Genomic DNA, 55,853 nt, shown 5'->3' on the forward strand with positions numbered 1-55,853 from the left:
CAGTGGTGGCGGCTTCGGTCATTCTAAGGATTCCATGAGGTTGGAATGTGTATCCCAACCGTTCGTCCCGAGTAGCCGTCGAGCTTGTCGAGATGGCGTATCGAAGGACATGTACCTCGATACGGGCTCTCGGCTACGCTCGATCCCTACTCGGTACGAACGGCAAGGGGGGTCAGGCCTTCAACTTCGCGACCGCGTCGACCAGCTGGCCGACCGTCTCGATCTCGGCCTGCATGTTCATCGTGATGATGATGTCGAATTCGTCCTCGATCGCCGCGACGAAATCCATGACGGTCAGGCTGTCCCACTCCAGGTCGCCCTGGAACGTCGTCGCATCGGCGAGGGCAACGCCCTTTTTGTTGAACGGCTCGATCTGCGCGGTGACGGTGTCGTAGATCTGCTGGCGGTCGCTCATGATAATCCCTTCGGTGTCGCTACGATCCCTGACAGGGAATTGCGGCGGCTTTTCGGCGCTATAGCAGCCCGGCGGCGCGATACCACGCCGCGGTTTGCGCGAGCGCTTGGCGAGTCGGGACGGACGGCGTCCACAGCGCGGCCGGCGGCGGCTTGTGCGAGACCCAGTCGGGGTGGCAGAAATAGCTGACCCGGTCGCGCGTGAGCTTGGCCTTGCTGCGACGGACGAGGCGGTCCGCGGCGGACGCTAACTTCAGGAGTGCGCGGGGCGTCGAGAAGACCTTGACCGGCTTGCCCACGGCCACGCCGATCGCGCGCGCGAAATCGCGGTTGTCCCAGCCGTTAGGCACGCCGTCGTCGGGCTCCATGATCGACGGCGCATCGGCACTCTCGGCGAGCGCGAGCAACAGCGTGGTCAGGTCTTCGACGTACAGCAACGAAACGCGCGTGCCGGCCGGGGGCATCGGGATGTAGCCGGACCGTGCCGCCTTGAAGACGTCCAGCAGCTCGTGGTCGCGCGGGCCGAAGATCGCGGGCGGGCGGACAATCGTCCAGTCCAGCCCCGACGTCTGCACACGCGTCTCCGCCTCGGCCTTCGACCAGCCATAATTCGACAGCGTCGGCTCGCGAGCGGCAAGCGAGGAGACATGGACGAAACGGCGGATGCCGGCGGCGCGGGTCGCCTGGAGGATGCCTTCGGTGCCGGCGACGTTGCCCTTGCCGAAGCCCGCCCGGTCGGGGGCGTTGACGACACCGGCGACATGGATGACCACGTCCGCGCCTTCGACCAGAGTCGCAAGGCTCTTCGGGCGATCGAGCGCACCTTCGATCCAGGTCACGCCGATGCGCTTGGCCTGCGGCTTCCGCGCGAGCGCACGGACGGTGTGCCCGGTCTCCAGCGCGTGATCGATCAGGTGGCTGCCGACGAACCCGGTGCCGCCGGTGATGGCTAGGATCACGACGCCGCTCCAATCGAAGAAGATTGTTCACCCGCGAAGGCGGGTGCCCAGTCTGGGCACCCGCTTTCGCGGGTGAACAAGACCCGGCCGGTCATACGAGCGCCAGATGATTACGATGCACCAACGCCGACCGGGGCGCATAGCCAAGGATGGCCCCATGATCGTCGCTATGATGACCGAGCAGGCGCGCAGTATCCGCCGCATCATACTCCGCAAGCCCCCGCGCGACAGTCCCGCCCGGCCCCTCGATCGTCACCAGATCGCCCCGCGCGAAACCCCCGTCGATTCGCGTCGCGCCAGTCGCCAGCAAACTCCGCCCCTGACCAAGCGCAGCCGCAGCCCCCGCATCGACATGGATCGCCCCCTTCGCGGTCAGCCCACCAGCAAGCCAGGCCTTCCGCGCAGATGCGGTCCTTTCGGCGGTGAAGATCGTATGACGGGCAGGGGTGGACAGCGGATGCTCGATCCGCCCCGACGCGATCGCGAGCGGAATACCCGCACCCGTCGCGATCCGCGCCGCGGCGATCTTCGAGGCCATCCCACCCGAACCCATTCCCGAACCCGAGCCGTCATCCGCCATCCCCGCAACCGCATCGATCCGACCCACGCTGGCGATATGAGTGGCGGACGGATCGGTATGCGGATTGGCGGTGTAGAGCCCATCGACGTCGGACAGCAGGATCACGCCCTGCGCACCCGCGGCCTGCGCGACGCGGGCAGCAAGGCGATCATTGTCACCAAACCGAATTTCCTCGGTCGCGACGCTGTCGTTCTCGTTGATGACAGGCACGACCTTGAGGGACAGCAGCCGGCTGAGCGTCGCGGCGGCGTTGAGATAGCGGCGGCGGTCTTCGAGATCGTCTAGCGTGACAAGAATTTGCGCGGCGTTCAGCCCTTGGCCGGCGAGGAGTTCGGCCCAGACCTGGCTGAGCGCAATCTGGCCGGTGGCCGCGGCGGCCTGCGCGTCTTCGAGACTCGCCCGCCCGCCCTTAGCCAGACCAAGCCGGCGCGCACCCAAGGCAATCGCGCCGGACGACACGATCGCAACCTGCTGGCCTTCACCAGTCCGAGCGGCGATGTCGGCGACAAGCCCGGTCAGCCACTCCCGCCGAACACTCCCGTCAGGATCGACAAGCAACGCCGACCCGATCTTCACGATCAGCCGCGCGCAAGACGAAGGCGGAAACATCACTGCTCCCTCTCCCCTGCGGGGAGAGGGCCGGGGTGAGGGGCCGCCACAAACGGTACCGCCCGGAACAGCCCCTCACCCAACCCTCTCCCCGCAGGGGAGAGGGCTAAGACGGCGCCTACAGCGGCGACCATGCGACCGGCACTTCGCCTTCTTCCAGTTCCTTCGCCGCGCCCGGCGCCGGCCCGATCGCCTCGATCAGCTGGTCCAGCACCGCCTCGATACCAGCGCCGCTCGCCCCCGAAATCGCCATCACCTCGGCGCCACTCGCTTCCGCCAGCTCCGCCGACAGCGCCGCGATCAATTCGGGATCGAGCATGTCGATCTTGTTCAGCGCGACGATCACCTTCTTGTCGGTGAGCCCCTCGCCGTAATTCTCGAGCTCGTCGCGCACGATCCGGTACGATTCGGCCACGTCACGGTCGTTCGCATCGACCAGATGCAGCAGCACCCGGCACCGCTCGATATGCCCGAGGAATCGATCGCCGATCCCCGCGCCCTCGGCAGCACCCTGGATCAGCCCCGGAATATCCGCGACCACGAACTCGCGCTGCTTGTGGCGCACCACGCCCAGCTGCGGCCGCGTGGTCGTGAAGGCGTATTCGCCGACCTTGGCCTGCGCGTTCGTCACCTGGTTGATGAAGGTCGACTTGCCTGCATTCGGCAAGCCCACGAGCCCCGCGTCGGCGAGCAGCTTCAGCCGCAGCCACACCCACGCCTCGCCGAATGGCCAGCCGGTACCGTGCTGGCGCGGGGTGCGGTTGGTCGACGTCTTGTAGCTCGCGTTACCACGCCCACCATCGCCGCCGCGGAACAGCACTTCGCGCTGGCCGACCTCGGTGAAGTCGATCAGCACCTCCTCCTTGTCTTCCGACAGCACCTGCGTGCCGAGCGGAACGCGGATGACGAGGTCCTTGCCGCCCGCGCCGGTGCGGTTCGAACCCGACCCGCCCGAGCCGCGGGGCGCGCGGAAATGCTGCGTGTAGCGGAAGTCGATCAGCGTGTTCAGGCCGGCGATGCATTCGAATACGATGTCGCCGCCCTTGCCGCCATTGCCGCCGTCGGGGCCGCCATATTCGATATATTTCTCGCGGCGGAAGCTGACGGCACCGGGGCCGCCCTCACCCGAACGTACGTAGATCTTGGCTTGGTCTAGAAAATGCATCGCCGCCCCATAGCGAAATTGGCGAAAATCTCCACCCTCTGCGATTCGGCGACGTTAGCAGTTGGTTGGGGCGGCGGCGTCCTTGCTGGCGAGCAGCGCATCGAGCGCGAGTTCGCGTGCCTTGCCGACCGGCAGCCCCAGCGCGCGCGCCATCGGTGCCCCCATCAACGCGTCGCCAAGCGCCATCAGCACCAGCGTCAGCGTCTGCTCCTGGATCGGCTGATCGCCGGGCATGTCACCCTCCGCCAGCTCGTCGACGAGGTCGTGGATCGCGGTCAGGATCGGATCAAGCGCATTGGTATTGCCCGACAGGATCATCCAGCTCGCCAGCGCCCCCGCGCCCCCTTTGCCAAACGCATCGAAGGTCATCTCGACGACCTCGCGCGGATCAAGCTCGCCCGCCCGCACGCGCAGAACCGCTGCACCTATAGTGCCGACGATGTCCGCCGCCATCCGCGTGATCAGCGCGGTATGCAGCGCTTCCGCCGAGCCGAAGTGATGCAGCAGGTTGGCGTGCGTGCGCCCGACGCGGCCTGCCACGGCCTTTAGCGTGACGGCGCTGGGGCCGCTCTCGACGAGCAGCGCACGCGCGGCCTCGACGGCGGCTTCACGTGATTCGGTGGGGGAGAGGCGCTTGCGAGGTGTTGACGTCACGGACCGGGAAACCTATTTACATCAATGTAAGTAACGAGTGTTCATTCCTGTTTGGAGGTTTCCGTGGCGAAAGCAACCACGCCTGCCGATCTGACGATCACCCCGCGCGACCGCCGCTTCGGCCGCGGTGCCGCGATTCGCCGCTGGTGGCTGAACGATGATCCGATCGCAACGGCGTTCTACAATGCGTTGTCGGTGACGTTTCCGAAGGGCGAGGGCTATTTCGTCGACAGCGTCCGGAAGTTCCGCGAAGGCACGCCGCCGAAACTTCACGCCGAGATCAACGCCTTCATCAAGCAGGAGGTGATCCACACCCGCGAGCACGTCGCGTTCAACCGCCACGTCACGGACCAGGGGTACGACGTCGCGCCGCTCATCGTCGATGTCGACGCGGCACTGGCGCTGACCAAGGGCCGCCCGGAGATCGCGAGCCTCGCCGCCACCACCGCGCTCGAGCATTTCACCGCGATGCTGGCGCATGAACTGATCGCGAATCCGAAACACCTCGCGGGCGGCGACCAGCAGGCGGCAGCGCTGTGGCTGTGGCATGCCGCAGAGGAGATCGAGCACAAGGGTGTCGCCTACGACACGTGGCTGCATGCAACGCGGGGCTGGCCGCGCTTCACGCGCTGGCGGGTGAAGTCGCTGGTGATGCTGATCACGACGTGGCGCTTCTTCACCGGACGCGCACGGGGGATGGCGGAACTGTTGCGGCAGGACGGGCTTACCGGACCGAAGGTGTGGGCGCGGATGGCGTGGTACGCGTTCGGCAATCCGGGGATGGCGCGCAAGATCGCCGGCGTCTGGGCGGGGTATTTCCTGCCGGGGTTTCACCCGTGGAAGCATGACGATCGCGCTCTGATTGGGCTGGCGGAGAGCGAGTACGAGGCGGCGGTGCTGCCGGTTGCGAAGCGGGCGGTGGCCGTGGCGGTGGCCTAAACCTTCTCCCGTCATCCTGACGAAAGTCAGGATCCAGAGCCATCAACGACCGCACCCGTTACCCGACATCCTGACTTTCGTCAGGATGTCGCGGCATGAACAACATGATCGCAGACCGCCCTTTGACATCAATCCACCCCGGCGAAGGCCGGGGCCCAATTGGGGGACGCTGTGAACGGAGGTCATCGCTCCGTTACTGCGACCTTTCCAGTTGGGCCCCGGCCTTCGCCGGGGTGGTGTACCTTTAGAGGATGGCCAGTCTCGGACTTACGCCGCGAGCGGCATCGGCGCACATCGGTCGTCATCCAGATCCAGCTCGAACATCACCGCAGGAGCCTCACCCCCACGCCCGCGCGACGTCCGCGGCTCGATCCGCCCCGTCGGCCGAAACCCGAGCTTCGCCAGCACACGCCCCGACGCCGGGTTGTCGACGAAATGCGCCGCCGTGAGCCGGCGTATCCCGAGCGCATGGCGCGCCATCGACACCACGGACTGACCTGCCTCGGTAGCATAGCCGCGACCCCATGAGTCCGGGGTCAACCAATATCCGAGGTTCGCCGAACCTCGATCGACATCGCTGATCCCGATACCGCCGACGAGTCGTGGTTCACCCAACTCCATCGTCTCGATCAGGAAACGCGGCTCATGGGCTCCACGGGGGCAAGCGAGAAACGCCTCGGCATCCCCCAGCGCATACGGCCAGGGCACCCGGCCCAGCTTGGCGACCACGCTTTCATGGCCGATCGCCCGCGCCAATGCAGGCGCATCTTCAGGCCAACCCGGCCGCAATGTCAGTCTCTTGGTGCGCGCGAACACGGCTCTCTCCTATCGCGTCATTGGCTGCGCGCATGCCACGTCGGGATGACGGGACCGCGACAGCCGCGGGGAGGGAGCAATAAAAAAGGGAGCCGGGGTGACCCGTCTCCCTTGTTCAGGTTCGCTTTCGCGACCCGGGTCACCCTGGTGGGCAACCCGGATGGTTACCCGATGTTATTCGGCTGCTGCTGCCATGTCGCCAGCATCCTGGCCGACGTCGTTCGCTGCCAGCTCGACCGAGCAGAACTTGCGCCCGAGTTTGCCCTGGCTGAACACGACGCGGCCATCGACCAGCGCGAACAGCGTATGGTCGGTACCAATACCGACGTTCGTGCCCGGGTAGAACTTCGTCCCGCGCTGACGCACGAGAATGTTGCCGGCGACGCACGCCTGGCCACCGAACTTCTTGACGCCGAGGCGACGACCGGCCGAATCGCGACCGTTGCGCGAAGAGCCGCCTGCTTTCTTATGTGCCATCTGAAGCTACTCCTTATGCCTGAGCGGCCGGGGCATCAGCCTCGGTCTGCTTGGCGGTCTGGCCACCAACGCTGACGATCTTCAGGATCGTATGCTGCTGGCGATGGCCGTTCTTACGACGATAGTTGTGACGACGACGCTTCTTGAAGACGATGACCTTGTCCGCCTTCGCCTGCGCGATGATCTCTGCAGCGACGACGAAGCCCTCGACGGACCGCAGCTCCGAGCCTTCGCCCGCCAGCAGAACGTCACCCAGCGTCACCGACGCACCTGCATCGCCCTCGATCTTCTCGATGACGATCTTATCTCCGGCGGCGACGCGATACTGCTTGCCGCCCGTACGCACGACTGCGAACATGGCCCTTGTCACTTTCCAAATACGTGTACCCCACGAACGCAGGGTCCGCCGGGAGAAGCCGGGCAGCTAAGCGAGGGGGGGAGAGTTGTCAACCGCGAAGGGGCGGAAAGGGGTGGTTTACCGCGAGGTGCTGCCCACAGACGAGGCAGAGAATTGTTTCCCCGCGAAGGCGGGGACCCAGTCTGGGCTCCCGTCTTCGCGGGAGAACAAGCTTTTTACAAACTCAGCGATTCGCCTCTAGTGCCGATAAACCTGCCGCAGCGCATACCGGCCATCCGCATAATCACTGAACAGCCCATCGATAGCCGGATGGTCGACCGGCTCGTCGCTATCGTCCGGCACCAGGTTCTGCTGGCTCACATAGGCGACATAGCTCGACTCCATGTTCTCCGCGAGCAGGTGGTAGAACGGCTGGTCCTTGCGCGGACGAATGTCCTCGGGGATCGCGGCATACCATGCGTCGCTGTTCGCAAACACGGGGTCGACATCGAAGATCACCCCGCGAAAGTCGAACAGCCGGTGCCGCACGACGTCGCCGATCGAGAAATTCGCGTGCGAGATCGGCGGTGCGATCACCTCGGCCGGAATAAGCGGGCCGGTGATGTCGTGAGCGATACTGTCGTGTCGGGGCATATCCGCCAATTTAGGGTCTGTTTTGCGCCGCACAAGGAAAACGCGCCCGACGGTTCCCCGAACCTCGAAATCCGCTTGCGTCCCCAGGGGCACTTCATTAGAGGCCGCGCTTCGACCGATCGGAGGAACTGTTCGCAGCGCCTTGGATGACCTGCGGAGAGGTGGCAGAGTGGTCGAATGTACCGCACTCGAAATGCGGCGTACCCGCGAGGGTACCGTGGGTTCGAATCCCACCCTCTCCGCCATTTACCTATATCAACCGGTCTTATGCTGTCCCACACGGCACGGATTAGCTGTACTTTTTCTCGTGCGGTAGTCTCTTACCGTTCCATCGTGTCTCAGCCGAGCGCGGGCTGAGTGAGGGTATTCTGGGGTACGCCAAAGACGTCCTAGGGGTATCAACTGCGCTGCCATACGGCCAAGGCAGCGGAGAAGCGCTCGTGCAGCCCGGCAAGCTGTCCACTAGGGTCGCTTGCCGGGAGGGAGGTCCAGCGAGGACCAGGGAATGATGGCCCAATCCGGGCTGTCGCACGGCCGCTGCGCTCGTGCGAAATAGGCGCCGAGCCACAGTCCCTTGTCCGACAGCGCCCAGGCCGGGAATTGCCACACCTCCGGGTCCGCATAATTGCAGTCGTCATCGCTCGTGCCCGGCGGCGCCATCTCGTCGGGGTGATAGCGCTCGAGCAACGCGACCACGCCGTAAGCGAAGCTTTTGCCACGATATCTGTACCAGTCGTCGCTGTCTTCATGAGGAATGGGACGCGATCCGAAATGCAGCAATCCGTCCAGCGTCAGCGCGTGCCCGGTGCGCATGTCATAGTTGTAGCCCTGGGTTCCGAAATCCGGATGCGCGGCGCCGGCACAACTCCAGCTCGTGGTCCACACATAGCTCATGTGATTGACACCGAGCCAAGGCTTGCCGGCCTGCGTCACCTCGATGCCGGGCTTCCCGCCCATGTCGGTACAGGCGAACCACGCTGCCACATTCTGCCATTGGCTGCGGGCAAGCGCATGGTTGACCGCGGCCATTGCCGGCGCAGCATAGCCACGTTCGAGTCGGAACAGCCGGATGCCGGACAGCGGCTCGCGGTACCACCGGATGGTCCTGCCGCCGATCGTCTCGCTTTGCGCGGGCGTGAAGCGTAGCCCGGCGAAATGCCAGCGCTCATAGGCGGTCAAATTGGGCGGCAGGTCGTCGGGCAGCCCGACCGGAACGCCCGCGGGATGCAGACTCACCGGCAGGCGCCGCGCCTTCGACGTCGTCAGCGCCCCGGTAAGATTGGCCTCCTGCCGGTTCAGGACCAGTTGATCGCCCGTCGTCCGCGATTCCAGGCGCAGGGGGGTACCCGCCATCTTGCCGGAAAGATCGATGTCGAGCCGCGACGTCCGGTAGAAATACTGGCCGGACACCTCCCCCTTGTTTTGCTCGATCGACAGGACGACGCGGGCGGTGCCGACCATCCCTTCATACATCGTCTCGGGTGCGGCAGTCGCGCTCGTCGGCAGCGCTAGAAGGAAAAGCATCCCGGCAAGAAAGCGGAGGCCGTGCATGGGAAGCCTGTCGCGCAAGAGGAGTTGGGGGCCTTGGCTGTACGGCATCGCTACCGGGAGAGCGATGCGAATCGCAGCGACCGAAAACCCCGGCACGATCGCATCAAGGCCGGCCCACCGCCGCCTGAAGTCTGATACGAGCAGCCGGTATGATTTCTTCCCTTCTGGTCAACACTGCGACGTTGCTTCTCGCCGTCGTCATGGCACCTGCAAGCGGAGCCACCGTCGTCACGCCCGCGCCGGGCAGCCCCGAACGTACGGCCATCCTGAAGGTGCTGCACCACGGTGACGCGCGGCCGGAGGCGCGCTTCCGCATCCGCGACTTTCGCGTCGTTCGTAACGGGCCGCGAGCTATCGCGTATATTCAGGGCGAAAGCGAAGTCGGCGCATTTCGAACCATCCTTACCCAGGAAGCACGGATGCCGTGGCGCGCGGTGTGGGGCGAGAGCGACGGCGGCAGCAACAACTGCTACACAGGCGCGCGCCATTACGCGTGGGTGGTTCGCCTGATCCGTACCTACCAGATTGATCCCGACATGCTGTTCCCTGGGGTGACCGCGCAGGCGCGGGAAATCAAGCAGAAGGCGGTAGAGGATCCCGAGGCGCAATGCGTCGGCGATCTGGATGGCGGGCCGGGTGGCCCGACATCGACGTCGCGATCCGCAGATCGGCAAGCGCCTCGATCCAGTCTGTCCGCGCTACGATATGGCCGCAACGGACGGCCGCGGAGAGCGATTTGGAGAAGCTGCCGATCCGGACCACGCGGTCGAGGCCATCGAATGCCGCGAGCCTGGGTGCGACCGTGAGGTGCGTTCGCCCACACCCAGATATCCAAGCTGGCGATCCGGGCTCCCGATAACGGCCATTCGTTAAGTGCGATCTTTACCGTTTCTCCATCTCTGACAGCCTATTTTGGGAAAGAGCAATGAGGAACAGCTTCGGAAAAAAGGGGGGGGGCCGGACGGCTCGGTCGATCGCCTAGGCGACTGTCCCGCTAGGGTTCGTTTTTGAACAAGCGACGAAGAGGACGAACAGGTGTCTGCGTCATCTGAGCGGACGTGTCTTGTGTACTGCCGCCCCTATCAAGACAGCATACCCTTGCCGTAGTAGTCGCGCTGTAGCAGACCGTCGACATGCGGCTCCTGTCCAATCTCCTTTTTGCCTTGTCGGCCTTTGTCGGCGGCTGTGCGATCCTGTTCTACGTTTACCTGTCAAATCTGGCATGTGGATATTCGCCAGGTGCCTCAAGCTGTCATGCTTGGCCTTGGAATCTTGGCAGCGATGACAGGTTCTGGCTGGTACAGATGCCGGTAGGTATCGTGATTGTCCTTATAGTTGGTGGCTTGCTGCTCCGCCGTAAGGCGACACGGAGAGGAGCGTGCCAGTCCAGCTGAGGACGTATTCGTCGCGTCAGATTATCGCTGCGCCGGCGGTTTGAGGACGCGCCCGTGGGACTATTCTGTGCCCGTTACGTTTCCTGAAGCTTGATCCCTTTTGAGAAAGGCCGCAGCGTCACGCGACGTCCGCTAACGCCATCCGCCTTCCCAATCGCGGACAGGCCGTTTTCTTTCTTATTGAGACATCGCGAGCAGATAGCCGGGCGTCAAAATTGGTCGTATCGCGGTCGTGAGCGGAGCGACCGCGCGGCATCCCGAGCGCGATCACCACGAGGCCTGGCAGCACGTTGCCCCAAAAGCGGGCCCTAGGGTCGACGGTCGTCATCGGCGCGAAGCCCACCCCGGTAACGATTGGCCTGATCGTCGGCGGCCAGCGCGGGCCAATCCGCTCGCTCAGTCGTCCGGCAAAGCGGGACGCGGTGGCGATCATGATCGAGAAAGGGAGCAACGCGAAACCCGCCTAGTCAGTGTATATCCGCCGCCGACGAATAACCGATACGGCAGCAACACCAGCAATCCGCCCAGCGCGCCGTACAGCAGCAGCGTCACGAAGAAAGGGCGTGACGCGAACAGCGTCAGCGGCATTATCGCGCGGTCGCCTCAACGGTGTTCCTGGAAGCCGTCATCGTCGCGGCGATCGTCCAGCCGCGATAGCGCACAGCGATGGTCCGTACGGCCCCTGCACGAGAGTGGCGGCCAGATCCCGGCGGTGGCGCCTTCATGATCCGGCTCGACGGAAACAGCATGTCTCGTGGTCGTTCACGAGACCGCAGGCCTGCATCCAGGCGTAGACGATGACGGGGCCGACGAACTTGAACCCGCGCTGCTTGAGCGCCGCGGATAGGGCTTCGGAGGCAGGCGAGCGGGTCAGCGCCTTGGCACCGTCGCCGATCACCGGCGTACCGTCGACGAAACTCCAGACGAAGCCACCGAAATCCTCGCCGGCGTCGCGCATTGCGAGATAGGCGCGAGCATTGCCGATCGTCGCCGCGATCTTGGCGAGGGAGCGGACGATACCGGCGTTGCCAAGCATCGTCGCGATGTCCGGCTCGCCGAACCGCGCGACGATGTCCGGATCGAAGTCTGCGAAAGCAGCCTGGAATGCGTCGCGTTTGCGCAGGATCGTGATCCAGGCCAGCCCGGCCTGAAATCCGTCGAGCATCAGCTTTTCCCACAGCGCGCGCGGGTCGCGTTCGGGCACGCCCCATTCGGCGTCGTGATACGCCGCAAGCAACGGATCGCCCTGCGCCCATCGGCATCGGGATAGATCCGCGCGAGTCGTGGCGGGCGTTGCCCGGTCTTCACTGTCGATCTGCATGCTACCCGGGACGATGCTCGCTCGGTGCCGGCGTGTCGATGCCGTTCGCCATCGCTGGCGCGGATCACGTCTCGATGACATTCAGCAGTTCGGCGTTGATCCGGTCTAAGCGGGGCGATTGCTATCCTCGCCTTTCAGGCCGTCCAGGCAGCTGATCGGCCGCCGCGCGCTGCTGCCCAACCAGATGAACGAGTTGCCGAAGTCGGGATGCGGGGAAGGGCGGTCTGAGTGTCTGCGATTGGGTCTCGGTGCGCGGAAATAGTAGATCGGCCGGCGACGATGAGGGGCGCGCCGCCGTCAGAAGAGACATGGGCGAGACGTTGGTGTGCATCAGCGCTGCAAAGCTCACAGCCTATCTCAGACCAGCCATAGTACGCCTTTGCCTCACCGAACGGAGGGCAAGAGCTATACATGCTAAGGCTGAACGAACGTCCAGAGGTGGGAAGGGTGCTGCCGCCCCGAATGTCTGGAAGTCAGTCCGCATCGAGACTGCTGCCAGGCATCGAGCGCTAACACTATGATCGCGAGCAGGCGTGGGCACGAGGCAAAAGCCTTGCGTGCAAGAGTCGAAGGCATCGCCCCTGCGGTAATTCAGCGACCCGCAAAATACTGGGCAAGCGGATCAATCATATCCTCAGGGATGCGACGGGCGATCACCGGCATCGTCGACTGCGATTTGCGGGCGTCGACCACCGTCGCGTCACCGCGCCAATTCCGCAGGCGTTGCGCGATGTAGCTCGCGCGCTGGCCGGCAAGCACGGGGTAGGGCTTGCCGGGAGCGTGGCAGCTCGCGCAGGCAGGGAGTTGCACCTTCGGCAGGCCTTCGCGGTCGATCTTCGCGGCCTCGGTCGAGCCCGATGGCTTGACGCCGCCGATCCCCGGCATTGCCGCGAAGTGATCTGCGAGGCGCGTCATGTCCTCGGGCGTCAGCGTCGCGGCGGCGTTCGCCATCACTGCGCTCTGGCGCTTGCCGGTCGCATAGGCCTCCAGCGCAGCGCGAAGATACGCCGGACTCTGGCCGCCGAGCACGGGCATGTCGGGCTGGCCCCGGCCGCGTCCGTCGGCACCGTGACAGCCCGCGCAGGTGGCGATCTTCGCCTCGGTGACACCCGGGACTTCGGTCAGCGAGCGATAGGTTGCGGGCGTCATCTCCGGCAGCAGGCGGACGAAGGCGACCATGCGGCGGACTTCGTCGTCGCGGTCCTTGGCGGCCCAGCCGGGCATGCCGGTATATTTGACGCCGTGCTTGAGGATCCAGAAGATCTGCTTGTCGGTCCACTCCCGTGCGTTGATCGACAGGTTTGGGGCAGGGGGCGTCGCGGCCTGCATTACGGGCAGCGGGCGGACGCCGGGCGCGCCGTGGCACGAGGTGCAGCTTGCCTTGAACAGGCCGGCGGCGCTGACGAGACCCTCTTTAGCCTTGGGATCGTCGGGCGCTGTGAAGGCAGCGTGGGTGCGGACCGAGTTGCGCATCGTCCAGTGGAGGAACCAGTCGGTGATTTTCCAATGGCCCGACGATGCGGCGATGTTGAACACGCCCGACCAGGCGAACAACAGCCCGGCGAGCGCCAGCGCAAGAATCGCGGCGGCGGCGCGCGCCCAGGTAATCCGGATCGTCATGCGGTCGCGCTCCGTGTCTTCAACAGTCCGCCGAGCATCGCGAGCCCGCCGATGAAATAACTCGCCGCGCCGACCATCAGCATGACGACGCCGCCGAGTTGCTGGTCTTCGAGTGCATCGAGGCCGTGGATCGCCGGGTGCATCGCCATCATCGCGTAGAGGGGGCGCGGGGCGAGGCCGATCAATGCGCCGAGCAGGGTCATGTGCATTGAGGTCAGCAGCAAGGCTGCCACACCCGATGCGCGACGGTCGGTCGCACCGCCGATGCGTGTGCCGAGGACGGCGCTCCAGAGGAGGACGCCGGCGATGAGGAAGCTCGCTTGCTCGATGAGCAGCGCGAGGGGCTGCATGTCGACGCGGAGCCTCAGCGCCGGGAGGTGCCAAAGCCACACGACGACGAGTTCGACGAGCGACATTGCGAGCGGTGTCACGACCGCAGGCCAGCGCTCGGCCGGATCGAAGCTGCTACCGGCGATCCCGTACGCGAGGAACGGCGCGGCGACGGCGACGGCTATCATGTGACCCGCCATGTGCCCGACCATCCCGAGCGGCGCTGCGGCGAACGCCCAGCCGAACGGGACTAGCGCGACGCCCAGGATGAGGCTCGCGCGTCTCATCGGCAATCGCCGAACATGATGACTGGCAACGCCGTGAAGATCACCGCGACGAAGCTCAGTCCCGCCAGCAGCCGCGTCGACAGCGCGAGGAAGCGGAGGCGGTCGATCGCCGTGCCCTGTTCATGCGGGGCCGGATCGCCCGGCGTCTCAGACTGGACGCGGGCGATGTAACCCGCCGCGACGATCCCCAACAGCGCCACGATCGTCGCGATCAGCGTCGCCAGTGGGAAGCCGGTCAACGCCGTCCCCGGTCTCGACGATTTCGCACACGTCACCGCGACCCATAGGTAGCAGAACAGGAAGTGTACGGCCCAGATCGTCGGCGGGATGATCAACGTCCACAGCGTCACTTTCAGATCGCGCGCCCAGTGCTTCTTCTTCATGCGACACCTGGGAACAGGCCGATCGTGCAGAACGTCACGATGCCGGTCAGCGCGAGGAAATGGTGGTACACGGTGATGTTGCGGAGGTCCGCGTCATAGACCGGCGTCATCTTCCCCGCGAGGCTGCGGGCGAGCGTGTAGGCCTGCATGATGACCCCGATCGCGGCATGGACCGCGGTCCAGATCGCCAGCGTCCAGACGATCGCGGGATAGACGTGGAGTTCGGGGTCGAGCCCCGAATACCACGGGCCGGCGAGCCCGGCGAACAGGCTCGACAGCGTTGCTACGATCCCGACGATCAGCAGCGCGCGACCTGCACCAACGTTGCCGCGGCGATGGACTTCGCGTGCGCCGACGGTCGCGGCCCAGCCGGTGAGGGTCAGCGCCAACGCGACCATCGGCCAGAACACGCCCGGCCCGTTCAGCCCGACACCGCTCGGCGGGAAATCGTTGTGGATCGTCCAGAAGAAGAAATAGCCGAACACCAGCCCTGAGAACGCGGTCGCGTCGGCCATCATCGTGATGAACATCGCCCACCAGCCGGGCGCCGACGGCCCCGACGTGTAGAGCGGTACCTCGATGCCGTGGCCGATATGCTTGGTCGGCTTTTCGGGGATCTCGGCGGTCCCGGTCCACAGCCACCACAGCACGCAGGCGAGCGTCACGACGCCGCTTACCGCGGACCAGATGTAGAGATGGTACGTCGTCAGGATGAACACGCCGGCCAGCGCGACCGCAGTCATCATCGGCTTCACGCTCGGCGTACCGAGGCGGATCACCTGGAGGGGGCGCGCGTCGAGCACGGTGGTGATGATCGACTCGCGCCGCATCTCCTCCGCGTCGGGCAGGAAGAAGCGGCCCTCGTCGACCTTCTGGACGAAGTTCTTCTGGTCCCAGATCGGATAGCGGCTCTCGATCAGCGGCACCGAGCGGATGCCCCAATCCTCGTCATCGGGCAGCGCGAGCCATTCGAGCGTGCCGGCGTTCCACGGGTTGCGTGGCGCCTTCGGGCGACGCGGCGACAGCGCGAGGTCGATGCAGACGATCAGCACGCCGAGGGCAAACAGGTACGAGCCGGCGGTCGAGGCGAGGTTGAGCCCGCCGATGCCGAGTTCTTCCGGATAGGTGAACACGCGGCGCGGCATCCCGAGCAGGCCCGACAGGTGCATCGGGAAGAACGTCAGGTTCATGCCGACGAACATGATCCAGAACGCGATCCGCCCGAGCTTATCCGACAGCTTCTTCCCCGTCACCAACGGCCAGTAATAATAGAGCCCGGCGAACAGCGGCAGCAGCGTGCCGCCGATCAGCACGTAATGGAGATGCGCGACGATGAAATAGGTGTCGTGCGCCTGCCAGTCGAACGGCGCGACCGCAACCATCACGCCGGTCAGGCCGCCGATCACGAACACCGCCAGGCTCCCGCTCGCATAGAGCAGCGGCGTCGATTTCTTGACGTTGCCCGCCCAGAGCGTCGCGATGAACACGAAGATCTGGACGCCGGTCGGGATCGCCACCGCTTCCGACGCCGCCGCGAAGAAGGCGAGGCTGATCTTGGGCAGACCGGTCGTGAACATGTGGTGGACCCACAGCCCGAAGCTCAGGAACGCGGTACCGACCGCGGCGAGCACGATCCACGGATAGCCGAGCAGATGCCGCTGCGCGAAGGTCGGGATCAGCATCGCGAACAGCGCGATCGACGGCAGGAAGACGATGTAGACTTCCGGGTGCCCGAAGATCCAGAACAGGTGCTGCCACAGCAGCGGATCGCCGCCCTTCTCCGCGTTGAAGAACGGCCAGTTCAGCAGCCGCTCCATCTCGAACAGCACGTCGCCCGCGATCAACGGCGGGAATGCGAACAGGATCATCACCGCGACGACCAGGATGTACCACGCATAGAGCGGCATCAGGTTGAGCCGCATGCCTGGCGGACGGCATTTCAATACGCCGACGATCAGCTCGACCGCCGCCGCTACCGATGACACCTCGATGAAGCTCAGGCCGAGCATCCAGATGTCCGCGCCGAGCCCGCTGAGGTCGGTCCGCGTCGTCAGCGGCGGATACATGAACCAGCCGCCATCGGGCGCCGCGTCGAAGAAGATCGAGCCCGACACGAACACGCCGCCGATCAGGAAGCTCCAATATCCGAACCCGGATAGCCGCGGAAACGGCAGGTCGCGCGCGCCGAGCAGCTGCGGCAACAGGATGATCGACACCGCCTCGAACATCGGCACCGCGAACAGGAACATCATCATCGAGCCGTGCAGCGTGAACAGCTGGTTGAACGTGTTCGCCGTGACGAGGTCGTTGTTCGGCACCGCCAGCTGCGTGCGCATGATCAGCGCGAGCACGCCCGCGAACAGCATGAACCCGAACGCGGTCAGCGTGTACCACACGCCGATCCGGTTGTTGTTCACGTCGGTCCAGCGGAAGAACCAGCCGGTCGGCGGCTTCCACACTTCGCGCAGGCGATCCTCCTGGCCCTTGCGGACCGCGGGATCGCTCTGGTCGGGCGCGATATATTGGGTGCTCTCGGTGGTCATTTGAGCCCCTGAAGGTAGCTTGCGATCTGGTCGGCCTCGGCGGCGGACATCTGCGGGAAGGCGGGCATCCGCACGCCGGGCTTGGTCTTGCCCGGATCTCGGACGAACCCGGCGATGTTGGCGTGCGTCATCGGCAAGACACCGGCAGCGAGCGTCGGGCGCGACCCGAAGTGGGTGAGGTCGGGGCCGATCTTGGCGACCGGGCCGACGCCGCGGACGCTGTGGCAACCGCTACAGCCGTAACTCGCGAAGACGCGCGCGCCCGGCGACGCGGTAACTACGGCGGGCTTACGCTGCTCGGCGAGCCAGCGCTCGAATGCGGCGGGCTCCATCGCGATCACGTCGAACGCCATCAACGCATGGCCGAGCCCGCAGAATTCTGCACAGACGCCGCGGTAGGTGCCGACCTTGGTGGCGCGGACGACGAGCCGGTTGGTGCGCCCGGGGATCATGTCCATCTTGCCCGCCAAGCCCGGCACCCAGAAGCTGTGGATAACGTCGGGGCTGCGCAGCGACAGTTCGACCGTGCGACCGACGGGGAGGCGCAGTTCGTTCGCGGTCTCGACCACCGAACCGCCCGGCGGCGCATAGCGGACGCGCCACCAGAATTGCTCGCCTTCGACGCCGATCCGGAGGTCGCTGTTCGCCACCTCGCGCGGCCGCATCGCGGGGAGGGCGTATAGCAGCAGGCCCAGCAGCAGGATCGAAGGCCCGATCCCACCCAGCCAGAGCACCAGCTTCATCCCGCCCTTGTGCGTCAGCCGACCTTCGGGCGTGCGCATCGCGTGGCGCATCAGCAACGCGAGCCCGCCCGCGAGAATGATCGCGCCGATGACCAGAACGATGGTGATCGAGAGGACCTTGTCCGCCTCCTCGCCGAACGGCGCGAGCGTCGACTGGTGGCGGTTGCACGCCGCCAGCAGCGGCAGGCACGCGCCCACGGAAAGAAAAATAGCCTTCCGCATCATCACCTTGCCACCCTTTTCGAAGCGCGTCCCTAACCCGGCTGGCAAGGGCGCGTAAACCCAAAATGACAGAAATGTCATGTAGGCCTGTCAACCAGAGCAGGCGCGTAGGCAGGTCTAATCCCTACGTTCGGCTCGTGCCGCTGGAGGAACCGAGCTGGAGATCGATTGGGGATTGGCAGCATTCGGTGTGCTAGCGGATCGTGCATGAACTATCTCATGCTAGCAATCGCGATCGTCTCGGAGGTTTGTGCCACGACTGCAATGAAGCAGTCGAATGGTTTCACCCGCATGCCTTGGACGATTGTTACCGTCATCGGCTACGGTATTGCCTTCTACTTCCTGTCGCTGACCCTTCGAACGATACCGACAGGCATTGCATACGCTATCTGGTCAGGTGCCGGCATCGTCCTGATTTCGGCCGCTGCATGGGCATTCCAGGGTCAAAAGCTCGATGCTGCTGTATTTGGCATGGGCCTGATCATTGCCGGCGTCATTGTTATGAACGTGTTCTCTAACGCTTCGAGCCATTGAGCGGACGGCCGAAGCTGGGGAGCGGCAGAGTGCGCTCCAATGGCCGGGTATGGGGCGTCTGACGAGGGTAAGCGTACAGCCGCAAGGCATCAGCGGTGGGCTATGTTTGAATGCCCGATCCCATGACGCTGTCCCCGTCGTGTAAGAATACCGGGCTAGGCGGCGCAGCATGGCTTCTGGAGCATGTTTTGAGCTGGCTGCGTGACATCGATCGCTGGTTTCTCGCGGAGGTGCTGCCGCATGCGGCGGCCTATCGCGCGAAGGCGGCGTATCTTTGCGGCCGCGACAATGCCGAGGATCTGGTCCAGGACGCCTATGCGCGGGTCCTGAAGACGCCGGATTATCGCGCGATCGTCACGCCGCGCGGCTTCGTCCTGACGATCGTGCACAATCTGGCGCTCGAACGATTGCGACGGGCGAACGTGGTGCGGATCGACGCGTTCGCCTCGCTCGATCTGCTCGGTGTCGCGGACCCGGCGCCCGACGCCTTTGCAATCGCGTCGGGGCGATCCGAGTTGCAACGCCTGCTCGACCTGATCGACGCGCTGCCCGCGCAATGCTCGCGCGTCCTGCGCATGCGGAAGGTCGAGGGGATGCCACCGGGTGACATCGCCGAAGCGCTTTGCATATCGGTCTCGACCGTGGAAAAGCATATCGCTAAGGGGCTGGCGCTCATCACGAGAGCCCGGCGCGATAGCGAAGCGCAGGCGGAGGAAGCGTGCCAGGCCGTTCCGACATTCCGCAGCGTCATGCCGACCTGACCGACGAGGCTGCCGGCTGGCTGGCCGCGCTCGACGCGGGATCGGCGGATGTCGCGGCATTCGAGGCGTGGCGCGACGCCGATATTCGCCATGCCGTGGCTTTTGCCGAGGTGGCCGGGACGTGGCGCGATCTCGATGGCCTGCGTGGCTCACGGGGCGAGACGAGGGCTTCGTCTGAAGCGCAGCCTGCGTCGAAAATCGTCGCGCGGCCGAACCGGCGCCAGCTCCTGCGTGCTGCCGGCTCGATCGTCGGCGTTGCCGCGGTCGGCGGGGGCATCGCCTACCGCGCTGCGGCGCGCGATATGGCCGAGACGCGCGTCGGTCAGCGGATGGCGGTCGCGGTGACGCCCGGCATCTCGCTTGATCTGAATACCGATAGTCGAGTCTACTGGCGAACGGGTGCGCCTGCGCGGCTCTGGCTCGATCGCGGCGAGATCGCGCTGCGGCTGGCGGCCGACCACCGCCTGCAGTTGCTGACGCCGGGGGGGCAGTTCCAGCTCGATCCCGGTGCGTACAACGTCCGGCTGCGCGGCGCGGGGTGCGAACTGGCGGTGCTGGCGGGCGGTATCGCCGATGGATCGACGATGCGGATCGGTTCGGGCGAGGTCGCGCTCGTCACGGCGGGGCAGGTCAGCGTCCAGGCGCGCGACGATCTCGGCGGGGTCACCGCGTGGCAGCACGACACGCTGGTGCTCAACGGCGAAAGCCTCGACTATGCGGTCGCCGAAATGAACCGGTACCTGCCGAACAAGATCGTGATCGGCGATCCCGCGCTGTCGCGGCTCCGTGTGGGCGGCAGTTTCGCGACCACCAGGCCTGCGGAATTCCTGCGCGCGCTGCGCAGCTCGTTCGGAATCCGCGCGACCGCGGGCCCGTCCGGAGGAATAGTCCTGACTCGCGCGTAAAGTTTATTTTCGCGGTCGATGGCGGTTTGTCCGCGCTCATCCATCCCTGCTCCGACACACGGTGCGATGCGGGGATTACATGTTCAGGTTTTTGACGACGACGGCGATCGTGGCGGTGGTGGCGGTTCCAGTTGCCGCCAGTGCGCAGGCGCAGGCGGCAAGCGTCGCGTTCGACATCAAGGCCTCCGACACGGCGACCGCGCTCAACGCGTTCGCGCGGCAGGCGGGCGTGCATGTCAGCTTTCCCTACGATGCAGTCGCCAATCGTCGTTCGACTGCGTTGCGCGGTCGGTTTACGCGCGGCGAGGCGCTCCGCCGTCTGATCGCGGGGCAGGGGCTGATGATCGCCGAGGAAACCCCCTCGATGATATCGCTGAAGGTGACCCCGGTCGAAACGCCGCAGGACTCCACCGACGCTGCGACGACCAGTACGCCCGGACAGGATATCGTCGTGCTCGGCCAGGGCCAGTCCCGCCAGGTCCAGACGGTGTCCGCCAAGGCGATGGCGAAGCTGACCGGTGGCTCGTCGCCGCTGCGTTCGCTCGGCCGGTTGCCCGGCGTGAACTTCGACTCCTCCGACGCGCACGGCACGTACGAGGCGGCGACGCAGCTCTCGATCCGCGGCTTCCTCACCGACCAGATGGGCTTCAGGCGCACAGTCATGTCTGCGAGCGGATCGAACTCGACGGGATCTCGTTCATCACGACCGGCGCGGTTGCCGGTGCCGACTGGCACGGGTCGTTCCTCGGCACGCCGGAGGGCTATACCGACATCACGATCTCCGGTCGTAAGGTGGAAAGCCGGTACAGGACCTATGGCTTCACGAGTGTCGATCGACAGGATGTGCCGATCTGAGTCCGACGTGCGGAAGGCTCCGCGGAGTGGGGCCGGCCGGAAGCCGTAGGGCAGGGCGTCCGCCCAAAACCGGACGCTTGGGTTAGCAGTCCGGAGCCCCGACGACTGTCATGTGTTTAGCGCGATCATGCTCGTTTATCGCTCGCCGAGCGGCAATTTCGGGAAAGGCGTATTCAGTCGAGGCCGGCCTTGTCCGGCGTCCAGTAATTTCGCGCGACGATCCTGTTCGAAGGCACGCCCAGGGATGCGAGCCTGCACCGCAAGCGCTGCACGGTGCTGGCTTTGCCGGCCAGAACGACTGTGCATTCCGCTGCGAGCGCGGGCAGGCCTTGCTCGATACGGGCGATATGACCCTCATCGGCTTCGCGCGTGATCAGCTCGAAACCATGGAGCGCTAAATCGTCGAGAACTGTGCGGCAGGCATCGATATCATCGACCTCGAAGCCACCGACGAACCACGCCATGGGATCGCGTCGTACCAGCGTCGTCGATTAGTCGATGCTCAGGCTGCTGCCGACCTCTTGCGCTCTGAAATCATTTCCGCTGCAATCTGGGATGCTTCCTCGTGTGACGAGACCAGCTTCAAAGGATAGCCCCAGAACTTGGCGAAGGCCACGCTGAAGGGTTTGAAGGCCAAACGCTTGATGGCACTGGGCTCGATCACGATCATTGCCAGCACGAGCGAACGAAGTTCGGCCTTGTGCTTCTTCATCCACAGCGAGGTGCGTTTCTTCTCTTCCTGACTATGTTCATGCTCCTCGTTTGGAGCAGAGTCGGTCAGGATCACGAACGGTGTACCGCGCTTCAGATTCGCCTCGAATGCCTCGAAGTCCTGATCGTGGTCGTGATCGGGGCCTTCGTCGTAACTTATCCAGACGAGCGGAAATTTCGTGCTGTCGAAAGGCATGTTTCGTCTCCTTGCAATGTTTTCAATGCAGGCGGATGTGCCGCCACGACATGACCAGGGCGACTGCGGCGGGGAGCGTGACTGCGAGCAGTTCCAAGGCAACGAGATGGCCGCCGTCGCGCAGGCCATCCGATACGCCGCCAAGCGTACTCATGGCGGAAACACCACCACCGATGACGAGCATCGCCCAGTCGGTTCCGCGATTTCCGGCAAGCGCAAGCACTGGAGGGACGACCCAGGCACCGTAGAAAATGGATACTGCCCACAATGCGGTGGGGCCAAACGTGATCGCCTTCATCGTCCCGCCGCTGCCGACATAGCCGTTCAGGTAGGAGAAGCATTGGATCGTGACGAAGAGTGCGGCGCCGACCGCTGGGACGAGCCACGCGAGTGCGAGTTCGACTGGCTGCTTTCTGATCACGTCGACATTCCCATCCGGAGGCAATTGGTGGGCTGCTGAATGCTGCCCTTCTCGAAGAGGAGCGCGATTGTGATCGCCTCTTCTCCCGTCCGTTCGAACGGCATATGGCGATCAGCAGATGGCGTCATTGCGCAATCCGGCCATGATATGTTTCTATCCGGCCGAACCCTCAAATTGCCGAGTCTCTCGATGCATATCGATATCCGCAGTGACTGGCTTTCCTATGTCGATCATGTTCCCCGAGCCCTTGTCGCGGCCAACACCGTCACCAGTCTCGATGCCCTTGAGCAATCGTCGCGGCACCAGCATCAGAAAGCGCAGCTGCTCCTGACCGTCCGTGGCGTCATCAATTGTGAGGTGGAAGACGCCGTCTGGATTGTGCCACCACAATGCGCCGTGTGGATCCCCGGCGGGCTGCCCCACACTGCTTTCGGCTCGGGCGAAGTGGAGTGCATATCCCTTTTCATCGAGCCTCCCGCAGCTCTGGCCCTGCCGAGCAAATGCTGCACGATCACCGTATCGCCCTTGCTGCGTCATTTGCTGATGCGGGCGAACGAACTGGCCGAGCGCTATGATGTCGATGGTCCAGACGGCCGCATCGTGTCGGTTATTCTCGATGAGTTGGCTGCCGCCCCAGTCGAAGACCTCCGCCTCCCGATTCCCAGCGATCCGCGCTTGAGGAAACTCACCGATCTATTGATCGCGGCGCCGGCGGATCACGCCACCGTTGCACAATGGGCCTCGCGGATCGCGCTCAGCGAGCGCAGCCTGAGCCGTATGCTGGCGGAAGAGGTGGGCATGAGTTTCGGCCGCTGGCGGCGACAGTTGCATATCGTCCTTGCCTTGCGGCATCTGAGTGCCGGTCAGACGGTTCAGGCCGTCGCAATGGATCTAGGCTATGAAAGCGCCAGCAGCTTCGTGACCATGTTTCGAAAGATGGTCGGCAAGCCACCAAGCCGCTATCTCCTCGATCGACTTCGGCCTGCCCCCCTCGATCAGGGCCAACGATAGGCGCTGCTGGGGTTTATCGGCGATCGCGGTGCAGCCCATGCTCCAGCGGATCGCCGTCCGGTATACGCTGCGTACACGCTCAGAAGTTCTTGCTGATCACCGGCTCGGACGCTTGCCCGAGGGCGAAGTTCAACGCGTGGCGGCAATCTCCGCGCCGAAAAAGCGGGTTCGAGCGCACAATCGGAACACGAATGAACGGCTGGCTTCGGTGAGAGGCGGGGCCGGCCCGAATGTCGCTTTGTGGATCAGATTGCGGGAACCGGCCAGATCGACGCGAGACATTCATGATGTCCCGCTCTCGCGCCGGATCAGATTGGCGGCTTCGGCCTCTCCCGACTTCTGATCGGTTTCACGCGCCGCGATATCGTCGGCGAGCAACATCAACTGGTGGCCGGTGGTCGATCCATTCGACGCATCTTCCGCAACCCGCAGGCCTGAGCCTTTCGCGATCGCGCGGTCCCAGTCGGTGCGGACCGCGGCCCAATAATCCTTCGTCTTCGCCCAATACGCGTCGGCCGCCGCGACTGCGAAGTCGGTCGCGGGGGTGTAAGTGTTGATGACGTATTCGTGGACGTACGTGGCGGGCCTGCCGTCCTTGAGGCCGATCTTGGCGTTGTCCTGTTCGTGGACCCAGCCGGCGGGGGTCAGCACGTGGCGGTTACTGCCGACGTAATGGTCATAAGGCGGATTCCGGGTCGCATCGCGGCGCGCGAGCGGCCGGCGGGTCTCGTCGCTGGTCCACCGCGTCGCGCCGTCGTCGTAACGCCAGCGACCGATCCCGCCATAGCGTGGGGAATCGTCGGTCTGCCACACCGTCTGCGACCATGCGCCGCGCCGTTCGGTTTCGGACAGCGGCCTTAGCGTCCAGCGGCCTGCCGCGGTGTAGACGAGGACAGTCGCAGGCTGCCACGTCCAGTCCTGTCGCCAGTGCTTGATCACCATCGTCTTGGCGTTGCCGTCGGTGACCACGAGCAGATGCTGGAGCACGACGTGGTCGGGCGTATCGACGATCGCGCGGACGACCTCATGCCCGCCGCTGAGCTTGGCCGGATAGGGCGTGTACCCCGCGACCAGCGGCGTGGTCTCGCGCATGTCGAACGTCACCTTGAAGGTGCCGGCCATAGCCAGGATCGACGCGTGATCGCGGGCCTGGTCGCCGTAGACGGCGTGCGTCTGCGCCGACGCGATCGTCGGCGCGAAGGGGAGCGCGGCCAGCGTCAGCCCGGTCGCGAGGAGAAGGGAGCGGAACATCAGGCGCCTCACAGGTTGAGCGAGAAGGAGAGCCCGGCGTTGCGGCCGGGCTGCGAATAGGCGTCGCGGACGACCGAGGTCGAGGTCAGTCCGCGGACGTCGTTCCACCAGAAATACTTTTTGTCGGTGATGTTGAAGATTCCCGCGCGCAGCATCGCGTGATCCATCACGCGCAGCGACGCGGTGGCGTCGAGTATCCAGAACCCCGACGGCGTGAAGCAACTGGTGGCCGCGGTGTTGCAGGTGTTGTTGGTATCTCCGACCTTCTTGCCCGCCGAATGCGTCGCGACGACCTCGGCACGGAACGGTCCGGCGTCGGGCTGGTAGAAGATGCCGGCGATGACCTTGACCGGCTCGATGCTGTCGAACGGCTGCGTGCCGGCGACACCGGTCGTCCGCATCGTCCCCTTGGCATAGGAGGCGGCGGCGCGGACCCCGACACCGATCGGCAGGCGCGCCTCGCCGCGCGCTTCCAGTCCCTCGATCTTGACGCGGCCGCGGTTGATATACTGGTACACCGCCGGATCCGCCGCGGTGAAGGCGCCGCTGACCTGGACTTGGTCGATGAAGTTGCGGAAGCGGCTGCTAAACGCGGTTCCGCTCAGCGACCAGCCGGTGCCGGTCAGGCGGATGCCGCCTTCGACGCTGTTGCTCGTCTCGGGTTTGAGGTCGGGATTGGGGACCGAGCGGTAATTCTGCGTGATGTTGGCAAAGCCGTTGTTGATCTGGTTCGGCTCAGGCGGCTTGAAGCCTTGCGCATAGTTGGCGAACAGCCGGACGCCCTCGGTCAGCTTGGCGACCGCACCGATCCGCGGCGTCACTTTCGATCCACTCTGCTCGCGCGGTACGAAGGTCGTGAACAGTGGATCGTTCTGCGGGTTCAGCTTGTAGTGATCGTAGCGGATCGACGGGAACAGCGTCAGTAGCCCGTCGGTGATGGCAATCTCGTCCTGCGCGAACACGCCGACCAGCGTGTAGTCGGTCGTCGGGAACGCGCGGGTTGGATAAACCTCGCCCGCGGGCGCGACGGTGCCGTCTCGCACACCCGTCTGGCGGGTGTGCGAGTAGTCGGCGCCATAGGCGAACAGGTGCGTCAACGGCCCGGTCGCGGCGCGGCTCTCGAGTTGCAGCGTGCCGCCGTACACTTCGTTGTCGAAGCGGTTTATGCGCGTGCGATCGGCAGCGGTGTTGCGGTCCTCCGCAGCGGCCTGGAGCGTCAGGCTCTTCTGGTAATAGCCCGCCGCACGGATACCGCTGACGATGCCGTCGCCGATGTAGCGATAGTCGAGCGTACCGCGGTTGCGCTCGGTCGTGTCGTGCGCGGTGAGGCCTATCACCGACGTTGCTGCGAGTGGAGGCTTGGCGATCGCGCTGAGCACGTCGGTGTCGACCACGGACGAGAAATGCTCATAGGTCAGGCGCAATCGGCTGGCGTCGTTCGGCGCCCAGACGAGGCGGCCGAGCAGCGCGTTGGACTCGATGTCCTGCGGGTTTGCCGTCGTGCGATCGGTGGTTGCGGTGTCGTTGCTGCCCTTGGTCTCGGTCTCGTGACCGTCGCGGCGGGTAGCCGTCTCGTTACTTCAACTCGTCATCCGAGATGATCCGGCTGGTGGTGCTGAAATACGGTCGTTTCCCGCTGGGTCGATGGCACGCCCTCGCTGCTCTGGCTCGAGATATCCACCCGCTCTCGTGACCGCGCCCGTCATCCTGACGAAAGTCAGGATTCGGAGTAACGCGGGCAGTGCTGTTTATCGCTGGGTACCGACTTTCGTCAGGATGACAGCACCGCCGCGGCGTCAAGCGCTACTGCCGAAGATGTCTCGAAGTATAGACCGCGCGAAAAACTGCGCCGGACAAGCAAACGCCCGGACCGTTGCCGATCCGGGCGCCTGCGTGACGATCGCTCGTCAGCCCCCATTTTTTCGCTTCCGCTCTGCACCTTGCGGCGCGGCGTAAAAGCAGTCCCCGAACCACGGCCGTTGCCTGTGTCTCAGCGAGTTTGTTGCTAGTTATGTCGATGGATTTTGTCACGGTCTTTGCGCAAGCCGTTTCACGATTGGACCGTGGCTGTGGCGGTTTCGCAACAGACCAATCTAGACACTTCCGAACCGGGCCTAACGCGGGCCGCGCCGTATGGTCCGCCGTACGCTCCGCCGCACCGTCCCACACAGGCCTGACGGTTGCCTCGCAACGGGCTGCGTCCTAGAGCCGCTGCACTGTATCCCTAACGATCGAACCTGGCCGCCCATGATCCTGTCCCGCTATGAACGGATGATAGCCCGCCGCTATCTGCTGCCGGGCAAGGGCGAGGCGTTCATCTTCCTCGTCGCCTCGATCAGCCTGGTCGCGGTGATGCTCGGCGTCGCCGCGCTGGTGATCGTGATGAGCGTGATGAACGGCTTCCGCGCCGAGCTGTTCGACAAGATCGTCGGGCTCAACGGTCATGCGGTGGTGCAGGGCGTCGGCAACCGGCTCCCCGACTGGCGCGAGATCGTCGCACAGGCGCAGAAAACGCCGGGCGTCACCAGCGCGCTGCCGCTGATCGAACAGCCGCTCGCCGCCACCTATAACGGCCGCGCCGAGGCTGTGCTGGTACGCGGCATGCGCGTCGACGACATCCGTCGCAATTCGACGATCAGCAACAAGATCGTGATGGGCTCGCTATCGTCGATCACGCAAGGGTCCGGCCGCGTCGCGATCGGCTCGCGCCTCGCCGAGTCGCTCGGTGCGCAGGTCGGGTCGGAGATTTCGCTGTTCAGCCCGCAAGGCCAGACGACACCGTTCGGCACCGTCCCGCGGATCGTCAGCTACACGGTCGGCGCGATCTTCGAGATCGGCGTTTATGATTACGACAAGGCGTACATCATCATGCCGATCGAGGACGCGCAGACGCTCCTCCTGATGGGCGACGCCGCCGGCATGGTCGAGCTGAAGACGGTCGATGCGGACCGCGTCGGCGAGATTCTCAAGCCGCTCGCCGACAAGATTGGCGGGCAGGCGGTGATCCAGGACTGGCGGACGATGAACGCGCAATTGTTCGAGGCGCTGGCGGTCGAGCGCGTCGCGATGTTCACCGTGCTCTCGATCATCATCCTGGTCGCGGTGTTCAACATCCTGTCGTCGCTGATCATGCTGGTCCGCGCCAAGACGCGCGACATCGCGATCCTCCGCACGATGGGCGCCACGCGTGGTTCGATGATGCGGATCTTCATCGTCGTCGGCACCACCATCGGGGCGCTCGGCACGGTCGCCGGGCTCGTGCTCGGCTTCATCTTCCTGTTCTACCGACAGGGCGTGGTGAACTTCGTCCAGCTCGTCACCGGCCAGAACCTGTGGGATCCGTCGATCCGCTACCTGACCGAACTCCCGTCGAAGACCGACCCCGTCGAGATCGTCGTGATCGCGCTGATGGCGCTCGTCTTCAGCTTCCTCGCAACGCTCTATCCGGCCTGGAAAGCGGCGAGTACCGACCCCGTGCAGGTGCTGCGTTATGAATGAAGGCCTCAAAATCGATCGCCAGATCGAGAAGTTCGACGATTATGTCCTCCAGACCAGCGGACTGACCAAGAGCTTCACGCAGGGCGGCGCGACCATCGACGTGTTGCGCGGCGTCGACCTCGCGATCGCACCGGGCGAGATCGTCGCGCTGCTCGGGCCGTCGGGCTCGGGCAAGTCGACTCTGTTGCAGGCCGTGGGCCTGCTCGAAGGCGGTTTCCAGGGATCGATCAGGATCGCCGGCACCGAGGCGGCCAAGCTCAACGCGCACGAGCGGACCGTGGTGCGCCGTGACAGCCTCGGCTTCGTCTACCAGTTCCATCACCTCCTGCCGGACTTCAACGCGACCGAGAACGTCGTCCTCCCGCAGCTCGTCCACGGCGCCACGCGGGTCGAGGCGGACCGGCGGGCAGCGGAATTGCTGACGCAACTCGGTCTCGGCCACCGCCTGACGCACCGCCCGAGCCAGCTCTCCGGCGGCGAGCAGCAGCGCGTCGCGGTCGCCCGCGCGCTCGCCAACAAGCCGGCGCTGGTGCTGGCGGACGAGCCGACCGGCAATCTCGACGAACACACCGCCGACATCGTCTTTGCCGAGTTCATCCGGCTTGTGCGCGAACAGGGCACCGCGGCGGTGGTCGCGACGCATAACGAGCGGCTCGCGGCGCGCATGGACCGCGTGCTGCGACTGCACGAGGGACGGTTGGCGTGACCTGGGGCGAGACGCCGACGCTGACCGGGCGTCACGTCACGCTCCGCGCTTTTGTCGCCGACGACATGGACGCACTGGTCGCGGCGGCGTCGGCGGACAATTTGTGGGACACTTTCTACGCCAACGTCGCGATGATGAAGGCGCCCGATCGCTGGCTCGCCGCGGCGTTGCGCGAGCAGGACTTCGGCCGGGCGCGGTTGTTCGCAGTAGTGGCAGGCGGGACCGTCGTCGGGACCACCCGCTTCATGCGTATGAACGAGGGCAACAAGCGGCTCGAAATCGGCGGCACCTTCTACGCCAAGTCCGTCCAGCGCACCGGCGTCAACACCGAAGCCAAGCTGATGCTGCTGGCCCACGCCTTCGATGCCTTAGGCTGCGAATGCGTCCAGATCCGCACCGACTCGCTCAACAAGAACTCGCAGCGTGCGATTGAACGCCTCGGCGCCAAGCGTGACGGCGTCCTGCGCGGGCACCAGGTGATGGCCGACGGCCGCTTGCGCGACACCGTGGTCTACAGCATCCTCCGCCACGAATGGCCCGGCGTGCGCCAGAACCTGGCGTACCTGCTGGCCCGAAACGAGGACCGCCCATGACCGCGATCACCGACTTCACCGTAAAGACCGCCGACGGCAGCGCGGCCTCGCTCGAACCCTATCGCGGCAAGGTGCTGTTGATCGTGAACACCGCCTCGAAATGCGGCTTCACCCCGCAATATGACGGACTCGAAGCGCTACATCGCGACTATGCCGATCGAGATTTCGAAGTGCTCGCCTTCCCGTGCAACCAGTTCGGCGGTCAGGAGCCGGGTGACGCGGCGGAGATCGCTAATTTCTGCACGCTGACGTACGACGTGACGTTCCCGGTGTTCGCGAAGGTCGACGTCAACGGGGCAGGGGCGGACCCGTTGTTCGAGCGGTTGAAGTCGGACGCGCCGGGCGTGCTGGGGTCGAAGGCCATCAAGTGGAACTTCACCAAGTTCCTGGTTGGGCGCGATGGGGAGGTGGTGGATCGCTATGCGCCGACCACCAAGCCCGAAGACATCCGCAAGGATATCGAGAAGCTGCTGTAGAAGCCGTCGACCCACACCTGGCACCACCCGGCGAAGGCCGGGGCCCAGTTGGAAAGGTCGCAGTAACGAAGCGCAGACTTCAGTTAGCGACGTCTCCCAACTGGGCCCCGGCCTTCGCCGGGGTGGCGCTTGAGGGGATAAGCTGGCGTATCCCGAAACAAGCTTGTTCCCCCGCGAAGGCGGGGGCCCAGACTGGACTCCCGCCTTCGCGGGAGAACACCCTAGACCGAAAACGCCGGCGCGCCCTTCTTGTGCGCGAGCGCCGAAGCAACCGAAGTCACCCCACCAAACAGGAAACTTATCCCCAGCACATACCCCGGCAGCGTCAACGCCGACCAAGGCAGCGTCGCCAGCACGATCACCGCCAGCAGTATGTTCACTACGCCCAGCGCGATCATCAATCCCTTGCCCCGTCGAAACCGCGCCCCAAGCCCGATTTCCAGCGCCCCACGCACACCCAGCCAAACCGCAATCAGCAACGTCAGCGAGATCGCCCCCGTGGCTGGCTCGAACGCCATGATCAGCCCGATCACCAGCGACACCAGCCCGAACCCGATCGCATAACCACGTCCCTCATGTCCCTTGCCGGCAAACCCAGACACGATCGACACGATCCCGGCCGCAATGAAGAACGCCCCGATCACCAGAGTCGCGGCATAAGTCGCGGAAAAAGGCGATGCGAACGCCATGATTCCGAGCACCACCGACAGCACGCCGTAAGCCAGCATCCACCCCCAGCCAGCGCCTGCGCGCGGCGTCCCCGCAGGGGTGGTTTCAGTATCGGCAAATCGCCCGCGAGGATCGGTCATAAGAAATGCTCCCAGAAGTCCCCGCCGCAACGGCTCGTCGTGTCCACGGTTCCGATTGGACTCATCCCCGCTGGTCGAATCACGCCGCAGCGCCTACCTCCGGTCGATGCATTCCGGTTACGTCCCCCTCCGCGTTTTCTCCTGCTACACCATGCTCGACGGCGCCATCGATCCGAAAGCGATCGCCAAGCAGGCACGCGCGCTGGGCTTCCCCGCCGCCGCGCTCACCGATCGCAACGGGCTATACGCGGCGATGGCCTATTCGGACGCCGCCAAGAAGGATGGCGTCCAGCCGATCATCGGCGTGATGCTCGGCGTCAGCCGCCCCGACATGCCCGACGGCGTCGCCACCCCGTTCGACTGGATCGCGCTCTACGCGCAGGACATGAAGGGCTACGACAACCTCTGCGCGCTCGTCTCGATGGCGCATCTCGACCGCCCTATCGAGATGCCCGCGCACGTCGATTTCGCGGCCCTCGAATGCCACACCGAAGGCCTGCTAGCCCTGACCGCCGGCGGCGAGGGTGGTCTCGCCCGGCTGTTCGCGGAAGGCCAGCCCGACCGCGCGCGCGCCTATCTCGACCGCCTGCAAGGTCTGTTCGGCGACCGCCTCTACATCGAACTCTCGCGTCGCAACGACGCCACGGAGATGGCGGCCGAGAACGACCTCATCGACATCGCCTACGAGCGCAACCTCCCGCTGGTCGCGACCAACCCGTGCTGCTTCACCGAAAGCGCATTCGGCGACGCGCACGACGCCATGCTCTGCATCGCGCACTCGACCTATGTCGAGACCGAGGACCGCATCCGCAGCTGCCCCGAAGCGTGGATGAAGCCCGCGCCGGTGATGCACGAGATGTTCGCCGACCTGCCCGAGGCGATCGCCAACACGCTGGTTGTAGCCCAGCGCTGCGCCGTGATGGCGCCATACCGCAAGCCGATCCTCCCCAGCCTCGCCGGCGATATCGAGGGCGAAGCTAAGCTCCTCCGAGACGACGCCGAAGCCGGCCTCGAAGCACGCCTCGCCCGCATCACCGAACTCCACGGTGAGGGCGAAGACGGCTGGCGCGACGTCTACCGCAAGCGGCTCGCGTTCGAGGTCGACGTGATCGTCCAGATGGGCTTCCCCGGCTACTTCCTGATCGTCGCCGACTTCATCAAATGGGCGAAGGACCACGACATCCCGGTCGGCCCGGGCCGCGGCTCGGGCGCAGGCTCGGTCGTCGCCTGGTCGCTGACGATCACCGATCTCGACCCGATCAAGCTCGGCTTGCTGTTCGAGCGCTTCCTGAATCCGGAACGCGTGTCGATGCCCGATTTCGACATCGATTTCTGCGAAACCCGGCGCGTGGAGGTGATCCGCTACGTCCAGGAAAAATACGGCCGCGATCAGGTCGCGCAGATCATCACCTTCGGGAAGCTGAAGGCGCGCGCAGTGCTTAAGGACACTGGCCGCGTGCTGCAGATGAGCTACGGCCAGATCGACCGGCTGGCGAAACTGGTCCCGAACCACCCGACCGACCCCTGGACGCTCGAGCGCGCACTCAACGGCGTCGGCGAACTGGCGAAGGAATACGCCAACGACAACGGCGTCCGGAAACTGCTCGATCTGGCGATGAAGCTGGAGGGCCTGCCGCGCCACTCGTCGACGCACGCCGCCGGCGTGGTGATCGGCGATCGGCCGCTCGCGCAGCTCGTCCCGCTCTACCGCGATCCGCGGTCCGACATGCCCGTCACGCAGTTCGACATGAAATATGTCGAGGGGGCGGGCCTCGTGAAGTTCGATTTCCTCGGGCTCAAGACGCTGTCGGTGCTCCAGAAGGCGGTGCAGCTGCTCGCCAAGCGCGGCCTGACGGTCGATCTCGACGCGCTCGAATGGGACGATGCCGGCGTCTACGCGCTCCTGCAAAAGGGCGACACGGTCGGCGTGTTCCAGCTCGAGTCGGAGGGCATGCGCCGCACGCTGTCGGCCGTTCGCCCATCCAATTTCGGCGACATCATCGCGCTCGTGTCGTTGTATCGACCGGGCCCGATGGACAACATCCCGTCGTTCGGTCGCCGCAAGAACGGCACCGAGGCGATCGACTACCCGCATCCGCTGCTCGAACCGATCCTGTCGGAGACCTACGGGATTTTCGTCTACCAGGAGCAGGTCATGCAGGCCGCGCAGGTCCTGGCCGGCTTCTCGCTCGGCGGCGCCGATCTGCTGCGCCGCGCGATGGGCAAGAAGGTGAAGGCCGAGATGGACGCGCAGCGCGCGGGCTTCGTCGAGGGGTGTCTCACCGTCAACGGCATCAAGAAGGCCGAGGCGAACGCGCTGTTCGACTTGATCGACAAGTTCGCCGGCTACGGCTTCAACAAGAGCCACGCCGCCGCCTACGCGCTGCTCGCCTACCAGACCGCATGGCTGAAGGCGCACCACCCGCACGAATTCTTCGCCGCCTCGATGTGCTACGATCTGCACCAGACCGACAAGCTCGCGATCTTCACCGACGATATGCGCCGTCTGGGGATCACCGCGCTGCCGCCCTGTATCAATGCAAGCCAGGCGGAATTCGACGTCGAAGTCTTGGCGGATGCTGACGCTCCACCAGCAGAATGTTCACCCGCGGAGGCGGGTGCCCAGACTGGGTCCCCGCCTTCGCGGGGAAACAATCTTGCTGTTCGCTACGCGCTAGGCGCCCTCAAGAGCGTAGGCGAAGGCGCGATGGAGAAGCTCATCGTCGAGCGCGTCCAGAACGGCCCGTTCGCCGGCCTCGACGATCTCGCCAAGCGCGTCGACCCGCGTCTGCTCAACAAGCGCCAGCTCGAAACGCTCGCCGCCGCCGGTGCCTTCGACGGCCTCGACCAGAACCGCGCCGGCATCCACGCCACCGCCGAGACGATCCTCGCGATTGCCGCGCGCACGCACGAACAGAAGACCAGCGGGCAGGGCGGCCTGTTCGGTGATGCGGAACCCGCAGGCGACGCGATCAAGCTCCCCCCCTCGGTCCGCTGGACGCTCAGCCAGCGCATGGACCAGGAGAAGGAGGCGTTCGGCTTCTATTTCTCCGCGCACCCGGTCGATCGCCACCGCCACATCGCGGTCAGCCACGGCGCCCGCGCCTACACCGCGCTGTCCGAGCTCAACATCCCCGACGACGGCAGCCGCGCCGGCGCGACGATGGCGGTGCTCGTCGAGGATGCACGATACCGCACCTCCGCGCGCGGCAAGCGCTTCATGATGGCGCAATGCTCCGACGCCAGCGGCCAGTTCATGGCGACCTGCTTCGACGACCAGGTCTCGAAGGATCTCGAAGAGGCGGCAAAGGCCGGCGGCTGCGGGCTCATCACCGTCGAACTCGATCGCAAGCCCGGCGAGGACACGCCGCGCGTCAGCATCAAGCGCATTCAGCCATTCGAAGGCCTCGCCAACCTCGCCCGCTTCCAGGTGGTCGTGACGATCTCCGACATGACCGCGTTCGCCGGCCTCGCCTCGCTGCTCGCCGAACATCGCGGTGCGCGCGGTGAGGTCCGCGTGCGCGCGCAACTGCCCGACGGCGAGGTCTGCATCCTGCTCGGTCGCGACTTCCTGCTCGACGGAGAGCTTGTCGAGCACATCGAGTCGTTGCACGGTGTTGCCAAGGTGGAGATGAAGACCTCGGAAACGAGGCTCGCTCTGGTCGGTTAACAGCTTGGGAGAGCATGAATGCTGGGTGGAATGCAGGATTTCGAGCTTCGTGTTCCCCGCCTGATCGACCACGCGGCACGCGAACACGGCGCGAGGGAACTCGTCAGCAACTGGGCCGATGGTCGCGAGACGCGTACCAACTGGGCCGGCATCTCCCGCGACGCCCGCAAACTGGCTCAAGCGCTCGAAAAGCTGGGCGTAGCGCCCGGTGACCGGGTCGCGACGCTGGCTATGAACCACGCGCACCACCTCGTCGCCTGGTACGGCACGATCGGCATGGGCGGGGTGATCCACACGATCAACCCGCGGCTGTTCGACGAACAGCTCGTCTACATCGCCAACCACGCCGAAGACCGCGTGATGCTCTACGACAAGGCATTCCAGCCGCTCGTCGACCGCCTGCGCGCGCAATGGGGCAGCATCCGCCATTACGTGTGCTTCGACGATCTCGGCCCCGACGGCTTCCAGGCGCTGCTCGACGCCGAGGACGGCGATTACGAGTGGGTCGAGGGGCCGGAGCGCGAGCCGTGCATGCTCTGCTACACCAGCGGCACCACCGGCAATCCGAAGGGCGTGCTCTACACGCACCGCTCGACGCTGATCCACGCGATGGCCGAGGTCGCGCCGTGGGTGTTCGATCTCTCCCCCAACGCCGTCGTGCTCCCCGTCGTGCCGATGTTCCACGCTGCCGCCTGGGGCCTGCCGTTCGCCTGTGCATTGTCGGGGGCCAAGGTCGTCTATTCCGCGGTCAACGATCCGGCCGTGCTGTGCCGCCTGATGAACGACGAGAAGGTTACGCACTCCGCCGGCGTGCCGACCGTCTGGCTGGCGATGTTCGGTCACATGGACGCGACCGGTGACGCGCCCGCGCACCTGCGGCTGGTCACGATCGGCGGCTCGGCCGCGCCGCGCGCGATGATCGAGCGGATCATGGGCATGGGCGCGACCGTCAAGCACCTCTGGGGCATGACCGAGACCTCGCCGATCGGCACCGCCGGCTTCGCGCCCCCACACTGGGAGGACATGAGCCACGAGGAGAAGCTGGACCTCGTCGGCAAGCAGGGCAGCGTCCCGTTCGGGATAGAACTTCGCATCATCGACGACGAAGGCACGGTGCTAGCCCGCGACGGCAAGGTCGCCGGCCGCTTGCAGGTGAGGGGCCCCTGGGTGGTCCAACGCTATTTCGGCGCCGACGAGGACGCGGTCGACGCGGACGGCTGGTTCGATACCGGCGACGTCGCGATGCTGCATGCGGACGGCACGATGCAGATCACCGATCGCTCGAAGGACGTCATCAAGTCCGGCGGCGAATGGATCAGCTCGGTCGATCTCGAGAACGCGGCGGTCGGCTGTCCGGGCGTGGCGGAGGCGGCGGCGATCAGCATCCACCACCCCAAGTGGGACGAGCGCCCGCTGCTGCTGGTCGTCCGCAAACCCGGCAGCGACGTCGGAGAAGCCGAGATCCGCGACCATCTGGCCAAGCACGTTGCGAAATGGTGGCTCCCCGACGCGATCGTCTTCGTCGACGACCTGCCCCACACCGCAACGGGCAAGCTCCTCAAGAGAGCCCTACGCGAACGCTTCAGGAACTTCGTGTTGGCGACGGCTTAGCCTGCCTCGTCATGCCGGATTCGTTCCGGCATCCGCGGGCTACGAACTTGCGAACATAGGAGACGCTGCGCGGTCAGTTCGCCGTTCCTTGTTCTCCCGCGAAGGCGGGAGCCCAGTCTGGGTCCCCGCCTTCGCGGGGAAACAAGTTTTCTGCCCCCCGACGCTCCCCAACCGCCCAATTCATTTCGCACTTGCACAATTCCGACGATGCAGCGAGCTTGTCACAATGACCGAGGCCAACCCGATCATCCGTACCGGCGCGAACGAGGCGAACGCCGTCACGTTGCCCGCACGGCCGGAAGCGCTCCGCCTCGACCCTGCCGAAACCGCCGTCGTCGTCATCGACATGCAGAACGCCTACGCCTCCCCCGGCGGCTACGTCGACACGGCCGGCTTCGACATCGCAGGCTCAGCCGGCACCATCGCCCAGATCGCCAAGGTCCTGGACACCGCCCGCGCGGCGAAAATGCCCGTCGTGTTTCTCCAGAACGGCTGGGACCCCGACTATGTCGAGGCCGGCGGCCCCGGCTCACCCAACTGGCACAAGTCCAACGCGCTGAAAACGATGCGCGCCCGCCCCGAACTCCAAGGCCAGTTCCTCGCCCGCGGCGGCTGGGACTACGAGATCGTCGACGCGCTCGCTCCACAACCCGGCGACATAAGCGTCCACAAAACCCGCTACAGCGCGTTCTTCAATTCGCAGCTCGACAGCATCCTGCGCAGTCGCGGCATCCGCAACATCGTCTTCGTCGGCATCGCCACCAACGTCTGCGTCGAGAGCACGCTGCGCGACGGCTTCCACCTCGAATATTTCGGCGTGATGCTGGAGGACGCGACGCACCACCTCGGCCCGCCCGAGATGCAGGCGGCGACCGTCTACAACGTCGAGAAGTTCTTCGGCTGGGTCAGCACCGTCGGCGATTTCTGCGGTTCGTTCGGGCAGTTGCCGAAGTGACCCTTCCTTGTTCCCTCGCGAACGCGGGGGGCCAGGAATCACGAACGCTACCGCCCGCAACCCTGGACCCCCGCCTCCGCGGGGGAACGGTGAGGACCTGAAAGGATGACAATGCCGTTCGAAGCCATCAACCCACCCCAGTTCCCGACCCCGATCGCCCCCTATTCGGCCGCCGCGAAGGCCGGCAACACGATCTACGTCTCGGGCGTGCTGGCACTGGGCGAGGGCGGCACGGTCCTCCACGTCGGCGACGCCGCAGCCCAAACCCGCGCCGTCCTCGACACCATCAAGACCACGCTCGAAGCCGCCGGTGCGACACTCGCCGACGTCGCCTTCAACCACATCTTCCTGAAAGACCTCGCCGACTACGCCGCCTTCAACACGGTCTACGCCGAGTATTTCCCCGGCCCCAAGCCCGCGCGCTACTGCATCAAGACAGACCTCGTGAAGCCCGACTGCCTCGTCGAGATCGCCAGCATCGCCCACCTCGCCTGATGGGGAATGCAGGCGGCATCCATTGGGAGGAACACGGCCAGCCCGACGGCCCCGCGATCCTCCTGTCGAGCGGCCTCGGCGGCTCGGGCAGCTATTGGCAGCCGAACCTCGCGGCCCTCGGCGCCGGCCACCGCGTCATCACCTACGACCACCGCGGCACCGGCCGCTCCGACGCCCACGTTCCCGGCGACCTGACCGTCGACGCAATGGCCGCCGACGTCGTCGCGCTCATGGACGCGATCGGGCTCGAGAGCAGCACCTTCATCGGTCACGCGCTCGGCGGCCATATCGGCCTCGCGCTGGCCCTGTCCGCGCCCGAACGGCTCGAACGCCTCGTCGTCATCAACGGCTGGGCCAAGCTCGACCCGCATACCGCGCGCTGCTTCGATACCCGGCTCGCGCTGCTGAAAGACAGCGGCCCGCGCGCGTATCTCCACGCGCAACCGCTGTTCCTCTACCCGCCGCAATGGATTTCGGACCATCACGACCGGATTCAGGACGAGGAGGAGGCGATGCTCGCGCATTTCCCCGGCGCGGAGATGATCCAGCGACGCGTCGCGGCGGTCCGCCGGTTCAACATCGCCGGCCGCCTCGACGAGATCCGCGTCCCGACGTTGCTGGTCGCCTCCGACGACGACATGCTCGTGCCGCCGTCTGCTTCTGAAAAGCTCGCCGCCGGCATCCCGGGCGCGCAGCTTGCGCGAATGGCGGCAGGCGCGCACGCGTGCAACGTTACCCGCGCGGAGCATTTCAACATGTGGCTGCTCGACTGGCTCGACGGCGAATAGGAGCGGCATATGCAGGTCGGCGTCTTCGTGCCCATCAACAACAATGGCTGGCTGATCAGCGAGAACGCGCCGCAGTACAAACCGAGCTTCGACCTCAACAAGGCGATCGCGCAGGCCGCCGAGAAGCACGGCCTCGATTTCCTGCTGTCGATGATCAAGCTGCGCGGGTTCGGCGGCAAGACCGAATTCTGGGACTACGGGCTGGAGAGCTTCACGCTGATGGCCGGGCTCGCCGCCGTCACCGAAAAGATCAAGATCTACGCGACCTGCGCCACGCTGCTCGTGCCGCCCGCCTACGCCGCGCGGATGTGCAACACGATCGATTCGATCAGCCACGGGCGGTTTGGCCTCAACCTCATCACCGGCTGGCAGCCGCCCGAATATACGCAGATGGGCATGTGGCCCGGCGACGAGCATTTCCGCAATCGCTACAAGATGCTCGACGAATACGCCCACATCCTCCGCGAACTGTGGGGGGAGGGGACGTCCGACTTCAAGGGCGACTATTACCAGATGACCGACTGCCGCGTCTGGCCCAAGCCGACCGGCGACATGAAGATCATCTGCGCCGGCTCCTCCGACGACGGCTTGGCGTTCTCGGCGAAATGGGCCGACTACGCGTTCTGCCTGGGGAAGGGCGTCAACACCCCGACCGCTTTTGCGTTCAACAACGATAGGCTGGCCGTCGCGACCGCGAAGACCGGCCGCGACGTGGAGATCTTCGTCCTGATCATGATCATCGCCGCCGAAACCGACGACGAGGCGATGGCGAAGTGGAAACACTATAACGCCGGCGTCGACGTCGACGCGATCGCCTGGCTGATCGATCAGGGCGCGAAGGACACGCACAACACGGACACCAACGTCCGCCAGCTTGCCGCCCCCGAAGGCGCTGTCAACATCAACATGGGCACATTGGTCGGCTCGTACGAAAGCGTCGCGCGAATGCTCGACGAGATGGCCGCCGTCCCCAACACCGGCGGGGTCCTCCTGACCTTCGATGACTTCCTGGAGGGGGTGGAAGCATTTGGGACACGTATCCAGCCGCTGATGAAGAGCCGCGTGGGTGTCGTCCCAAGCTGAAGTGGCCGCTTCGTGGCCTAACCCGCCCCGACCGTCTTTTGCCTCGCCCTCTCCCGTCGGGAGAGGGAAGTGCCCCGCGGCATCTTCGCCGTGGAAAGGGTGAGGGCAAGAGGAGGGCGCGCGTGACGAAGCGATCACCGCACAACCACCACCCCGGCGAAGGCCGGGGCCCAATTGGGGAACGAAGATAATGGAGGGCAGCCTTCCCTTACGACCACCTTTCCAACTGGGCCCCGGCCTCCGCCGGGGGGGCAGGATTTGGGGTAAGGTTCCCTGAGCCAATGGTGTTCCCCCGCGAAGGCGGGGGCCCAGACTGGACTCCCGCCTTCGCGGGAGAACAAGAGGCGCTTGGAGCAGTAAGCGTCAAACCGCGCGAGGCGTCCGCTTCGCCTTACGGATCCGAGGCTCCGCAATCATGTCCGCCGCCTTCTTGATCTCCTGCCGCAACTCATCCCGCTTCTCATGGATCGAAGCAATCACCGGCCCCATCGCCACCCCGAGATCGACCAGCACCGCCTCCGCCAGTTGCAACGAACTCTCCAGCGTCTCCGGCACCGCATCCGTAACACCAGCCCGGTACAACTCCGCCGCATGCGCCGTATCCCGAGCCCGCGCCACGATCGGCAAGTCCGGCGCCAGAGCCCGCACCCGTCGCGCCAGCCGCACCGTCAATACCGGGTCGTCCATCGTCAGGATCAACGCCTTGGCGGTATGCAGCTTCAGCCGATCCACCAGTTCCGGGCGCGCCACATCCCCGAACAATACCGGGTGTCCTTGAGCCCGCGCGGCCTCGACGGAATCGATATCCGCCTCCACGGCAACGTACTTCTGTCCGTGGACTGCCAGCATGTCCGCCACCATCCGGCCCACGCGACCAAAGCCGATCACGACGGTTCCCGGCCCATCGTCGTCGATCTCGATATCCCCGGCATCGGCACCCGACCGGCTTTCGAGTTGACGCGAAACGGTGCGGCCGAGCTTTGCCAGCAGCGGCGTGATCGTCAGCCCGATCGCAGTGACGGTCTGCCAGAACGACGCGGTGGAGGGCAGGATCAACTGCGCCTGAGCGGCGGTCGCGAGCACGATCAGCGTCGTCTCGGAGGGGCTGCCCATCAGCAACCCCGTCTCCGCCGCAACGCCACGCCGCGAATTGGCGACGCGCAGGAACAGGAACGTCACGATCGCCTTGGTCGCCACCACGCCCGTCACCGCCAGCAGCAGCGACGGCCAGTTCTGCGCGATCAGCCGTAGGTCGAGACTCATGCCGACCGTGATCAGGAACACGCCGAGCGCGAGGCCCTTGAACGGCGCGGTGATGACCTCGACCTCGCTGTGATATTCGGTCTCGGCGATCAGCAACCCCGCCAGCAGCGCGCCGACGATCGGCGACAGCCCGGCTGCCGTTGTCGCGACGCTCGCGACGATCACCACCAGCAGCGACGCGGCCAGGAAGAGTTCGGGACTCTTGGTCCGCGCGGCCTGCCCGAACAGCCGGGGCAGGACGACCCGCCCGCCGATATACATCGCGACCACCGTCAGCCCGCCACGCAGCGCGACACCGGCGATGTTCGACCAGCCGTCGGCACTCGCTGTCGGCGCCAGCGCACCGAGCACGAAGATGATCGGGACGAGCGCCAGATCCTCGAACAACAGCATAGCGAACGCACCACGCCCGACCGCGCCGGTGGTGCCGACGAGCGGCAGGACCAAAGCGGTGGACGACAACGCGAGCGCAAACCCGAGCCCGATCGCGCCCGCCCATTCCTGGCCGATGAAGTGCAACGCCACGCCAATGATGAGCGCCGAGCCGATCAGTTCGGCGGCGCCGGTGCCGAACACGAGCTGCTTCATCGACCATAGTCGCTTGAACGAGAGCTCGAGGCCAATCGAGAACAGCAGCAGGATGATCCCGAACTCGGCGAACGGCTCAATCGACTCCGGGTTCGAGATCGTCAGGTAATAGAGCCAAGGCGCGGAGCCGGTGAGCGAACCCAATCCGGCGGGGCCGACCAGCAGGCCGACCAGGATGAAACCGATAACCGGGCTGACCCGGAACCGCGCGAACGCGGGAATGACGAGCCCGGCCGCGCCGAGAATGACGAGCGCGTCGCTGAAACCTTGATTGTCGAGCCGTAATGCCATGCGTGCGACCTTAGGGGACGCATGACGGAATTGTCAGGAAGAAATACTGCGTAATCGAGAGGGGAGGGCGCCGGTAGATATTATCGCTTCGGACGATGCGCCCCCCCCGGCGAAGGCCGGGGCCCAATTGGTGAGGTCGCGGTAACTAAGCGCAGCGGTGATCAGCGACGTTGCCCAACTGGACCCCGGCCTTCGCCGGGGAGGGGGGCGCAGGATAGCCAAGCACGAACCCGAAGGCGCATGCTCGATTAGGTAGCCCCGCTTCCGTTGCCGAAAGCGGGGCGCCAGGTCAGGCCCAGTTGGCCATTTCCGTCTCGAGGTTGGACCGCACCTGCTCGAAGAACTGCTCGGTCGTCATCCAGGGCTGGTCGGGGCCGATCAGGATCGCGAGATCCTTGGTCATGTGGCCGTTCTCGACCGTCTGGACGCAGACGCGCTCGAGCGTCTCGGCGAACTTGGTGACGTCGGGCGTATCGTCGAACTTGCCGCGATACTTGAGGCCACCGGTCCACGCGAATATCGACGCGATCGGGTTGGTCGAGGTCGCCTTGCCCTGCTCGTGCATGCGGAAGTGACGCGTGACGGTGCCGTGCGCCGCCTCGGCCTCGACGGTCTTGCCGTCCGGGGTCAGCAGGATCGAGGTCATCAGGCCGAGCGAGCCGAAGCCCTGTGCGACCTGGTCCGACTGGACGTCGCCGTCATAGTTCTTGCAGGCCCAGACGAACTCGCCGTTCCACTTCAGCGCCGATGCGACCATGTCGTCGATCAGGCGATGCTCGTAGACGATGCCGGCTTCCTTGAACTTGTCCTTGAACTCGGCCTCGAACACCTCGGCGAACAGGTCCTTGAAGCGGCCGTCATAGGCCTTGAGGATCGTGTTCTTGGTCGACAGGTACACCGGCCACTTGAGGTTGAGGCCGTAATGCATCGAGGCGCGCGCGAAATCGCGGATCGAATCGTCGAGGTTGTACATCGCCATCGCGACGCCGGCCGACGGGAACTGGAACACCTCGCGGTCGATGACCGTGCCGTCGTCGCCTTCGAACACGAGGCGCAGCTTGCCGGGGCCGGGGACCAGATAGTCGGTCGCGCGGTACTGATCGCCGAATGCGTGACGGCCGACGACGATCGGGTGCGTCCAGCCCGGGATCAGGCGCGGAACGTTCTTGATCACGATCGGCTCGCGGAAGATGGTGCCGCCGAGGATGTTGCGGATCGTGCCGTTCGGCGACTTCCACATCTTCTTCAGGCCGAACTCGGTCACGCGCTGCTCGTCGGGGGTGATCGTCGCGCACTTCACCGCGACACCGTGCTTCTGCGTGGCGAGCGCGCTGTCGATCGTGACCTGGTCGTCGGTCGCGTCGCGATGCTCGACGCCGAGATCGTAATAATCGAGCTGGATGTCGAGATACGGCTTGATCAGGCGCTCGCGGATCCATTCCCAGATGATCCGCGTCATCTCGTCGCCGTCGATCTCCACGATCGGATTCTTTACCTTGATCTTCGCCATATCCGGGTCCTTCGGGGGAGGGGTTTGGGGAGCGTCTAGGGGAGCATGCCGCAGCGATCAACCACTGGCCAACCGTTGGTGCTGCAAGGAAAAGCCGGTTCATCGTTGTATCGCGCGTCCTGCACGGATAGACCCGCAGGTTATGGCATCGCTCGACAAGCCGCCCGTCACGACCTCCACGGTCAAATGGCGATTTCCCGCAGTCCATCCGGAGGGCCACAAATACGTCGCGATCGCGACCGGCATCACGCTGCTGCTGACGATTCTCAGCCACGTGCTGTTCTGGCCGATGGTCGGCGTCGTGATCTGGGTCGCGACGTTCTTCCGCGATCCGATCCGCACCACCCCACAAGGTGAAGGCCTGATCGTCGCCCCCGCAGACGGGCTGATCACGATGATCCAGCGCGTGCCGATCCCCCGCGAACTCGCCGGCGAGAACGGCCTCGGCGATGCACCGCTTGTGCGCGTGTCGATCTTCATGTCGGTGTTCGACGTGCACATCAATCGTACGCCTGTCGCGGGAACGGTTCGACAGGTGGTCTACATTTCGGGCAAGTTTCTCAACGCCGACCTCGACAAGGCGAGCGACGAGAACGAGCGCCAGCATTTCGTCGTTGAAGATCGCAACGGCATGCGGATCGGCTTCACGCAGATCGCCGGCCTGGTCGCGCGCCGCATCCTCGGCTTTGTGAAGGCCGGGGACATGGTCGCGGTCGGCCAGCGCATCGGCCTGATCCGGTTCGGCAGCCGAGTCGACGTGTACCTGCCGGATCATGTCGTCCCGCAGGTATGTCTTGGTCAGCGCAGCATCGCGGGCGAGACCGTGCTTGGTCGCGTCGGTGGCGTTCCGGTGGGTGGTATCGCCCAGTGATCGATCGCGACGGGATCGATGACGACTCAACCGATTCGATCGAAGAGCGAGGCCGGGGGCGGTTCGGTCGCACGCGTCGTGCACCGCGCGGACTTCCCCTGCGCGCTGTCGCTCCCAACGCCGTTACCGCGCTAGCCCTGTGTTCAGGCCTGAGTGGCGTGCGGTTCGCGATCGGCGGGCAGTGGGAAAGCGCCGTCGCGATGATCATGGTCGCGGGCGTGCTCGACGGCCTGGACGGTCGGATCGCCCGGATGCTGCACGGTGAAAGCCGGTTCGGTGCCGAGCTCGATTCGCTGTCCGACGCGATCTCGTTCGGCGTCGCGCCTGCGTTGATCGTCTATCTCTGGTCGCTCACAGCCTTGCCGCGCATCGGCTGGATCTGCTCGCTGATCCTCGCCGTGTTCTGCGCGCTGCGTCTTGCCCGCTTCAACGCCAAGATCGACGAGAGCCACCAGCCGCACAAGTCGGCGGGCTTTCTAACCGGCGTCCCGGCTCCCGCCGGCGCCGGACTCGCGCTGATGCCGATGTTCTTCTGGTTCTGGACCGACGAACCCAAGTTCGCGTCGCCGTATTTCGTGGCACCCTGGGTTGCGTTCGTCGCGCTGCTCATGGTGTCGAGTATCGCGACCTATTCGTGGAGTTCGGTCAAACTCCGCAGCAACATCCGGTTCGAGGCCATCGCGCTCGTCGTACTGCTCGGCGCCGCGATCGTGAGCGCGCCGTGGCATACGCTCAGCATCATCTGCGTGCTGTACCTGCTCTCTATGCCGTTCAGCATCGCGAGCTACGCCAAGATCAGGCGGCAGCGTTCCAGCGGCGGGCGGGCACCGGAGCCGACGTCGAAGCCCAGCGCCTGACCGCGATCCGGCGCTCCGCAACGGCCAGCGTGCGGAGCGGCTGGAACGCGGGTTCGACGTTGCCCATCGCGAGACGGACGATACGGTCCCACTGCGGCGCGATCGACGAGACGATCATCATGCCCGCGACCGCGAATGCACCAGCAAAAACCATGAAGCTCAGAACCAACATCACGTCCGCCTTCCTATGAGTTGCGAACAAATTCTTAATATTCGCAAACACTTGGTCAGAAACATCGTTCCATTCGTCGCATTTCGAATCCCGTCCTGCCGGGGTGATTCCGCGCCGAGTCGAACATCTGTTCCCCTCTGAGCCCTTTATGTTCTCATTGCGTTCCATGAGTCAAGCGGGGCGTTGAGGATTGCTTTTCAACGAGCGCCCGGTTAAGGGCCGCGCCTCTAACCCCGCATGGGAGGCATCATAGCCCGGTGCGTCACGGTCATTCGGCCACGACGTCATCCGCTTCCCAGAGGCACAACCGGAAGGATATATCCCTATGGCGGCTCCAGTCGTCTCCATGCAGCAGCTCATCGAAACGGGCGCGCATTTCGGCCACCAGACTCATCGGTGGAACCCCAAGATGAAGCCTTACATCTTCGGTGATCGTAACGGCGTCCACATCCTCGACCTTTCGCAGACCGTGCCGCTGTTCGCGCGCGCGCTCGAATTTGTCTCGTCGGCGGTTGCCGGTGGTGGCAAGGTCCTGTTCGTCGGCACCAAGCGCCAGGCGCAGGATCCCGTCGCGGACGCAGCGCGTCGTTCGGGCCAGCACTTCGTCAACCATCGCTGGTTGGGCGGCATGCTCACCAACTGGAAGACCATCTCGGGTTCGATCAAGCGTCTCAAGACGCTCGAGGAAATGCTGTCGGGCGACACGGTCGGCCTGACCAAGAAGGAAGTCCTTCAGCTCACCCGCGAGAAGGACAAGCTCGAGCTTTCGCTCGGCGGCATCCGCGACATGGGCGGCATTCCCGACGTGATGTTCGTGATCGACGCGAACAAGGAAGAGCTGGCGATCAAGGAAGCCAACACGCTGGGTATTCCCGTCGTCGCGATCCTCGATTCGAACGTGTCGCCGGACGGCATCGCCTTCCCGGTTCCCGCGAACGACGACGCAGCCCGCGCCATCCGCCTGTACTGCGAGGCGATCGCGATCGCAGCGACGCGCGGCGGCCAGGAGCAGCAGCGCCGCACCGGTGCCGACATCGGCGCGATGGTCGAGCCGCCGAAGGAAGAGGCACTGAGCGCAGAGCCCGTCGTCGAGGCAACAGCCGACACGGCACAGGCAACCGCGAATGCCGATACCGCTGCAGAATTCGCAGCCGAGGGTGAGCGCCAGATCGACGCATAAGCGTCGTCGCCGAACCGTCATGCGGGCGGGGTAGGGCGAAAGCTCTGCCTCGCCCGCAACCATATTCAGACCTAAAAAGGATTAGAGACATGGCCGATATCACGGCAGCGATGGTCAAGGATCTGCGCGAGAAGAGCGGCGCGGGCATGATGGATTGCAAGAAGGCGCTGAGCGAGAACGCCGGCGACATGGAGCAGGCAATGGATTGGCTGCGTACCAAGGGGCTCGCAGCCGCCGCCAAGAAGTCCAGCCGTACCGCGGCCGAGGGTCTGGTCGGCGTCGCCGTGTCGGGCACCAAGGGCGCAGCGGTCGAAGTGAACTCGGAGACCGATTTCGTCGCGAAGAACGACCAGTTCCAGTCGTTCGTCCGTGACGTCACGCAGATCGCGCTCGCAACCGGTGGCGACATCGAGGCGCTGAAGTCGCAGGCGATGCCATCGGGCAAGACCGTCGAGGAAGTCCTGACGAACAACGTCGCGACGATCGGCGAGAACCAGTCGCTGCGCCGCTCGCGCACGCTGGAAGTCAGCAAGGGTGCGGTCGTTCCGTACATCCATAATGCAGCGGCCCCCGGCCTCGGCAAGATCGGCGTGCTCGTCGCGCTCGAGTCGGAGGCTTCGGACGAGGTTCTCCAGGCGCTCGGCAAGCAGCTCGCGATGCACATCGCAGCCGCTTTCCCGAAGGCGCTGAACGAGGCCGACCTCGACGAGTCCGAGATCGAGCGCGAGCGCGCGATCGCGACCGAGAAGGCTGCCGAGTCGGGCAAGCCTGCCGACATCATCGCCAAGATGGTCGAGGGCGGCATCGCCAAGTACCGCAAGGAGCATGCTCTGGTCAGCCAGCTGTTCGTGATGGACGGCAAGACCAAGATCTCCGACGTCGTCGCCAAGGCCGGCAAGGACGCGGGCGCAGAGATCAAGCTGGTGGACTATGTCCGCTTCCAGCTGGGCGAAGGCATCGAGAAGGAGCAGTCCGACTTCGCAGCCGAGGTTGCTGCTGCTTCGGGCGTGCCCCAGGCGTAAGCTGACTTCCTCCCTCGCCCCTCCGGGGAGAGGGAAGGGGCCCGCTCGGCTCTTGTCGAGTGGGAAGGGTGAGGGGAGTGATTAGGTCTCGAACCTCACGCCCCCTCATCCGGCCCTGCCGGGCCACCTTCTCCCCGAGGGGAGAAGGATAGCGGGGCAGCCTTGGTGCTGCTTCGTCATCCCCGCGTAGGCGGAGATCCATAAACTCCGGCGCCGGTGATCCATCGAGCCGCTAGCCAGTATGGGTTCCCGCCTCCGCGGGAATGACGATCGTTCTCCGTTGCGCGCTTCTGCGAACGAGGATTTCCCGTCTCATCTCCACCCAGTTTCGATGCACGCGCCGCACAGCGCTTCACATCCCGGGCCTCGCCGCCTAAGGTCCGCGCCGCCCCGCCAATCACAATTCGAGATTTATGACGCCTCCGCGCTACAACCGTATCCTGCTGAAACTGTCGGGCGAAGTCCTGATGGGCACCTCCGGCCTGTCGATCGACACCGAGGTTACCGCGCGCGTCGCGCAGGAGATCGCCGACATCAAGGCCCGAGGCTACGAGATCTGCATCGTCGTCGGTGGTGGCAACATCTTCCGCGGCATGGCGGGGGCGGCACGCGGCATGGACCGCGCGACCGGCGATTACATGGGCATGCTCGCGACCGTGATGAACGCGCTCGCCGTGCAGAACGCGCTGGAGCAGATCGGCGTCGACACGCGCGTCCAGTCGGCGATCCCGATGGCGTCGGTGTGCGAGCCATTCATCCGCCGCCGCGCCGAGCGTCACCTCGAAAAGGGCCGCGTCGTGATCTTCGCGGCAGGCGTCGGTAGCCCCTATTTCACCACTGATTCGGGCGCCGCGCTGCGTGCTGCCGAGATGAAGTGCGATGCGCTGTTCAAGGGTACCTCGGTCGACGGCGTCTACAACGCCGACCCGAAGACGCATCCCGACGCGGTGCGTTACGAAACGGTATCGTACAGCCGCGTGCTGTCTGACGACCTCAAGGTCATGGACGCGAGCGCGATCGCGCTGTGCCGCGACAACAACATCCCGATCGTCGTCTTCAACATCCGCGAGCCCGGCAATCTCGCCGCGGTCCTAGCGGGTGATGGCGTGTCGACGATCGTCCAGAACGAGCAGGAGCTTTAAGATGGCTGCATACGACAAGACCGACCTCGAACGCCGCATGGCGGGTGCCGTCGAAGCGCTGAAGAGCGATCTCGCCGGCCTGCGCACGGGTCGCGCGTCGACCGCTTTGCTCGATCCGGTGATGGTGACGGTGTACGGGTCGTCGATGCCGCTGAACCAGGTCGCGACCGTGTCGGCGCCCGAGCCGCGGATGCTGTCGGTGCAGGTCTGGGACAAGTCGAACGTCGGCCCGACCGACAAGGCGATCCGTTCGGCCGGCCTCGGGCTCAACCCGATCGTTGACGGCCAGACGCTGCGCCTGCCGATCCCCGACCTGACCGAGGAGCGCCGCAAGGAGCTCGCCAAGCTCGCCGGCCAGTATGCCGAGAAGGCGCGCATCGCGGTCCGCAACGTCCGCCGCGACGGGATGGATTCGCTCAAGGTTGACGAGAAGAAGGGCGTGTTCGGCGAGGACGAGCGCAAGCGTCACGAAACCGAAGTCCAGAAGCTGACCGATAGCATCATCGCCGAGCTCGATGCGACCGCGACCGCCAAGGAAAAGGAAATCCTGGGCAAGTGAGGGCGTTCGGCGCTGCACAGGCGGGGGCCTCCTCGGCCGCACCGCTTGCTGCCGTTCCTGCAGGCGGCGTGGTGCCGCGTCATGTCGCGATCATCATGGACGGCAATGGCCGCTGGGCGAAGAAGCGGTTCCTGCCACGCTTCGCCGGGCACAAGGCTGGCGTCGAAGCCGTGCGCAAAGTGACGCGCGCCGCGCGCGCGATGGGGATCGAGGCGCTGACGCTGTACGCGTTCTCGTCAGAGAACTGGCGGCGTCCGGCCGAAGAGGTCAGCGACCTGATGGGGTTGCTGCGGCATTTCATCCGCAGCGACCTCGACGAACTCGCGCGCGAGAACGTCCGGTTGCGGGTGATCGGCGATTATCACAGCTTTTCGCCCGATCTGGTCGCGATGGTCGACGATGCGATCGCGCGGACGGCGGGGAACAGCGGTCCGATCCTGGCGATCGCGTTGAATTACGGCGCCCATGCCGAGCTCGTGACGGCCGCACGGCGGTTGGCGGAGCGGGCCCGGGATGGCGCGCTGGATCCGGCGAGCATCGATGCGGCGATGATCGAGGCGGAACTCGATACGCACGACCTGCCGCCGCTGGATCTGATGATTCGGACGTCGGGCGAGCAGCGTCTTTCGAACTTCCTGCTTTGGCAGGCGGCGTATGCGGAATTGCTGTTCGTCGACACGCTCTGGCCAGATTTCGATGCGGCCGCGCTCGCCGATGCGGTTGCGGCGTTCGGTCAGCGTCAGCGCCGCTACGGTGGTCTGTGAACCTTACCGACCCTGACAAGGCGCCCGATCAGGCGTTGCGCACGCCGTCCAATCTCCAGCTCCGGATGATCGCCAGCGTCGGCATGATCGCGGTGGCGAGCCTTGCGCTGACGCTCGGCGGGATCGCGTTCTGGGTGTTGGGCGTGGTCGCCGCGCTGTTCATGATGGCGGAATGGTCGATGCTGCAAGGCGCAGACGCCAAGACCAAGCGGATGACGCAGTTCGCATTGTCGGTGCCGCTCGCGCTGATGGCGCCGGCGTCGCTGATCCTGGTGATCCACGATTTCTTCACGCTGGGGCTGCTTGTGGGGGCCGCGTTCTTCGTCGTCATCACGACCCGCAAGCCGCCGCTCGCGCTCGGCATCCTCTATTGCGGGCTCCCCGTGCTCGCGCTGATGATCATCCGGCGGCAGGACGAGGGCATCCTCTTCACGTTGTGGGCGCTGTCGCTGGTGTGGGCCTGCGATATCGGCGCGTTCTTTACTGGGCGCACGCTCGGCGGCCCCAAGCTTGCGCCGGTGATCAGCCCGAACAAGACATGGTCGGGGCTCATCGGCGGTGTCGTGCTCGCGAGCGCGGTCGCGGCGGTGCTCCACACGCAATACGGCCTGCCGATGCGAATGACGCTGGCGACCCCGGTGCTAGCCGTGCTCGCGCAGATGGGCGATCTCTACGAGAGCTGGTTGAAGAGAGTGGCAGGCGTGAAGGACAGTGGGAATATCCTGCCGGGGCATGGCGGCGTGATGGATCGGCTCGACGGGCTGGTCCCGGTTGCACCGGTCGCGGCGTTCCTCGTCCTTCTGCCGCATTTCTACGCATGAAGAGCGTCACGATCCTGGGCGCGACCGGCTCGGTCGGGACCTCGACGCTCGACCTTATCGAGCGGGAGCCCGATCGCTTTCGCGTCGTCGCGCTGACCGCCAATTGCGACGTGACCAAACTCGCCACCGCCGCGATCCGTACCAAGGCCGAGTTCGCTGTTGTCGCGGACGAAGGCTGCCTTCCCGAACTTCGTGAGGCGCTGGCCGGCACGGGGATCCGCGCGGGCGGTGGTGCCGACGCGATCGCCGAGGCGGCGTCTTCGGGCGCGGACTGGACGATGGGCGCGATCGTCGGCTGCGCGGGGCTGAAGCCGGTGATGGCGGCGATCGAGCAGGGCGGCACCGTCGTGATCGCCAACAAGGAGCCTCTGGTGTCCGCCGGCGACGTCATCCTCGCCGCAGCCAAACGGACCGGCGCGACGCTGTTGCCCGCCGACTCCGAGCACAACGCGATCTTCCAGTGCTTCGACGCGACTCGCCCTGAACGTGTCCGTCGGATCATCCTGACGTGTAGCGGCGGGCCGTTCCGCGACTGGACCACCGAGCAGATGCGCGGCGTCACGCTGGAGCAGGCGGTCAAGCACCCCAACTGGTCGATGGGCGCGAAGATTTCGGTCGATTCGGCGACCTGCATGAATAAGGGCCTCGAACTGATCGAGGCCGCGCGGCTGTTCCCGATCCCGCATAACCGGATCGAGATCGTCATCCATCCGCAGTCGGTGGTCCACAGCCTGGTCGATTACGTCGACGGCTCGGTGCTGGCGCAGCTCGGTCCCCCCGACATGCGCACGCCGATCGCGCATACGCTCGCCTGGCCGGACCGGATGGCGACGCCGATGGCCCCGCTCGACCTCGTCGCGATCGGTCGACTCGACTTCGAGGCACCTGACCAAGTCCGCTTCCCGGCATTGCGCCTCGCCCGCGAGGCGCTTGACGCAGGCGGCGCGCGCCCCGCAATTCTCAACGCTGCCAACGAGGTAGCGGTCGAGGCATTCCTCAAGCGCCGCATCGGCTTCCTCGAAATTGCCGCAATCGTCGATCATACGCTATCGTGCTACGATCCGGCCGCACCGGACAGTGTCGACGCCGTTTTGGCGATCGATGCCGAGGCGCGGGTTTTGGCGGGCGAGCGTGTAGAGGATTGCGCGGTTTGATCGAAACACCCGGTATCCTTCTGACGATCCTGTCGTTCGCGCTGGTGATCGGACCCCTCGTGTTCGTGCACGAGATGGGCCATTACCTCGCCGGACGCTTTTTCGGGATCAAGGCGGATGCCTTTGCGATCGGCTTCGGTCGCGAGATCGCCGGCTTCACCGACAGCCGCGGCACCCGTTGGAAGTTCGGATGGTTGCCGCTCGGCGGCTATGTGAAGTTTGCCGGCGACATGAACCCGGCCAGCCAGCCCTCGGCCGAGTGGCTTTTGCTACCCGCCGAAGAGCGCCAGCGCACCTTCCAGTCGAAGCCGGTGTGGCAGCGTGCGATCGTCGTTGCCGCCGGACCCGTCGTCAATTTCGTCGTCGCGATCCTGATCCTCGCCGGCTTCGCGTTCGCGTATGGCGATATCCGCATGCCGCCGGTCGTTGGTGGCACAGTGCCCGGCAGCGCTGCGGCGACCGCCGGATTGCAGCCCGGCGACCGCATCACCGCGATCGGCGGGCGTTCGGTCGAGACGTTCGACGATCTCGCCCGCTATGCGCGTATCCGCGCCGGCGAGAGCACCCGGATCGACGCGGAGCGCGGCGGGCAGACGGTATCGCGCGACATCGTGATCGGTACCGAACTCCAGCGCGATCGCTTCGGCAACGAATACCGCATCGGCCGCCTCGGCATCGCCGGCAGCAAGCCCGTCATCGTTCCCGTCAGCCTGATCGAGGCGCCCGTCGTCGCGGTGAAGCGTACCGGCGAGATCGTCTCGATGATGGTCGAGACGCTGGGACAAGTCGTCACCGGGCGTCGTTCGGTCAAGGAACTCGGCGGACCGCTCAGCATCGCCAAGGTGTCGGGCGAGCAGATGTCGCTCGGGCTCGACGCCTATGTCTTCCTGATCGCCCTTGTTTCGATCAATCTGGGGTTCATCAATCTGCTGCCAGTGCCGATGCTCGATGGCGGACACCTGTTCTTCTACGCGATCGAAGCGGTGCGCAGGCGCCCGGTCGAGCCGCAGGTGCAGGAATGGGCATTTCGCGGCGGGCTCGCAGCAATTCTCGCGCTGATGCTGCTGGTGACCTTCAACGATCTCGGCAATTTCGGGCTTTGGAAGAATCTGGCCGGCTTGATCGGCTGATCACGATAGGGCAGGGCGGGCGCGCCTTGTATGTGCACGTTTTGAAGGTGGGTTTGGTGACAGCGATCAACGGTTACGATTTCGCGCGTAAGGGCGCCCTGCTGCTCGCAGGTACGATCCTGTCGGGCGTTCCCGCGCTGGCACAGACCGTGCCGGCTGGATCGGCGACTCCGGCGGCAACGCCTTCGTCGAGCCCCGCGTCGGGTCGTCAGGCGCCGACCACGGCCGTCCCTGCAAAGGGTGCTGTTGGTGTAACGCCCGTAGCCGCGCCGGTATCCGCGCAAACGATAAAGACTTTGCGCGTCGAGGGATCGCAGCGCATCGAGCCCGAGACGGTGCTGTCCTACACGAAGCTGCGCGTCGGCATCCCGTATACCGCCGAGACGCTCGATCAGGCGCTGAAGGACCTTCAGGCCAGCGACCTGTTTGCGGATTACTCGATCGCCGGTGTCGAGGACGGCAACATCGTTCTCCGCGTGCGCGAGAACCCGATCATCAACCGCGTGATCATCGAGGGCAACAAGGCGCTCAAGACCGACAAGATCACCAAGGAAATCAAGCTCGCGCCGCGCCAGATCTTCACGCGCACCGCGGTCCGGCAGGATATCGCGCGGATCATCGAGCTGTATCGTCGCCAGGGGCGCTTTGCTGCGGTGATCGACCCGAAGATGGTCAATCTCGACCAGAACCGCGTCGATGTCGTGTTCGAGGTCAGCGAAGGCCCGAAGTCGAAGGTCCGCCAGATCAACATCCTCGGCAACGAGGTGTTCTCGGACGACCAGATTCGTGGCCAGATGGCGACCAAGCAGTCGCGCTTCTTCCGCCTGCTCTCGTCGGCGACCAGCTACGATCAGGATCGCCTTTCGTACGATCAGCAGAAGCTTCGCCAGTTCTACCTAACGCAGGGCTATGCCGATTTCCGCGTGACCTCGGCCGTCGCCGAGCTGACGCCGGACAAGAAGGACTTCATCATCACGTACGTGGTGGAGGAAGGTAAGCGCTACAAGTTCGGCGACGTCACCGTCGACAGCCAGATTCGCGACTTCGACAACAAGAAGCTCGCCGCGTCGCTGCCGCTGAAGAAGGGCGACTGGTACAACGCCAAGCTGGTTGAGGATTCGGTCGATAATCTCAGCCAGACCGCGGGTCTGTTTGGCTATGCGTTCACCGAGGTGAACCCGGAGTTCGCCAAGGACGCCGACACGCTGACGATGGGGATTAATTTCAACATCGCCGAGGCCAAGCGCACCTATGTCGAGCGTATCGACATCAACGGCAACACGCAGACTCAGGACAAGGTCGTCCGCCGCGAGATCCGTCTCGCTGAGGGTGACGCGTTCAACAGCTTCCAGGTGAAGCGCTCGCAGGATCGCATCAACTCGCTGGGCTATTTCCAGGACAAGATGGAGATCAAGCAGCTGCCTGGCTCGGCGCCCGACCGCGTGATCCTCGAGACCAACCTCGAAGAGAAGTCGACCGGCGAGCTCCAGCTGTCGGCGGGCTATTCGAGCCTCGAACGCTTCATCATCCAGGCCAACATCACGCAGCGCAACTTCCGCGGCAAGGGCCAGGAATTGCGCGCCGGCGTCAACTATTCGAGCTATTCGAAGTCGATCGAGCTGGGCTTCACCGAGCCGTATCTGTTCGACAAGAACATCGCGATCGGCGGCGACATCTTCCGCCGCGATTACAATTCGTTCAACTATATCGGCAACGATCGCCAGACTACCTATTCGCAGGTCTCGACCGGCTTCCAGCTTCGTGCCGGTGTGCCGCTGACCGAATTCTGGTCGCTGTCGGCGCGCTACGGTCTGTCCTACGACAAGGTCGGACTGAACGAGTCGACCTACTTCACCGATGGGCAGTGCGACATCCTCAAGGCCGGCCGTTATCTCTGCGAAGCGATCGGCAACCGCTGGACCTCGTCGGTCGGCTATTCGCTGATCCGCGACACGCTCAACAGCCGCTTGCGCCCGACCGCGGGCTCGCGCTTCTCGTTCAGCCAGGATTTCGCAGGTCTCGGCGGCGACGTGAAATACATCCGTACGCGCGCTGAGGGCGCCAAGTACTGGAACGCGGGTAGCGGCTTCATCCTGTCGGCGATCGGCGAGGGTGGCTACATCAAGTCGCTCGAAGGCAGCAAAAGGTCTGGGATCGACGGTGTCCGCATCACCGACCGCTTCTATCTCGGCGAGCCGCAGTTCCGCGGGTTCGACATTCGCGGCGTAGGCCCGCGCGTGTTGCGCATTCCGTACACGACGGACTCGGCGACGGGTAAGCAGATCCTGGTCACCGATCGCAACCAGTACATCGACGATGCTCTCGGCGGTAACGCCTATTATCTTGGCCGCATCGAGATGGAGATCCCGCTCGGTTCGGGTGCGCGCGAACTGGGCCTGCGTCCTTCGATCTACGTGCAGGCGGGCTCGCTGTTCAGCATCACGAAGCCGAACCTGACCGTCGATCCCAACTCGTACCCCCGGACGGTCGACGCCAACGGCAACGTCACGATCCTGCCGTTGCAGACCCCGATCAAGACCGCCGACGGCAAGCTGCAATATGTCGTGCCGTCGACCGACACGACGAACCCGAACGCCGTCACGACCTGCGCCGTCGGCTATTCGTCGACGCTTGGCGGGGCTTGCACCGGGACCAGCGTCAACAGCCAGTATTCGTCGACCTATGGTCCGTATTCGGAGCAGTTCCTCGGCAACTCCGCCAAGCCGCGTCTCTCGATCGGCATCGGCGTGAACTGGAACTCGCCATTCGGTCCGCTTCGTATCGATCTCGCTCGTGCTCTGCTCAAGCAGAAGGGCGACGACCCCAAGCTCATTACTTTCAACGTAGGGACACAGTTCTAATGACGACGTTCAAGACGCTTCTCCTCGCTGCCGCGCTCGTCGCGCCGGCTGCCATGACCGCAACCGCTGCCGATGCGCAGGTTTCGGGTATCGCCGTCGCCGACGCACAGGGTGCGATCGCCAACTCGAAGGCCTGGAATGCTGCGCGCGCCCAGATCGAGACGACCTACAAGGCGCAGCTTGATCAGGCCGAGACGCGTCGCCAGGCTGTCGCGCGCGAGCTTCAGCCGCTCGTGACCGCGTTCCAGGCCGCGCAGCGTGCGCCGGGCGCTTCGGAGGCATCGCTGCGTCCGCAGGCTCAGGCGATCCAGACGCGCGAAAACGCCGCCAACCAGGAGCTC

At 65.0% G+C, this 55,853-nt stretch carries 57 protein-coding genes and 1 tRNA gene (2 of these 58 only partly in view); 30 read left to right on the top strand and 28 right to left on the bottom strand.

Features of this window, described 5'->3' with window-relative positions; all coding sequences use genetic code 11:
* The 6 genes from spt to C8J44_RS17025 all read right to left on the bottom strand — a co-directional run.
* Window positions 1–22 carry the 5' portion of a serine palmitoyltransferase gene (gene spt, locus C8J44_RS17000; protein ID WP_121905389.1) on the bottom strand. The gene continues 1,241 nt to the left of window position 1, outside the view, so the window shows 22 of its 1,263 coding nt (coding positions 1–22); its start codon is at window positions 20–22; its stop codon lies off the left edge, out of view.
* Between the two features lie 150 nt (window positions 23–172).
* Complete coding sequence (locus tag C8J44_RS17005) at window positions 173–415, bottom strand: acyl carrier protein (protein ID WP_056055832.1); 243 nt, start codon at window positions 413–415, stop codon at window positions 173–175.
* Between the two features lie 58 nt (window positions 416–473).
* Complete coding sequence (locus C8J44_RS17010; RefSeq protein WP_121905390.1) at window positions 474–1,373, bottom strand: NAD(P)-dependent oxidoreductase; 900 nt, start codon at window positions 1,371–1,373, stop codon at window positions 474–476.
* 91 nt (window positions 1,374–1,464) lie between these two features.
* Window positions 1,465–2,562, bottom strand: a complete 1,098-nt coding sequence (gene proB, locus C8J44_RS17015) for a glutamate 5-kinase (protein ID WP_121905391.1) — start codon at window positions 2,560–2,562, stop codon at window positions 1,465–1,467.
* Between the two features lie 118 nt (window positions 2,563–2,680).
* On the bottom strand, window positions 2,681–3,727 hold the full coding sequence (gene obgE / locus C8J44_RS17020; protein ID WP_056055836.1) for a GTPase ObgE: 1,047 nt from the start codon (window positions 3,725–3,727) through the stop codon (window positions 2,681–2,683).
* Between the two features lie 54 nt (window positions 3,728–3,781).
* Entirely contained in the window at window positions 3,782–4,381 is a 600-nt protein-coding gene (locus C8J44_RS17025) for a TetR/AcrR family transcriptional regulator (protein ID WP_060527422.1), read from the bottom strand.
* 63 nt (window positions 4,382–4,444) lie between these two features.
* Between C8J44_RS17025 and C8J44_RS17030 the strand changes: the two genes are divergently transcribed.
* Window positions 4,445–5,320, top strand: coding sequence for a metal-dependent hydrolase (locus tag C8J44_RS17030; protein ID WP_121905535.1), 876 nt, complete (start codon window positions 4,445–4,447; stop codon window positions 5,318–5,320).
* Between the two features lie 267 nt (window positions 5,321–5,587).
* Here C8J44_RS17030 and C8J44_RS17035 read toward each other — a convergent pair whose 3' ends face one another.
* The 4 genes from C8J44_RS17035 to hspQ all read right to left on the bottom strand — a co-directional run bounded on the left by C8J44_RS17035 (window position 5,588) and on the right by hspQ (window position 7,604).
* Window positions 5,588–6,136 (bottom strand): GNAT family N-acetyltransferase, encoded by a 549-nt coding sequence (locus C8J44_RS17035; RefSeq protein WP_259466916.1) that lies wholly within the window; start codon window positions 6,134–6,136, stop codon window positions 5,588–5,590.
* 174 nt (window positions 6,137–6,310) lie between these two features.
* Window positions 6,311–6,613 (bottom strand): 50S ribosomal protein L27, encoded by a 303-nt coding sequence (gene rpmA / locus C8J44_RS17040; RefSeq protein ID WP_060527420.1) that lies wholly within the window; start codon window positions 6,611–6,613, stop codon window positions 6,311–6,313.
* Between the two features lie 13 nt (window positions 6,614–6,626).
* Window positions 6,627–6,971 (bottom strand): 50S ribosomal protein L21, encoded by a 345-nt coding sequence (rplU, locus tag C8J44_RS17045; RefSeq protein ID WP_056065957.1) that lies wholly within the window; start codon window positions 6,969–6,971, stop codon window positions 6,627–6,629.
* Between the two features lie 237 nt (window positions 6,972–7,208).
* Entirely contained in the window at window positions 7,209–7,604 is a 396-nt protein-coding gene (gene hspQ / locus C8J44_RS17050) for a heat shock protein HspQ (RefSeq protein WP_121905537.1), read from the bottom strand.
* A gap of 155 nt (window positions 7,605–7,759) precedes the next feature.
* On the opposite strand from hspQ, the gene C8J44_RS17055 reads away from it, so the two are divergent.
* Window positions 7,760–7,849 (top strand) — tRNA-Ser (locus C8J44_RS17055).
* 217 nt (window positions 7,850–8,066) lie between these two features.
* Here the strand turns inward: C8J44_RS17055 and C8J44_RS17060 are convergent.
* A complete protein-coding gene (locus C8J44_RS17060; protein WP_121905392.1) occupies window positions 8,067–9,155 on the bottom strand; it encodes a hypothetical protein in 1,089 nt (362 codons plus the stop codon).
* Between the two features lie 149 nt (window positions 9,156–9,304).
* On the opposite strand from C8J44_RS17060, the gene C8J44_RS18880 reads away from it, so the two are divergent.
* The gene (locus C8J44_RS18880) at window positions 9,305–9,961 is read left to right on the top strand and encodes a hypothetical protein (protein WP_183128821.1); all 657 of its coding nucleotides are present in this window, start codon (window positions 9,305–9,307) and stop codon (window positions 9,959–9,961) included.
* A 706-nt stretch (window positions 9,962–10,667) separates the two neighbouring features.
* Here C8J44_RS18880 and C8J44_RS18840 read toward each other — a convergent pair.
* The 8 genes from C8J44_RS18840 to C8J44_RS17100 form a co-directional block, all read right to left on the bottom strand.
* On the bottom strand, window positions 10,668–10,982 hold the full coding sequence (locus C8J44_RS18840; protein WP_259466917.1) for a hypothetical protein: 315 nt from the start codon (window positions 10,980–10,982) through the stop codon (window positions 10,668–10,670).
* Complete coding sequence (locus C8J44_RS18845) at window positions 10,979–11,137, bottom strand: hypothetical protein (protein WP_259466918.1); 159 nt, start codon at window positions 11,135–11,137, stop codon at window positions 10,979–10,981. Before C8J44_RS18845 ends, C8J44_RS18840 begins: the two co-directional genes overlap by 4 nt.
* Window positions 11,138–11,270: 133 nt before the next feature.
* Window positions 11,271–11,870: a DNA-3-methyladenine glycosylase I gene (locus C8J44_RS17075; RefSeq protein WP_121905393.1), complete on the bottom strand. Its 600-nt coding sequence runs from the start codon at window positions 11,868–11,870 to the stop codon at window positions 11,271–11,273.
* Window positions 11,871–12,461: 591 nt separating this feature from the next.
* Window positions 12,462–13,490, bottom strand: coding sequence for a c-type cytochrome (locus tag C8J44_RS17080; protein ID WP_121905394.1), 1,029 nt, complete (start codon window positions 13,488–13,490; stop codon window positions 12,462–12,464).
* Window positions 13,487–14,107, bottom strand: coding sequence for a cytochrome c oxidase assembly protein (locus C8J44_RS17085; protein ID WP_121905395.1), 621 nt, complete (start codon window positions 14,105–14,107; stop codon window positions 13,487–13,489). The genes C8J44_RS17080 and C8J44_RS17085 overlap by 4 nt, the downstream gene beginning before the upstream one ends.
* Complete coding sequence (locus tag C8J44_RS17090; protein WP_121905396.1) at window positions 14,104–14,490, bottom strand: hypothetical protein; 387 nt, start codon at window positions 14,488–14,490, stop codon at window positions 14,104–14,106. Before C8J44_RS17090 ends, C8J44_RS17085 begins: the two co-directional genes overlap by 4 nt.
* Window positions 14,487–17,033 carry a cytochrome c oxidase subunit I gene (gene ctaD, locus C8J44_RS17095; RefSeq protein WP_121905397.1) on the bottom strand — a complete coding sequence of 849 codons (2,547 nt, stop codon included), beginning with the start codon at window positions 17,031–17,033 and terminating at the stop codon, window positions 14,487–14,489. Before ctaD ends, C8J44_RS17090 begins: the two co-directional genes overlap by 4 nt.
* Complete coding sequence (locus tag C8J44_RS17100) at window positions 17,030–17,974, bottom strand: c-type cytochrome (RefSeq protein WP_310886173.1); 945 nt, start codon at window positions 17,972–17,974, stop codon at window positions 17,030–17,032. The genes ctaD and C8J44_RS17100 overlap by 4 nt, the downstream gene beginning before the upstream one ends.
* Before the next feature lie 231 nt (window positions 17,975–18,205).
* Between C8J44_RS17100 and C8J44_RS17105 the strand changes: the two genes are divergently transcribed.
* From C8J44_RS17105 to C8J44_RS17120, 4 genes are all read left to right on the top strand, one after another.
* The gene (locus C8J44_RS17105) at window positions 18,206–18,532 is read left to right on the top strand and encodes a multidrug efflux SMR transporter (protein WP_121905398.1); all 327 of its coding nucleotides are present in this window, start codon (window positions 18,206–18,208) and stop codon (window positions 18,530–18,532) included.
* A 110-nt stretch (window positions 18,533–18,642) separates the two neighbouring features.
* On the top strand, window positions 18,643–19,293 hold the full coding sequence (locus tag C8J44_RS17110) for an RNA polymerase sigma factor (protein ID WP_259466919.1): 651 nt from the start codon (window positions 18,643–18,645) through the stop codon (window positions 19,291–19,293).
* Window positions 19,251–20,198 (top strand): FecR domain-containing protein, encoded by a 948-nt coding sequence (locus tag C8J44_RS17115; protein WP_121905399.1) that lies wholly within the window; start codon window positions 19,251–19,253, stop codon window positions 20,196–20,198. Before C8J44_RS17110 ends, C8J44_RS17115 begins: the two co-directional genes overlap by 43 nt.
* A 79-nt stretch (window positions 20,199–20,277) precedes the next feature.
* Complete coding sequence (locus C8J44_RS17120) at window positions 20,278–21,102, top strand: STN domain-containing protein (protein ID WP_183128822.1); 825 nt, start codon at window positions 20,278–20,280, stop codon at window positions 21,100–21,102.
* A gap of 124 nt (window positions 21,103–21,226) precedes the next feature.
* Here the strand turns inward: C8J44_RS17120 and C8J44_RS18550 are convergent, their stop codons facing one another.
* From C8J44_RS18550 to C8J44_RS17140, 3 genes are read right to left on the bottom strand one after another with little or no spacing between them, the layout of a single operon-like run.
* The gene (locus C8J44_RS18550) at window positions 21,227–21,517 is read right to left on the bottom strand and encodes a hypothetical protein (protein ID WP_183128823.1); all 291 of its coding nucleotides are present in this window, start codon (window positions 21,515–21,517) and stop codon (window positions 21,227–21,229) included.
* Between the two features lie 38 nt (window positions 21,518–21,555).
* Window positions 21,556–21,960 (bottom strand): hypothetical protein, encoded by a 405-nt coding sequence (locus C8J44_RS17135; RefSeq protein WP_121905401.1) that lies wholly within the window; start codon window positions 21,958–21,960, stop codon window positions 21,556–21,558.
* Between the two features lie 22 nt (window positions 21,961–21,982).
* Window positions 21,983–22,381: a hypothetical protein gene (locus C8J44_RS17140; RefSeq protein ID WP_121905402.1), complete on the bottom strand. Its 399-nt coding sequence runs from the start codon at window positions 22,379–22,381 to the stop codon at window positions 21,983–21,985.
* Window positions 22,382–22,450: 69 nt separating this feature from the next.
* Here C8J44_RS17140 and C8J44_RS17145 point away from each other — a divergent pair, with 69 nt between their 5' ends.
* Complete coding sequence (locus C8J44_RS17145) at window positions 22,451–23,392, top strand: helix-turn-helix domain-containing protein (RefSeq protein WP_220683125.1); 942 nt, start codon at window positions 22,451–22,453, stop codon at window positions 23,390–23,392.
* Between the two features lie 282 nt (window positions 23,393–23,674).
* On the opposite strand, the gene C8J44_RS17150 is transcribed toward C8J44_RS17145, so the two are convergent.
* Both C8J44_RS17150 and C8J44_RS17155 read right to left on the bottom strand, forming a co-directional pair.
* Entirely contained in the window at window positions 23,675–24,643 is a 969-nt protein-coding gene (locus C8J44_RS17150; protein WP_121905403.1) for a DUF6607 family protein, read from the bottom strand.
* Between the two features lie 8 nt (window positions 24,644–24,651).
* Window positions 24,652–26,124: a TonB-dependent receptor gene (locus C8J44_RS17155; RefSeq protein WP_121905404.1), complete on the bottom strand. Its 1,473-nt coding sequence runs from the start codon at window positions 26,122–26,124 to the stop codon at window positions 24,652–24,654.
* A gap of 766 nt (window positions 26,125–26,890) precedes the next feature.
* Between C8J44_RS17155 and C8J44_RS17160 the strand changes: the two genes are divergently transcribed.
* From C8J44_RS17160 to C8J44_RS17175, 4 genes are read left to right on the top strand one after another with little or no spacing between them, the layout of a single operon-like run.
* On the top strand, window positions 26,891–28,141 hold the full coding sequence (locus C8J44_RS17160) for a lipoprotein-releasing ABC transporter permease subunit (protein ID WP_121905405.1): 1,251 nt from the start codon (window positions 26,891–26,893) through the stop codon (window positions 28,139–28,141).
* Window positions 28,134–28,847 carry an ABC transporter ATP-binding protein gene (locus C8J44_RS17165; protein ID WP_093399625.1) on the top strand — a complete coding sequence of 238 codons (714 nt, stop codon included), beginning with the start codon at window positions 28,134–28,136 and terminating at the stop codon, window positions 28,845–28,847. The genes C8J44_RS17160 and C8J44_RS17165 overlap by 8 nt, the downstream gene beginning before the upstream one ends.
* The gene (locus C8J44_RS17170; protein ID WP_121905406.1) at window positions 28,844–29,440 is read left to right on the top strand and encodes a GNAT family N-acetyltransferase; all 597 of its coding nucleotides are present in this window, start codon (window positions 28,844–28,846) and stop codon (window positions 29,438–29,440) included. The genes C8J44_RS17165 and C8J44_RS17170 overlap by 4 nt, the downstream gene beginning before the upstream one ends.
* Complete coding sequence (locus tag C8J44_RS17175; protein WP_121905407.1) at window positions 29,437–29,916, top strand: glutathione peroxidase; 480 nt, start codon at window positions 29,437–29,439, stop codon at window positions 29,914–29,916. The genes C8J44_RS17170 and C8J44_RS17175 overlap by 4 nt, the downstream gene beginning before the upstream one ends.
* 221 nt (window positions 29,917–30,137) lie before the next feature.
* Here the strand turns inward: C8J44_RS17175 and C8J44_RS17180 are convergent, their stop codons facing one another.
* Window positions 30,138–30,725: an HdeD family acid-resistance protein gene (locus tag C8J44_RS17180; RefSeq protein WP_121905408.1), complete on the bottom strand. Its 588-nt coding sequence runs from the start codon at window positions 30,723–30,725 to the stop codon at window positions 30,138–30,140.
* A 106-nt stretch (window positions 30,726–30,831) separates the two neighbouring features.
* On the opposite strand from C8J44_RS17180, the gene dnaE reads away from it, so the two are divergent.
* The 6 genes from dnaE to rutA all read left to right on the top strand — a co-directional run bounded on the left by dnaE (window position 30,832) and on the right by rutA (window position 39,327).
* A complete protein-coding gene (dnaE, locus tag C8J44_RS17185; protein ID WP_121905541.1) occupies window positions 30,832–34,395 on the top strand; it encodes a DNA polymerase III subunit alpha in 3,564 nt (1,187 codons plus the stop codon).
* 18 nt (window positions 34,396–34,413) lie between these two features.
* Entirely contained in the window at window positions 34,414–36,006 is a 1,593-nt protein-coding gene (locus C8J44_RS17190; protein ID WP_121905409.1) for a long-chain fatty acid--CoA ligase, read from the top strand.
* A 226-nt stretch (window positions 36,007–36,232) separates the two neighbouring features.
* On the top strand, window positions 36,233–36,961 hold the full coding sequence (gene rutB / locus C8J44_RS17195) for a pyrimidine utilization protein B (protein ID WP_121905410.1): 729 nt from the start codon (window positions 36,233–36,235) through the stop codon (window positions 36,959–36,961).
* Between the two features lie 111 nt (window positions 36,962–37,072).
* Window positions 37,073–37,456, top strand: a complete 384-nt coding sequence (gene rutC, locus C8J44_RS17200) for a pyrimidine utilization protein C (protein WP_121905411.1) — start codon at window positions 37,073–37,075, stop codon at window positions 37,454–37,456.
* Window positions 37,456–38,244 (top strand): pyrimidine utilization protein D, encoded by a 789-nt coding sequence (rutD, locus tag C8J44_RS17205; protein WP_121905412.1) that lies wholly within the window; start codon window positions 37,456–37,458, stop codon window positions 38,242–38,244. Before rutC ends, rutD begins: the two co-directional genes overlap by 1 nt.
* A gap of 9 nt (window positions 38,245–38,253) precedes the next feature.
* Entirely contained in the window at window positions 38,254–39,327 is a 1,074-nt protein-coding gene (gene rutA, locus C8J44_RS17210) for a pyrimidine utilization protein A (RefSeq protein ID WP_121905413.1), read from the top strand.
* Between the two features lie 363 nt (window positions 39,328–39,690).
* Here rutA and C8J44_RS17215 read toward each other — a convergent pair whose 3' ends face one another.
* Window positions 39,691–41,469: a cation:proton antiporter gene (locus tag C8J44_RS17215; protein WP_121905414.1), complete on the bottom strand. Its 1,779-nt coding sequence runs from the start codon at window positions 41,467–41,469 to the stop codon at window positions 39,691–39,693.
* A 289-nt stretch (window positions 41,470–41,758) separates the two neighbouring features.
* Window positions 41,759–42,979: an NADP-dependent isocitrate dehydrogenase gene (locus C8J44_RS17220; protein ID WP_056055940.1), complete on the bottom strand. Its 1,221-nt coding sequence runs from the start codon at window positions 42,977–42,979 to the stop codon at window positions 41,759–41,761.
* 142 nt (window positions 42,980–43,121) lie between these two features.
* On the opposite strand from C8J44_RS17220, the gene C8J44_RS17225 reads away from it, so the two are divergent.
* Both C8J44_RS17225 and C8J44_RS17230 read left to right on the top strand, forming a co-directional pair.
* The gene (locus tag C8J44_RS17225) at window positions 43,122–43,850 is read left to right on the top strand and encodes a phosphatidylserine decarboxylase (RefSeq protein ID WP_121905415.1); all 729 of its coding nucleotides are present in this window, start codon (window positions 43,122–43,124) and stop codon (window positions 43,848–43,850) included.
* A 38-nt stretch (window positions 43,851–43,888) separates the two neighbouring features.
* Window positions 43,889–44,707, top strand: a complete 819-nt coding sequence (locus C8J44_RS17230) for a CDP-alcohol phosphatidyltransferase family protein (RefSeq protein WP_404969228.1) — start codon at window positions 43,889–43,891, stop codon at window positions 44,705–44,707.
* Here the strand turns inward: C8J44_RS17230 and C8J44_RS17235 are convergent.
* Window positions 44,646–44,879, bottom strand: coding sequence for a hypothetical protein (locus C8J44_RS17235; protein WP_056489532.1), 234 nt, complete (start codon window positions 44,877–44,879; stop codon window positions 44,646–44,648). The genes C8J44_RS17230 and C8J44_RS17235 overlap by 62 nt on opposite strands.
* A gap of 325 nt (window positions 44,880–45,204) precedes the next feature.
* Here C8J44_RS17235 and rpsB point away from each other — a divergent pair, with 325 nt between their 5' ends.
* The 10 genes from rpsB to C8J44_RS17285 form a co-directional block, all read left to right on the top strand.
* On the top strand, window positions 45,205–46,059 hold the full coding sequence (gene rpsB / locus C8J44_RS17240; protein WP_121905417.1) for a 30S ribosomal protein S2: 855 nt from the start codon (window positions 45,205–45,207) through the stop codon (window positions 46,057–46,059).
* Window positions 46,060–46,148: 89 nt separating this feature from the next.
* The gene (tsf, locus tag C8J44_RS17245; RefSeq protein WP_056055945.1) at window positions 46,149–47,081 is read left to right on the top strand and encodes a translation elongation factor Ts; all 933 of its coding nucleotides are present in this window, start codon (window positions 46,149–46,151) and stop codon (window positions 47,079–47,081) included.
* 413 nt (window positions 47,082–47,494) lie between these two features.
* The gene (gene pyrH / locus C8J44_RS17250) at window positions 47,495–48,223 is read left to right on the top strand and encodes a UMP kinase (protein ID WP_060527372.1); all 729 of its coding nucleotides are present in this window, start codon (window positions 47,495–47,497) and stop codon (window positions 48,221–48,223) included.
* Between the two features lies 1 nt (window position 48,224).
* On the top strand, window positions 48,225–48,782 hold the full coding sequence (gene frr / locus C8J44_RS17255; protein ID WP_056055952.1) for a ribosome recycling factor: 558 nt from the start codon (window positions 48,225–48,227) through the stop codon (window positions 48,780–48,782).
* A gap of 68 nt (window positions 48,783–48,850) precedes the next feature.
* Window positions 48,851–49,546: an isoprenyl transferase gene (locus C8J44_RS17260; RefSeq protein WP_259466930.1), complete on the top strand. Its 696-nt coding sequence runs from the start codon at window positions 48,851–48,853 to the stop codon at window positions 49,544–49,546.
* A gap of 65 nt (window positions 49,547–49,611) precedes the next feature.
* Entirely contained in the window at window positions 49,612–50,367 is a 756-nt protein-coding gene (locus tag C8J44_RS17265) for a phosphatidate cytidylyltransferase (protein WP_121905542.1), read from the top strand.
* Window positions 50,364–51,521, top strand: coding sequence for a 1-deoxy-D-xylulose-5-phosphate reductoisomerase (locus C8J44_RS17270; protein ID WP_121905419.1), 1,158 nt, complete (start codon window positions 50,364–50,366; stop codon window positions 51,519–51,521). Before C8J44_RS17265 ends, C8J44_RS17270 begins: the two co-directional genes overlap by 4 nt.
* A complete protein-coding gene (gene rseP, locus C8J44_RS17275) occupies window positions 51,518–52,651 on the top strand; it encodes an RIP metalloprotease RseP (protein ID WP_121905543.1) in 1,134 nt (377 codons plus the stop codon). The genes C8J44_RS17270 and rseP overlap by 4 nt, the downstream gene beginning before the upstream one ends.
* Before the next feature lie 53 nt (window positions 52,652–52,704).
* The gene (bamA, locus tag C8J44_RS17280) at window positions 52,705–55,512 is read left to right on the top strand and encodes an outer membrane protein assembly factor BamA (RefSeq protein ID WP_056056092.1); all 2,808 of its coding nucleotides are present in this window, start codon (window positions 52,705–52,707) and stop codon (window positions 55,510–55,512) included.
* Window positions 55,512–55,853: the 5' portion of an OmpH family outer membrane protein gene (locus C8J44_RS17285; RefSeq protein WP_056055958.1), read on the top strand. Its footprint extends 321 nt past the window's final position; the window shows 342 of its 663 coding nt (coding positions 1–342); its start codon is at window positions 55,512–55,514; the stop codon falls past the right edge of the window. The genes bamA and C8J44_RS17285 overlap by 1 nt, the downstream gene beginning before the upstream one ends.

It is taken from the genome of Sphingomonas sp. PP-CE-3A-406, assembly GCF_003688625.1.
Taxonomy (GTDB): domain Bacteria; phylum Pseudomonadota; class Alphaproteobacteria; order Sphingomonadales; family Sphingomonadaceae; genus Sphingomonas.

What these genes read in the sequence shown, in the direction of transcription:
- C8J44_RS17005 (WP_056055832.1), bottom strand. Translation starts at nt 415, where the DNA reads ATGAGCGACCGCCAGCAGATCTACGACACCGTCACCGCGCAGATCGAG.
- proB (WP_121905391.1), bottom strand. Translation starts at nt 2,562, where the DNA reads ATGTTTCCGCCTTCGTCTTGCGCGCGGCTGATCGTGAAGATCGGGTCG.
- obgE (WP_056055836.1), bottom strand. Translation starts at nt 3,727, where the DNA reads ATGCATTTTCTAGACCAAGCCAAGATCTACGTACGTTCGGGTGAGGGC.
- rpmA (WP_060527420.1), bottom strand. Translation starts at nt 6,613, where the DNA reads ATGGCACATAAGAAAGCAGGCGGCTCTTCGCGCAACGGTCGCGATTCG.
- rplU (WP_056065957.1), bottom strand. Translation starts at nt 6,971, where the DNA reads ATGTTCGCAGTCGTGCGTACGGGCGGCAAGCAGTATCGCGTCGCCGCC.
- hspQ (WP_121905537.1), bottom strand. Translation starts at nt 7,604, where the DNA reads ATGCCCCGACACGACAGTATCGCTCACGACATCACCGGCCCGCTTATT.
- C8J44_RS17060 (WP_121905392.1), bottom strand. Translation starts at nt 9,155, where the DNA reads ATGCACGGCCTCCGCTTTCTTGCCGGGATGCTTTTCCTTCTAGCGCTG.
- C8J44_RS18880 (WP_183128821.1), top strand. Translation starts at nt 9,305, where the DNA reads ATGATTTCTTCCCTTCTGGTCAACACTGCGACGTTGCTTCTCGCCGTC.
- C8J44_RS18840 (WP_259466917.1), bottom strand. Translation starts at nt 10,982, where the DNA reads ATGATCGCCACCGCGTCCCGCTTTGCCGGACGACTGAGCGAGCGGATT.
- C8J44_RS18845 (WP_259466918.1), bottom strand. Translation starts at nt 11,137, where the DNA reads ATGCCGCTGACGCTGTTCGCGTCACGCCCTTTCTTCGTGACGCTGCTG.
- C8J44_RS17075 (WP_121905393.1), bottom strand. Translation starts at nt 11,870, where the DNA reads ATGCAGATCGACAGTGAAGACCGGGCAACGCCCGCCACGACTCGCGCG.
- C8J44_RS17080 (WP_121905394.1), bottom strand. Translation starts at nt 13,490, where the DNA reads ATGACGATCCGGATTACCTGGGCGCGCGCCGCCGCCGCGATTCTTGCG.
- C8J44_RS17085 (WP_121905395.1), bottom strand. Translation starts at nt 14,107, where the DNA reads ATGAGACGCGCGAGCCTCATCCTGGGCGTCGCGCTAGTCCCGTTCGGC.
- C8J44_RS17090 (WP_121905396.1), bottom strand. Translation starts at nt 14,490, where the DNA reads ATGAAGAAGAAGCACTGGGCGCGCGATCTGAAAGTGACGCTGTGGACG.
- ctaD (WP_121905397.1), bottom strand. Translation starts at nt 17,033, where the DNA reads ATGACCACCGAGAGCACCCAATATATCGCGCCCGACCAGAGCGATCCC.
- C8J44_RS17105 (WP_121905398.1), top strand. Translation starts at nt 18,206, where the DNA reads ATGAACTATCTCATGCTAGCAATCGCGATCGTCTCGGAGGTTTGTGCC.
- C8J44_RS17110 (WP_259466919.1), top strand. Translation starts at nt 18,643, where the DNA reads ATGCCCGATCCCATGACGCTGTCCCCGTCGTGTAAGAATACCGGGCTA.
- C8J44_RS17120 (WP_183128822.1), top strand. Translation starts at nt 20,278, where the DNA reads ATGTTCAGGTTTTTGACGACGACGGCGATCGTGGCGGTGGTGGCGGTT.
- C8J44_RS18550 (WP_183128823.1), bottom strand. Translation starts at nt 21,517, where the DNA reads ATGGCGTGGTTCGTCGGTGGCTTCGAGGTCGATGATATCGATGCCTGC.
- C8J44_RS17135 (WP_121905401.1), bottom strand. Translation starts at nt 21,960, where the DNA reads ATGCCTTTCGACAGCACGAAATTTCCGCTCGTCTGGATAAGTTACGAC.
- C8J44_RS17150 (WP_121905403.1), bottom strand. Translation starts at nt 24,643, where the DNA reads ATGTTCCGCTCCCTTCTCCTCGCGACCGGGCTGACGCTGGCCGCGCTC.
- C8J44_RS17160 (WP_121905405.1), top strand. Translation starts at nt 26,891, where the DNA reads ATGATCCTGTCCCGCTATGAACGGATGATAGCCCGCCGCTATCTGCTG.
- C8J44_RS17165 (WP_093399625.1), top strand. Translation starts at nt 28,134, where the DNA reads ATGAATGAAGGCCTCAAAATCGATCGCCAGATCGAGAAGTTCGACGAT.
- C8J44_RS17175 (WP_121905407.1), top strand. Translation starts at nt 29,437, where the DNA reads ATGACCGCGATCACCGACTTCACCGTAAAGACCGCCGACGGCAGCGCG.
- C8J44_RS17180 (WP_121905408.1), bottom strand. Translation starts at nt 30,725, where the DNA reads ATGACCGATCCTCGCGGGCGATTTGCCGATACTGAAACCACCCCTGCG.
- dnaE (WP_121905541.1), top strand. Translation starts at nt 30,832, where the DNA reads ATGCATTCCGGTTACGTCCCCCTCCGCGTTTTCTCCTGCTACACCATG.
- C8J44_RS17190 (WP_121905409.1), top strand. Translation starts at nt 34,414, where the DNA reads ATGCTGGGTGGAATGCAGGATTTCGAGCTTCGTGTTCCCCGCCTGATC.
- rutB (WP_121905410.1), top strand. Translation starts at nt 36,233, where the DNA reads ATGACCGAGGCCAACCCGATCATCCGTACCGGCGCGAACGAGGCGAAC.
- rutC (WP_121905411.1), top strand. Translation starts at nt 37,073, where the DNA reads ATGCCGTTCGAAGCCATCAACCCACCCCAGTTCCCGACCCCGATCGCC.
- rutD (WP_121905412.1), top strand. Translation starts at nt 37,456, where the DNA reads ATGGGGAATGCAGGCGGCATCCATTGGGAGGAACACGGCCAGCCCGAC.
- rutA (WP_121905413.1), top strand. Translation starts at nt 38,254, where the DNA reads ATGCAGGTCGGCGTCTTCGTGCCCATCAACAACAATGGCTGGCTGATC.
- C8J44_RS17215 (WP_121905414.1), bottom strand. Translation starts at nt 41,469, where the DNA reads ATGGCATTACGGCTCGACAATCAAGGTTTCAGCGACGCGCTCGTCATT.
- C8J44_RS17220 (WP_056055940.1), bottom strand. Translation starts at nt 42,979, where the DNA reads ATGGCGAAGATCAAGGTAAAGAATCCGATCGTGGAGATCGACGGCGAC.
- C8J44_RS17225 (WP_121905415.1), top strand. Translation starts at nt 43,122, where the DNA reads ATGGCATCGCTCGACAAGCCGCCCGTCACGACCTCCACGGTCAAATGG.
- C8J44_RS17235 (WP_056489532.1), bottom strand. Translation starts at nt 44,879, where the DNA reads ATGTTGGTTCTGAGCTTCATGGTTTTTGCTGGTGCATTCGCGGTCGCG.
- rpsB (WP_121905417.1), top strand. Translation starts at nt 45,205, where the DNA reads ATGGCGGCTCCAGTCGTCTCCATGCAGCAGCTCATCGAAACGGGCGCG.
- tsf (WP_056055945.1), top strand. Translation starts at nt 46,149, where the DNA reads ATGGCCGATATCACGGCAGCGATGGTCAAGGATCTGCGCGAGAAGAGC.
- pyrH (WP_060527372.1), top strand. Translation starts at nt 47,495, where the DNA reads ATGACGCCTCCGCGCTACAACCGTATCCTGCTGAAACTGTCGGGCGAA.
- frr (WP_056055952.1), top strand. Translation starts at nt 48,225, where the DNA reads ATGGCTGCATACGACAAGACCGACCTCGAACGCCGCATGGCGGGTGCC.
- C8J44_RS17265 (WP_121905542.1), top strand. Translation starts at nt 49,612, where the DNA reads ATGATCGCCAGCGTCGGCATGATCGCGGTGGCGAGCCTTGCGCTGACG.
- C8J44_RS17270 (WP_121905419.1), top strand. Translation starts at nt 50,364, where the DNA reads ATGAAGAGCGTCACGATCCTGGGCGCGACCGGCTCGGTCGGGACCTCG.